Origin of the sequence: uncultured Novosphingobium sp. (genome assembly GCF_964277725.1) — a bacterium.
GTDB classification, from domain to species: Bacteria; Pseudomonadota; Alphaproteobacteria; order Sphingomonadales; family Sphingomonadaceae; genus Novosphingobium; species Novosphingobium fluoreni.
This window is the reverse complement of record NZ_CAXYKL010000211.1, coordinates 1-45,502: the sequence shown is the minus strand read 5'-3', so window position 1 is coordinate 45,502 and position 45,502 is coordinate 1. Positions and strand designations below refer to the sequence as shown.

Sequence of the window (45,502 nt, the reverse complement as noted above, 5' to 3'; positions counted from 1 at the left end):
GTGATGAGCTTCAGGGCGCTATCAACTATGTCGCGCAGAACCTCGCAAAGGTCGAAGATCGCGACGGGATCGAGCCAATTGAACGGCTCATCGAGGATCACGAGGGAGTGACCGCCCACGAAGGCCGCGGCGATGGCGATCCGTTGTCGCATGCCCGCGGAGCGGTCGCCGATCCAGCGGTCCAGCAGCGGAGCCAGGCCCAGCGCTTCATGCAGCTTTCCCAGGCGGGCGCGGACATCATCAATGCTTCCGCCGACGAGTTCGAGAACATCGCGTCCACGCAAGGCATCCGGCAGCTTATCCGCAGGAGGAGAGAAGCCGAAGCGCAGAGCGCGAGCGGCACGATCCTCGACCAACTCCTCAGCACCGATCCGGCATGATCCGCCGGCGAAGGGCAGTCGGCCGGCAAGCGCCCTGAGCAGACTGGTCTTGCCCGATCCGTTAGCGCCGATGAGGCCGAACCACGATCCGGGTGCGACGGTCAGATCGACGTCCTGCACGACGCGCTGTCCGCTTCGCTCGACAGCTGCGCCTGTCAGCTCGACGAAGAGGCTCATGCCAGCAGCCATGTCTTCGTCCGCCCGCGGCGTTGCAGCTGCCAGAGCATCGCGAGCGCGATGACGGGCAAGGCCACCGGCATCGAATAGGCGGCCAGCGCGAGCAATCCTGCGAGGATGGACACGAGGACATCGGCGAACCGCTTGGTATGCAGCCGATAGGCGAGGATGCGCAGCGTCAGGAGCAACAGAATGCCGACGCAGGCGGCAGCGGCGATGCCGGCCGCGACCGGCCCCAGTATGATCCAGCATCCGGGCACCGACACGGCAAGGAAGGTCGCGATCCCCTTGCCGTGGTGAACGACAATGCGCCGCGATCCGTGTCCGGCGATCGTCATGAAGCGGACGACGGCGTCATCGACGCTGGTCAGCGTCAGGGTGAGCAGCATCGAGGCTATGCCGACCACCGCCATCAGCGCGTTCGTGCCCAGCGTGCGGGCCGGCAACAGCAGCAGGAGCAGGACCGTCGCAGCCGTTACCCCGGCGATGGGGCGATGCAACCATGCCCGGAGCGTCCATCCCGGTCGCGCCGTACCAGCGATCCGCTTCGGCATCCTGACGCCACCGGTCAGTCCGGCGATCAACACGCCGGCGAGATAGGCGGGCACGCTGATGACCAGCAGCGAGGGGCGCACGATCAGGGTCGTCACGGCCAGCAGCGTCAGTCCGACGCCATGCCATGCCGTCATGTAGCGTCGGCGGGTCTGCGGGTGCAGGGCGTCGGCCGCAAGCAACCCGTCGAACGCATGGAAAGCAAGACGCCCCCCGACAAGGCGTTCCACCCCGATGCCGATCAGCATGCCCGCACCGAACGCCGTCCACGCCGCAACCCTCCAGGGACGGTCGGCGACCCACGCATGGGCGACGGCCAATGCAGCCAGCACCATGAGCGTGGCGATCACGCGGTCGTGCCAGCCCGCGAACGTCGCCCGGATCGTGTTCGAGGCGATCAGCCGGTCCTGACGGAACAGGCGGTTCATTTCGCCTTGCGCCGGTCCAGCAGTCGCTGGCCATCATTGCGCAGCTCGCCCTTCGGCCCGACGAAGCGGTAGAGCGTCTGGCGGGTGATGCCGAGTTCGGCGCACAGCTCGGCGACCTTGGTTTCGGGCTTGCCCATCGCCGCTTGGGCGAGGCGCAGCTTGGCCGGTGTCATCTTGAACGGGCGACCGCCGGTCCGCCCGCGGGCACGGGCCGCGGCGAGGCCCGCCTTGGTGCGCTCGACGATCAGCTCGCGCTCGAATTCGGCCAGCCCGGCGAAGATCGCGAAGACGAGGCGACCGTTGGCGGTGGTGGTATCGATCGACGCGCCCTCGCCGGCGAGCACCTTCAGCCCAATGCCGCGCTTCGTCAGGTCACCGACCAGGTTGACGAGGTGGCGCAGGTCGCGCCCCAACCGGTCGAGCTTCCACACCACCAGCGTATCGCCGTGGCGCAGCGCCTTGATACATGCCTCCAGCCCCGGCCGGTCGTCACGCTTCCCTGATGCGGCGTCGGTATAGAGGTGACGTTCCAGATCGACCCCGGCCTTCGCCAATGCGTCGCGCTGCAGATCGATGACCTGGCTGCCGTCCGCTTTCGACACCCGCGCATAGCCGATCAGCGCCGTCACTTTAACGAGCGTCCACGTGACAGATGAAGGCAGCGCCGCAAAGCAACGCCTTCCTGTCACTTAACCAGTCACTCCGGCTATGTCGCATCAACGTCATCACGCCGTGATTGTGTGACAGCAGGGAGGACAGGGTCAAGATGGTCGCGCAAATCCTGTCGCCGGCACAGCGCGCCGCGCTGTTCGATCCGCCATCGGACCCGGCCGAGATCGAGCGGCTGTACACCCTTGGCCCGGACGATCTGGTCGAGGTGTTCCGGCGCAGGCGCGCCGCCAACCGGATCGGCTATGCGGTCCAGCTCGGCTATCTCCACCATCCCGGCCGGGCGCTCGAACCCGGAAGCACCGCCTACGGCGATGCTCGCGGTGCTGGCCGCGCAAATCGGCTGCGCTCCCGACGCCTTCGCCGACTATGCCGCACGCGACACGACGTTGCGTGAGCATCGTGCCGCGATCGAACGCAGGCTCGGCCTCCGTACCTTCGAGCGCGCCGATCGCGGGATGGTCTTTGCAACCGCCAGCGAGGTGGCCGCATCCACCGACCGCTGCGATGCCATCGTCGCGGCCATGGTCGAACGGCTGCGCGGGGCGGGTGTCGTGCTGCCGGTGCCGGCCGTCCTCGAACGCATCGCGCTGGTCGCCCGCGCGGAAGCGAGGCGGCAGGCGTTCGCCCGGCTCGGCCGCGACCTGACACCGGATCGGGTAGAGCGGCTCGATGCACTGCTGCGGATCGGGGGAACACCCACCCGTTCGGCTCTGGCATGGATACGCGACTGACCCGAAGCGCCCGGTGCCGGCAACCTGAAGGCGATCGTCGATGAACGGATCGGATGGCAGGCGCTCGAACAGAGCCTGCGCGCAGCCGAGGAACTGACCCGCCCCGGCGAGGACGGCCTTGACGAGGTGGTGGAACGCTATCCGGCGGTTCGCCGCTTCCTGCCGACTTTCCTCGCCGCGTTCCGCTTCCGGACCGCCCGTACCGGTGATCCGCTGCTCGGCGCGGTCGAACTGCTCCGCACCTTTTATGCGGACGGCCGCACGATCCTGCCGCGCAAGGCGCCTGTGTCGTTCCTCAAGCCCAAATGGCATCGCATCGTCATGCCGACCGATGGTGCATTCAACCGGCGCGCTTGGGAGATCGCGGTGCTGGTCCATCTACGCGACCGGCTCGCCTCCGGAGCGATCTGGGTGGATGGCAGCCGCGCCTATCGCACGCTCGACGATTATCTTCTGCCAGCCCCGGCCTTCGCGACCATGCGTGCCGAAGGGCAGCTCGGCTTGGCGGTGAGCGGCACCGCATCCGACTGGATCGCCGCGCACCGCGACCGGCTGCGCCAGCGCATGGGCGAGGTGGAGCGTGCCGCAGCCAAGGGAACGCTGCCCGACGCCGCGATCGAGGACGGCCGCATGACCATCTCACCGTTGCGGCGCTCTACGCCCGATGAGGCGGAGGAACTGAAGGCCCGCCTCTATGGCCTGCTGCCGCGCATCCGGATCACGGACCTGCTGGCCGAAGTCTCGGCATGGACCGGCTTCGCCGACCGCTTCGTTCATACCCGCACCGGTTCACCCGCGAGTGACCAGTCCGCGCTGATGGGTGCGATCCTCGCCGATGGCACCAACCTCGGTCTGGCCCGCATGGCGGAAAGCTCGCGCGGGCTGACCCATGCCCGGCTGCTGTGGACCGCCGAATGGCACATCCGCGACGAAACCTATGCCGGCGCGCTCGCCGCGATTGTCGACCATCACCACGCCCATCCGCTCAGCCGGCTGTGGGGGTCGGGCGACACCTCATCCTCGGACGGGCAGTTCTTCCGTGCCGGCGGGCGCGGCGAGGCGCGCGCCGACCACAACGCCCGCTATGGCAGCGAGCCGGGCGTGCTGTTCTACACCCACATCTCCGACCGCTTCGCGCCCTTCCACAGCAAGGTCATCGCCGCCAATGTCGGCGAGGCCCCACACGTCATCGACGGGTTGCTCGACCATGAAAGCGGGATTGCGATCCGCGAACATGCGACCGACACCGCCGGCGCCGTCGATCACGTCTTCGGTCTGTGCCACTTGCTCGGCTTCCGCTTCGCGCCCCGCATCCGCGACCTTGGCGAACGCCGCCTCTACGCCATGAGCGATCTTGCACCCTGGCCGACGCTGCGACTGCTCGTCGCCGGTCCGGTAAACCTTCGTGCCATCGATGAGGACTGGGACGAGACGCTGCGGCTTGCCGCCTCGATCCGTGCCGGCACCGTCCGCGCATCGGTGATGCTGCGCAAGCTCGCCGGCTATCCGCGCCAGAACCCCGTCGCCCGCGCGCTCCGCGAGATCGGGCGGGTCGAGCGCACCCTGTTCATGCTCGACTGGCTCGACGATGTCGATCTGCGTCGCCGCACCAACGCCAACCTCAACAAGGGCGAGGCTCGCAACGCGCTCGCCCGCGCCGTCTTCTTCAACCGGCTCGGCGAACTGCGGGACCGCACCTTCGAGAACCAGCGGCACCGCGCCTCCGGTCTCAACCTCATCGTGTCGGCCATTATCCTGTGGAACACCGTCTATCTCGACCGCGCCGCCCGCCACCTGCGCGAGCGCGGCATCGAAGTGCCCAATACCCTGCTCGCCCATGTCACCCCGCTGGGCTGGGAGCATATCAGCCTTACCGGCGACTATCTGTGGAGCGAGATCGACAAACACCGCGAGCGGTTCAGGCCGCTGCGGACCACGGGATCAGCCATCCGCCCTTAACGTACGCTCAGAAAGACATTCTGCGATGACCCCCGTTTGCACCTGGTTTTCGACCTGACCCTTTTCCCAACCGGCTGCGGGAGAGCAGGCTGTCGGCTCGACCATGTAGTGGCTGGCCATGACCAGGAAGCGTCGGTTGAAGACCCGCTCCTTGCCGGTGAAAACGCTCGTCATCGCCGTCTTCATGTTATCGTAGATGCCGCGCGTCGGCACCCCGCCAAAGAAGGCGAAGGCTCGGGCATGAGCGTCGAACAGCATCTCCTGCGTCTCGCGTGGATAGGCGAGCGCGTCGACCAGGCATCGGTCAAGGATGGCCAGCCCAGGCCCGGCCTCCGTCTCTCGATCGAGATGGGCGGCGAACACCGCCGCAATCGTAGCGGCGTCGGAATGACGCCCCAACGGCACGCCGGCCAACTTCAACCGATCCCCGAGCCCGTCGAGGAGTATCACTGGCCCCTCCTCGGCCAAGCGATTCCGAAGCGCCTGGCAGAAGGTCGACTTGCCGACCCCCTGCGCGCCAGTCACCCCGATGAGGAACTTGCCCGCCCCCGCCTGCGCACGATCTTCCATAGGGGGGAAATATGCTCACGGCCAGCGACGAAGTCCAACCTTCAGTTCGCCGCCGATGCTCGCCTCCTTCGCTCACGCTGAGGGATACAGCGCTCCGTTACAAACGCAACTTACAGACCGTGCGCTGATGGCTTACTTGATGGCTACGTTCCACCCTTGGGTCAACGATCGGCCATCTCAGTTGTGAATGGCCGATAGTATTTCAGTTAGTGGCTCTGCGCTGACCCGGAGATCGGTAAGGCTAGTCATTAGCTGCGGCAGATTTATAGGTGATCTGAACGAACGGCTGCTAAGGTCGACGTAGCGCTCGAAAGCGGCCGGGCCGTAATCCACCACCCGAAGGCGTTCGAGATCCCTGCCCTGCTCCCTGAACGAACGTCCGCTCTCTCGCGCACGCCTCCCGAGAGCGGACGGGCCGCTATCCACCAAAGTCCACCACTGCAGAAGCTCGAGGCGCGTGCCCTTGCATCAAAGCGGATCCGCTTGCCGCGGCTGACCGCACGAGTCACCCAGGCCGAAGCCTTGATCAACATACAAGATCGCACATTACGGATGGACACCGCGACGTGATCTCGCCCATCTGACCCGATGAACATGCCGCATCTCGAAGTAGGCGCTAATCGCGCTGCAGTGCGCGAATGGCGCGACGCGGCTGCACTTACGGCAATTGCCGCGCTGCACGCAGCAAGCCGGTGTGCCATGCAATTGCTCGAGGAGCAGATGCAGTCGATCGTAGGGCCGGGTTCGGTCGTCAGGACAGAAGCGTTTGCACGTGACATGATCAGGCCGATCATGCGCGCGCAGGTGACACCAATGGCCGATGACTGGTTCAACGACCACGCGCGGGCTTTGCGGCAGATTGATCCTCGCCTGGAAAAGCTCGCATTGCGCTTCGCGTTGATCAGAGATCGCCCGGTGCTTCCCCAAGACGAGGTGATTGCGCCGACCGGTTGGATTGCACCTGCCTGGCTGCGCAGAACATCGGGCACGGTTGGATCGGTCACAAGCCGTCTGTCACTCGAAGGTGCCACTAGCGTGGTTCCAGAGGCGCTGCGCCAAGGTGCGGAACAGGCCATGACGCGGCTCGGACGAGAACTGGGCGAGCGTGCCGGTTTTTACGAGAGATTTCGCGTGGCCGCGCGCGCCGAACTGTCGCGCGTGTGGCTTGGGCCAGCTCTCACCGCCCCTTCCCCACGACCGTATCTGGCGCAACTGCTCGATACAGTAGATCGTACCAGTGACGAAGCCATGGAGATCATCGCGTGATTGCGGACGTGTTCCTGCGGGAGATCCCAGCAGCGCTGCAGGCGGGCATCCGCAGCGGCCAACTGGACGTCTATGGGTCGGTCATTCGCAACGTCTCGAATGGGCAGATCGCCGGCTTCCTGCAGGAAACGAGTGCGCTGTCGAAAGTCGCAGCGCTGGTGAACGCTGGCCCGGCCGCACCGCTCCAGCTGGTGAGCGCCGGCGTCCAGATCTTGCAAAACGAGCAGATCAAGACCGGGATCTCTGCCGTGCAGCAGAGCTTGGCAGTACTCAACGAGCTGCAGATCGCGAACCTGGCACTGGGCGCAGCGGGGATCGGCGTCACCGCGGTCGGCTTTGCGGTGATGAGCAAGAAGATCGATCGCGTGCGTGAGGATGTGCGGGTCTTGGATGGCAAGCTTGACCGGCTGCTCGACGAGTTCGCGCGCGATCGAACGGAGAAGCTGGACGACATGTTCGATCGTCTGCGCGGGCTTGCAGAGCGCATCGACATGCGCTGGAGCATGAGTGGGGACAGGGCGGCCCTGGGCTGGCAGCATGATGCGGACGAGGTCGACCGCCTCAGCACGTTCTTCGCGGGCCGGGCGCGTCGCCTGCTCGATGCACGGGCGGACACGGTCATCGAGGCTACTCCGCTGCTGGATGCATTTGCCATGGCATCGGGCATGCGGATCGGCGCCCTGGCGCTTGCAGGCGAGACACAGGCGGCCGTTCAGGTTGCGCGCGACGATGCGGCGAGAATGGAGCAGATGACGGGCCGCATCGGCGCAGCCGATCTGGCCCGCGCGTGGCTGGAATCCTCGCAGTGGCAGGCGGCTCCTGGTAGCGACGCTGCCGGCGAGGCGTTGGCTCTTGCCTCCACGCACGCGCGATCAGCCGCGACCACACTGCGAGCTCGTGAGGCGGTCGCGGCTACGCGCGCTTCGCCGCTGTTGGCTTTAGAATCGCAGGGCATGCTTGCGCGTGACTGGCTGGGGGCGGCGCGCGAAGAACAAGAGGCGCCGCTGCTGCTGATGACCGCCATCTGACCGAAGCCATAGCGCTCCGAAACTGCCTCACAAGCACGTAAGACTTTGTTAGTACTTTGAAAGACCTCCGGATATTTCCCGGATAGGCGCAGCCATGACTGCCACGTACTTGCTGCGGTTCGACGATGGCTCGCTCCAAGGGGGGCTTGCGGCGGTTGCCATCTCGCCTGTGGGGCATGGCAATGGCGCTCGCCAGCGTAGTCAAATGGAACGGTCCGGCCTCGGTGCTGGCTTGGAAGTTCCCGAACGAAGAACTCAACACGCTCTCCAGCCTCGTCGTCAACGAGGCGCAGGAGGCGTATCTCTTTCGCAGCGGCGCCATCGACGGACCCTATGGTCCCGGTCGGCACGTGCTCTCGACCGAGAACATGCCGGTTCTGACCTCGCTCTATCGTATTCCATACGGAGGACGCTCGCCGTTCACGGCGGAGGTCTGGTTCGTCAACAAGGCGGTTTCGCTCGACTTGAAGTGGGGCACCGTAGATCCATTGCAGATCATGGACCCGGGCCTGGGCGTATTCCTGCCGATCCGCTCGTTCGGGCAGATGGGTGTGCAGGTCTCTGACGCGAAGGAGTTCCTGACCTCGCTGGTCGGTACCATGCGCGGCTTCTCGCACCGCGAAGTCGCCGAGTATTTTCGCGGCTCGATCAATGACGCGGTGAAGACCGCCATTGCCGGACTGGTGCAGGACGGAACGGTCAACGCCTTTCAGCTTGGCGGCATGCTGCGCGACGTCGCCGATGCCGCCCATGTCGCGATCAGCGCCGAACTGGCTCGTTTCGGCCTGCGCGTCGTCAACTTCTACGTCAACTCGATCAACGTGCCCGAGGATGATCCCACCGTCGTGCGGGTCAAGACCGCCATGGCGCGCAAGGCCGAGATGGGCATCCTGGGCTTCAACTATCAGCAGGAACGCAGCTTCGACGCGATCGAGGCGGCGGCGGCTGCGAGCGACGGTGGCGCGGCCGGGGCGATGATCGGCGCGGGGCTGGGCCTTGGCGCCGGGCTCCCGCTGGGACGGGCGATCGGCGTGATCGCCGGCAACGCAGTGGGGCAAAGCAGCCTCGGCTCGGCAATGAGCGAAGAAGATCGCACACGCGGCCGCATCGCTCTGCTGCGCGAGCTCAAGGCGCTGCTTGACGAGGGCGTCCTCACCGCCGAGGAGTTCGCTGCGCAAAAAGCCTCAGTGCTGGAGAACGGACGATGAGGACCGCGCTGCTCGTCTGGGTCATCGCTGCCATCACGCTCAATGGCGGCGCGCTTTTGCTGGCCGGCGGAGCGGACATGCTGGACGTGCGCCAGACGGCGACGCTGGCGCTTCTCAACGTGTTCCTCGCCGGCGGTTTCGTTCCGGGATACAGCGATCGGGCACGCTCTGCATGGCCGGCTGTGCTTGCCGCTACGACCATCTCGACCGTCGCTTTTGTGCTTGGAGTGATTTGGTACGCCCTTGTCGACCGGGTGGCGCAGAGCGCAGTCCTGATGATCGACCTCGTCGCACTCGGCCTGTTCCTGGGCCTTCAGGTCCTGCTGGCACGGGCGCGCCAGGCTTTACCCGAAGGCCGCCCAGCCCCGCTGGCAGTCGCTCCCGACGAAAGCACGGTGCGTTCGATCGCAGTTCTGGTCGAAGCCGTTTTGGGTCAGCTGGCGATGGCGCGCACCTGCCCGCTTACGACGCGCCTTGAGCGCCTGTCGCGCCGTCTGCGCCGCGGTGAGATCAGCGCTACCGCATTAGCGCGCCACGAGATCGCCGCCGAGACGGCGCGGCTGCGCGCAACACTCGCTCGGACGCAATCGACCGGACACGCGAACGAGGACGATCTCGCCACCATTGCCAACCGCCTGGCCACCCTTCTGCAGGACTGACCGACATGCTCATGGAAGACTTGAACGACGGTCTCACCACCGCCGCCGCGATCACCTGCGACAAGTGCGGGGCGGACCTCGCGTTCGACGCCGCCCTGCAGGAAGTGAACTGCAACTTCTGCGGCCACGCGCTCGACCTGGAGGACAGCCGCCGTGTGCGGGTGGTCGAGCCCGATGGCATGGTTCCGTTCCGCACCGACGGTGAGACGTTCCGCGCGTCCGCGCTGCGCTGGCTGGTGACGGGCGACTACATTCCGGTTGACGTGCTCGCACAGGCGGACTTTGCCGACAACCGCGGCCTGTTCGTGCCCTGCCTCGCCTACAACGGCAATTTCTCAGCCGACTGGTCGGCCCAGGTCGGCACCGAGCGGCGCGAGACGGTGCTGGTCGAGCGCAATGGTAAGCTGTGCAACGAGACGCGGACCCACATCGACTATCACCCGGTCAGCGGCCGCGCGCACGACACCTTCGCCTATCTCGCCTGCGCGAGCCGTCACTTGCCGTCCGAGTTCAAGAGCTTCGTCGAAGAGGCGGGTATCCAGCAGGCCAAACCCTACGACGAGCGCCTGTCGCTCGGCTTCATGATGGAGATGCACGAAGCCGACATCGATCAGGACGGCCTGTTCAAGCGTCGCTGTGGTGCCCGCCTGAGCAACCGGGTCGACCATGCCGTGCAAGGCCAGATCACCGGCAGCCATGTCCGCGACGTGCGCAGCTCGTTCACGTACCGGTTCAACACGGTCGGTTCGATGCTGGTGCCGGTGTGGCTGCTGTCTTACGAATATGGCGTCGAGCGCTTCACCATCATCATGGATGGGCAGGACACCGGCCGCATCATCGGCAGCAGGCCGCACGATGCCGAGCAGCAGCGCCAGGCGCGCGTGCCGTTCTATGTTGCCGGCGGGATCGGCGTGGCCACGCTCGGCGCCGTGATCGCGGGCGCGAACGTGGATCCTTCGCTCGCACCGATCGCCCAGGCCGGAGCGGTGGGCTTGTTCGCCGCCACGGGTACCGCGCTTTTCGGTGCCGTTCTGAACCGCTGGCGGCTGCTCTCCACCCGGCAGGCGCTGCGCTCGCGGGCTCTGGAGGCACACAGCGCCGGCAGTACTCTCGACGTCGCGGCCGAGCTGGACGAGATGCAGGCGCATCGGTTCAGCCCGGCGCGGCTGTGGCGAGGGAGCCTTGTTCTTGCCGGCGTGGCCGCGTTGACGGTCTCCACCGCCAGCTACCTGTCACCCGATCGGACGGTCGAACCCGCCCCGCAAGTCGCAGCAGCGGACAGCATGGAGGACGCGCCGATTCTGGAAGCGCCAGTGACGGCCGATCCACAACCGCAGCTCGACGAGCAGGCGCCTGCCGAGATGCCGACCGAAAGCGCAGAACTCGCTGCCGATACGCAGATGAACGCGCAGCCTGCTCAGCCCGAGCCCACGCCTTCGCCCGCTTATGCGGCTGCTTATGCTCCGACCTATGCCTCGCCCAGCCCGCTTGCACAGCCGAGCCCCGACACGCGCGTGAGCGACCTGGCCGCGCAGACGCTGGCCGAAGCGCGCGACTGCATGGGACGTCAGAACTTCGACTGTGCGGAGGCGAATGCACGCACCGTACTGCGCCTGCAGCCGGGGCAAATCGATGCAGCCGCCATGCTGCGCACAATCGCCGCCCGCCGACGCGAGGCGCTGGCGTCTGACTGGAACGCGCAATGAGATCATTACCGACAACGAGGGGGAACCATCCAATGCACCGCAAGAAAGCCGCTCTGTGCCTCGCCGCCGCACTCAGCCTGACGCAAGTGTCACCGGCGATGGCCAGCGGCTCGGATGAAGGTGGGGGCAAATCCTGCAAGGCCAAAGACGCTGCTGTCGCCGGCGCGGTCCTGGGCGCGCTGATCGGTGGGCTGGCCAGCAAGAAGACGGGCAGGGGTCTCGCGATCGGCGGCGCCCTGGGCGCGGCAGTCGCCAGCATCGGCTGCGTCGCGGTCAACTCGCGCGTCACCCGCCAGCGCAGCAACGATCAGGTGCTGCAGGATGGCCGCTCGCGCCTGGGGGCGGTCACGCAGCCGACCTTGCTGTCGTATACCAGTGCCACGGCGCGGCCGAGCTATCAGCTTGGCCAGCAGATCACGATCCAGGACTCCATGGTGGTGGCGCTGCCTGCCAACGCACCGGCGACACCGATCCGCGAGGTGTTCGAGATCACCACGCCCGACGGCGACACCAAGACCTTCACCAAGCCGGTCGGCGACAGCGGCGGCGAACTGAACAACGAGCTGACCTTTACCCTGCCCAACGCGATGAAGCGCGGCAACTATCAGGTCCGATCACGCTTGCAGGTTGCCGACCAGGACATCGGGCAGGCGCGGACATCCTTCCTCGTGGTGTAGCGCGTCTTACTCAGGCACAGCATATCACCCGGTAGGGAACCCCAATACGCCGGGGTGCACGTGCGCGACGGAGCAGCAGGTGCCGCGCGAAACGCTGCGCCTCCGCAGGATCGGCAAAGGCGCTGGCACGTGCTTGCCCTGCCTTGCCGATCCGACCCCACCGCCAGGACACGACTGTCCAACCCAGCAGATCAGGTCCGGCGCTTATCGCCCAGCTTCGCGCAAGGTTGCGCTCCGGAGCGCGTGCTTCGAGTGTAACGCTCCCACCCTGCGGGCGCATGAGGATGTCGAGAAGTGCCGCCGTGTCCATGGCATGAGACTGCGCCCTGCCGATACGCAAGGTCCAACATGCATTTTGAATCAGACCGGCCTCGCTGATTCAGAAAATCGATGAACGCTCAACGGCATCCGGGCATAATCCGGGTTTCGCTGCCGGATCGATGCCGCCACAGGCTGTCCAGGATGATGAAGGTTCCGGTCTCGCGCTTATGGCACGCCAAGCCGCTGTCCCGGATCGCTCTGTGCCGCACGGACGCCTGGCTGCTGCTGCTCTACGCGTTGTGCTTCGCGGCGTTGCACTGGGCGGCGCGGCCGTGGGGCGGCGCGGGGTTCTTCTCCTTGTGGTACCCGCCTGCAGGTCTGCGGTTTGCCGTACTGTGGAGCCGCGGACCCAGGCTTACACCGTGGCTGGTGCTGACCGAGATCGCGACCGACATCGCGACAGGCACGATCGGGTGGAGTGATGGGTCTGCCCTCCAGGGAATTACCGGCGCCGCGCGGCCCGGGCTGACGTACGGCATCGCCATGGCACTGGTGCGGGATGTCTCACGCGGGCGGAGCAGCACCTTGGCGCTGCCGCCGATGATCTTCGGCGTAGCGGCGATCGCCGCACCCGCGCTCAATGCGCTGATGGTCATCCCGTTCGAGGCCTGGCTTCCACCCGAGGCCGAACGGTACCGCAGTGGTGTTGACGTGGCGATCTCGCTGACCAGCCTCGCGGTCGGCGATCTGCTGGGCATCCTCGTGCTGGCCCCGCCGCTGCTCTGGCTAGGCAGCGTGGCCTGGACGCAGGAGCGCAAACCCCTGCCCCGTCCGGGCCTGCGCCCGATCCTGGAAGACGCCATCGTCATGAGCGGCTGCCTGCTGCTGACCGCCGCCTTGTGGCGCGCCGGCCTTGGCGCGCAGACCACGCCCAGCTTGCTCGCCGGCGCCTGGATCGGCTTGCGCCATGGCCGGACCGCAGCGTGGTTCGCGATCCTGTCGCAGGCGCTGGTCTTCCTCCCCTACTCGGCCGGCACGCTGGACGATGGCACCCGTCTCGAGCTGCATCTGGGAATCGCTTCGGCGGTGCTGGTGACCTGGCTGGCCGGCAGCTTCTCCGACGCACAAGCCACCGCGCGCGGTGCGCTAGACCGGCGCAACCGGCTTCTCTACCAGGCCGAGCGGCTCAAGACCCTGCGCGCGATGTCGGTGGCAGTCATTCACGAGATCAGCCAACCACTCACCACGCTCGCGATAGAGGCCGCGCACTTGCGCTCCGCCACGGCCGGACTCGGCGAGGACATCGCGACAAGTGCCGAGCTGGTCGACCGCAAGGCGCGCACGCTCTCGGAACTGGTCCGCCGCCTGCGCCGCTTCGGCGGACGCGACGTGGACGAGCCCTCGGCGCTGCCCGTCGCCATGCTGATCCAGACGGCATGCCAGATTGTCGGCTTCGAACTGCGTAGCCAAGGGGCGAAGCTTCATTGCGGGCCCGTGCCGCTCGAGCTGGCGGTACAGGCGCAGGAAATTGAGCTGACCCAGGCGCTCGTGAACCTCCTGCGCAACGCGATCGCTGCAGGTGACGGCCAGGACATCGGCCTGATGGTGGAAGAGGATGGCGAGAATTTGCGCATCGAAGTCCGCAATCCTGCGGCGCACATAGCGCGCGAAAGCGCCGGCATGGGAATCGGCCTCACCATCGCGCGCACGATCGTCGAGGCGCACGGCGGTCAACTGTGGCGAGAAGACGATCCGGGCACCGTCCGCTTCGTGATATCCTTGCCGCTGCTCATCGGAACACCGGCATGATCGAGACCGCGCCTGCTCCCCTCTCCCTCGTCGCCGTGCTCGACGACGATGCGGATCTTGGCGCGACGATCGCGCGCCTGCTAGTACGACACGGCATCTCGGCAAGCCCGTTCGTCGCTCCGCAAGATGTGCTCGCAGCGCTGCCAGCCTCGCGCTTCGCCTGCGTGGTCAGCGACATCCAGATGGGCGAGATGGACGGCTTCGCCTTCGCCGACGCCTTGCGCGCCCGCGACCCTGCCGTTGCGCTGGTGTTCATGACCGCCTGGCCAACCACCAGCCATGCCGTCGATGCGGTGCGCCGCCACGGGGGCCTGGACTACCTGGAGAAGCCGATCGACGAGGCGCGCCTCCTGGCAGCCGTCAGCGATGGTCTGGCCTGGTCCACCCGCCAGCGCCGGATCGCCGCCGTGACCGCCAGCTTCACCCGCCGCGAGCGCGAGGTCTTCGATCTGCTGGTGCGCGGACACTCGAACAAGGAGATCGGCGAGCGGCTCGCGATCTCGGCTCGGACCGTCGAGGATCACCGCGCCGCCATCGTCGGCAAGACCCGCACCAACGGCCTGGCCCAGCTCATCGCGCTCAGCCGCGGCGAGGGGCTTTGACCGGCGCACATCCGGGTATTTCCCCGATCGACGCGCATCGCCGCATCGACGATCTGACCTGCGAGTTTCCCGGGGGAAACACCCCTGATCACGAGGCGACCCGAGGCTTCTTCGCCGAGCGAAGAGCTTCACCTTTACCGGCGGGAGCGAAACCGCTTCCGCCGGCTCTTTGGCGGCGGCGACCGGTTCTGACGTAGCGGATGCGTTTACCCTGAACTAAACCGCCCGAACACAACGCCGGACACCCCACATGCGCTTCATCCACACCGCCGACTGGCAGCTTGGCAAACCGTTCGGGCGCTTCGACCCCGACACGCGCGCTGCGTTGAGCGAGGCGCGCTTCGACGTGATCGACACCATCGGCAAGGCAGCCGCGCAGCACCAAGCGCGCCACGTCCTCGTCGCCGGCGACGTGTTCGACACCGAAGGACCGGACGAGCGCACCATCGTCCAGGCCGTCACCCGCATGGAGCGCCATCCCTGCCGCTGGTGGCTGTTGCCCGGCAATCACGACTTCGCCCGCAACGGCGGCCTGTGGGATCGCGTGCGCCGCCGCGGTGCCGCCAACGTCACCGTGCTGGCGCAAGCCGAGGCGCTTGCGCTCGCCGATGATGCCTGGCTGCTCCCCGCGCCCCTGCTCCACCGCCACACGCTCGATGATCCGACCGAGGCGTTCGGCCGAATGGAGACGCCCGCCGGCGCCTTGCGCATCGGCCTGGCGCACGGCTCGATCCGCGGCTTCGGCAGCCAGGGCGACACCAAGAACCTCATCGCGCCGGACCGCGCCAGTGTGTCGCGGCTCGACTATCTGGCGCTCGGCGATTGGCATGGCACGCTGCAGGTCGATCTCCGGACCTGGTACGCCGGAACGCCCGAGACCGACGACTTCAAGGCTGGACGCGAGGCACCGGGACAAGCGCTGCTGGTCGACATCACACAAGGCGCAGACCCGGCGGTGACGCCGCTCGCGACCGGAAGCTTCCGCTGGCTGACGCACGAGTGGGCCGTAGCCGATGCAACGGGCTTCGCAGCCTTGTGCAACGATCTGCTCGACGCCTGCGGGCCCGCCGCCACGCTGCTGCGCCTCTCGCTCGCCGGGATCGTCCCGCTAACCGACCGCGCCGCGATCATGGCGCGGATCGAGAGCGATCTCGCGCACCGCTTGCGCTACCTCGATGTCCGCGATGCCGACATGGTGGTCCGGCCGACGCCCGAGGATCTCGCCACCTTGTCGGCCGAGGGCATGATCGGGCGGGCTGCGGCGATGCTGCGCACCCGGGTCGAGGCTGGCGGCGCCGACGCCCAGCGCGCCCGGCGTGCGCTGGAACGCTTGTTCGTGGAAGCCATCCGCGACGATGCCGCGCATGGAGGAGACGCCGCATGAGCTTGCAGCTGCGCCGCATCGCGCTGGAAAACTTTCGCAAGTTCCGCCAGCCTCACGAGATCGCCGGCCTCACCAGCGGCCTCAACATCGTCATCGAACCCAACGAAACCGGCAAGTCCACCCTGCTCGACGCGGTGCGCGCGGCGCTGTTCCTGAAGCATGGCTCGAAGACGCGGCTGATCTCGTCGTTCCAGCCCACCGGTGACAACGTCGGGCCGCAAGTCACCCTGGACTTCGAGATCGGTGGTGCGCCCTGGTCGCTCACAAAGCGCTTCCTCAGGTCGCCGACGATCGACTTGTCCGGCCCGCAGGGTCGCCACCAGGGCGACGCTGCCGAACAGGCACTCCAGGCGCTCCTCGGGTTCGAAACGGGCGCGCAAGGGTCCAGCTTCGAGAAGGACCTGCATGGCGCCTTGGGCATGCTCTGGGTGGCGCAGATGGACGGCCTGACGCTCAAGGCCCCGTGCGGAACCGTGCGCGACCTGATCGGCGCGACGCTGGAGGGGGAAGCCGGAGCGATAGTGGGCAGCGCCGCGTTCGATCGGGTCAGCGCCCGGATCGAAGCGCAGTACCTCAACTACTACACCGCGCGCAGCGGGGCAGCCACGGGACGCCTCTCCGCCACCCGCGCGCGCGTCGCCGAGGCGGCCGCCGCGCTCACCACGGCACAGCAGCGCGAGGAGGCGCTCGAAGCCGCCTTCACCGATCTCGAACAGACGCGGCAGAGCCTGCAGACCTTGCGGCGCGAGCTCGACGATGGCCAGGACAGTGCACAGCGGGCCGACCTCGTCGCGAAGCTGGAAACCGCACGCGGTGCCGCGCAGCAGCTCACCACGCGCCGGGCCGAAGCGGCCGCGACAGGCGCGCGGCTCGCAGGGCTTGAGGACCTTTCGAACCGGCATGGTGCCGCTCTGGAGCGCCAGGCGGCAGCTCAGGCCCGGCGGGACGAAGCAGTGAACGCACGCCAAGCGCTTGCCGCCGAACTACACTCTGAGCATGCCAGGACCAGCGAGGCGCGCACGGAGCTGGCGCAGGCCCTGGCAGCGCGCGACGCTGCCCGCACGGCCCTTGCCCAGGCGCGCGCGCAGGCGCTGGAGGATCGACGGCGGGCAGGCATCGCCGCAGCCCATGCCCGCCATGCGCAGGTGCGCGACCTCGAAGTGGACCGCCCCACCCTTGCGGCAACGCTCGGTGCGGCGGTGCCCGACGAGGTTCTCGAAGATCTCGCCGCCGCGGAGCGCGAGGTGGTCCGCCACCGCACCCTGCTCGAGGCGGACGGCACCCGCGTCGAACTGGTCGGCAGTGCTGACGCCGTTACCCGCGACGGCACGCCGATGGCGCAGGGCGAATGGACGCTCACGCGCGAGACGCGGATCGGCCTGCCCGGCGGCAGCGAGCTTGTGCTGCGCCCTTCGCAAGCGCTCGCCGGCGCCCAGGCCGCACTCGATGCCGCGACATCGCGCCGCGCGGCGATGCTGATGCAGTGGCAGCTCGACACCCTCGCCGATGCGCAGCGCCGCAACGATGCGGCACGTGAGGCGCAACGTACGCTCGACACCCTGGCTATACGCCTCGCCGCCCTGACCCCGGCAGATCCCGAGCTCGATTTGGAAGCCGGCAGTGCGGCGCTGACCGCCTTCGTCGCGGCGCACCCCCAGCCATCGGTCGCGGCCCCCTCCCCCGCCCGGCCGCTCGCCGAAATGGAGGTGGCGCTCGACGCGGCGGAGACGGCGTACACCCGCGCCGAAGCACGCCTGCGCCAGGCGGAACAGGACTTGCGCTATGCGGAGAAGGCGGAAACGCCGCTCATCGTCGAACAGCAGACTGCCGACAGCGACCTGACGCGCGTAGCGGAAGAGATCGCGACGCAGCACGCGCATCCGGACTTCGCCGGAGTCACCGCTGCCCTCGCCGAGGCTCGGGAGGCGAACGCCAGCGCGGCCGTGGCGCTGGTCAGCGCCGAAGCGAACGTGCGCGCCTTCGACGAGGATGCGCTGCGTCGCCAGATCAACAAGCTCGACGCCCGCCGCCGCGCCGCAGAAGAAAGCAAGAGCGCCCTCTTGACCCGGATCGCCCGGCTCGAAGCGCAGATCGAGAGCGATGGCGGCAAGGGCTTGGCCGAGCAGGTCGCGCTCGCCCGCGACGAGGACGAGGCTGCGCGCGCCGCTCTGGTCCGCATGGAGGAAGAGGCCGAGACCCTGCGCCTGCTGCGCGACACTCTGGCAGGGGCCGCGACAGAGACAGCGCGCACCATCACCGGCCCTGTCGCGGCGCGCGCCTCTAGGTATATCGGTCGCGTCCTGCCCGGCAGCGAGGCGGCTTTTGCGGACGACCTGAGCCTCTCCACCATCCGCCGCGCCGGCATGGACGAGCCTTGCGAGCAACTCTCGCGCGGTACGCAGGAGCAGCTGGCGATCCTCACCCGCCTCGCCTTTGCCGACATGCTGCTGGAAGAAGGCCGCCCGGTTTCGCTGATCCTCGACGATCCGCTGGTCTACTCCGACGATGTGCGCCTGGACGGTATGACCGACCTGATCCTCGAAGCCTCGCAGCGTATGCAGGTCATCCTCCTCACTTGCCGCGAACGCGCGTTCCGGCATGTGGAGGGGACGCGGATCCGGATGTGAACAGGTCCGTCAGGTGCGTTAACCTTCTGTAAGACCGGAGATTACCCGGATCGACCTGCGAGACGAGGGGGTCCAGGTTTCCCTAGCGAGATATCGTAGTCTCACCGCCCTCTTGTATCCGCAAATTCGGGCGAGCCGGCTGCGCTTCCATGCGACGGAGATCCTCATGTTTGAAACACCCCCTTCGACCCTATTCGACGAGATCCAGCTTCGTACATTCCGTGAGCTGCACCCCAAACCGGCGGCCTTTGCCGAAGGGGAACAAACAGAAGGTTGGGAGCCGATCGCCTGGTACGCCGGCGGCCCTGCCTCTCGCCCGTCGATTGACAAAATCCAGATTTCAGGAGCGATCAATCGCACGCGTCTGATCGCCATGCAGGCCGATCCCGAAATCTGCACTCTCGAACTGTGCGTCGCGATCCTCGCCTGGGGCGGCATGAACCGCGGCAACCGCGACCATCTGTTCCGCCAACCCGTGGACGCTTGGATCGAAGTCGCCTCGGCAATCCGGGCTGGCGAGCTGTCGCGATCGCAGGCTTTCGACGCCTTCGCCAAGCTGTACCATCGAAAGGTGATCAAGGGCATGAAGCCGGCCTACTTCACCAAACTGATCTACTTCCTGATGCCACGCGGTGGCGCGCCCATCGGCTACATCATGGACCAGTGGCTTGGCTGCTCGATGAACCTGCTGTGCGGTCAGGAGATCGTGAAGATGGATCACCAACTTAGCTGGCAGCAGAAGAGAGGTCTGGAGCAGCCAGAGCGAAGCCTGTCATCGAGTGTCAGTGCCTGGAACACAGGGCGGGATTACCAGCACTTCTGCAACGCCATTGAAGCACTGGCGCTCATCATGGGACCGGAATGGACCCCGGAAACGACCGAGCTGACTCTGATGTCACATGGCGGCCATCAGCCGGGCGCCTGGCGCGCCCACGTCAAGAACGAACGACTCACTCGCTTCTGAGATCGAGATTCACGGCTCGGCCACTCGGTGCACGACCGGTCCTGTCGTACGCTCGGCTTCTAGCAATCAAACCGACATCGCCGGAGACCTGATTCCCTTGCGCCTCTACTACGACCAGCTTCTCCATTCCCCGTCAGACCTCGTCACGTTCCTCGGCTGCGCGCACGCGGTCACGCTCAATCACCTGCGGCTGCTTGACCCCGGCGCCCTGCCTGAGCGTGCCGAGGACGACGCGATGGCGAAGCTGGTGCAGCAATCCGGGTTGGCGCACGAGGATGCCTATCGTGCGCGTCTGGAGGCACAAGGCGGCCTGGTCGAGATCGCCACGACCGGCTCGCTGCGCAGCCGTGCGCAAGACACCGCGCGAGCGATGCGCGACGGGGCAAGCGTGATCTTCCAGGCCGCGTTCCTCGATGCGCCGTGGCACGGCTTCGCCGACTTCCTGCGCCGCGTGGAGGAGCCGTCGGACCTTGGCGCCTGGTCTTACGAGCCGGTCGATACCAAGCTAGCCAGGTCCGTGAAGCCGGCCTACATCGTCCAGCTCGGGCTCTATGCCGAGATGATGGCTGCGGTGCAGGGCACGCGGCCGCGCCGGGTCCATGTCGCCTTGGGCAGCGGCACGGAAGAGAGCTTCCGTCTCGCCGAGTTCGCGCACACGCTCGAAGCCGCCAAAGCGCGCTATCTCGACTTCATCGCCGATGGCGCGCCGACGTCCAAGCCTGAGCCTTGCGCCGCCTGCGCGCTGTGTGGCTGGCGCGAGCATTGCGATGCGCAGCTCGATGCGGCCGACCACCTCAGCCGCGTGGCCGGGCTGGGCAAGCCGCAGCGCCGCAAGCTGGAAGACGCCGGGCTGGCCACCCTTGCCGCGCTGGCCACCGCGCCCGAGGACACCCGGGTTGCGCGCATGGCGCCCGCCACCTTTGCCAAGCTGCGCGCGCAGGCGGCCCTGCAGCTCGCCCGGCGCGAGGGCGGCGAGCCCGTCGTGGTCACGCTGCCGCCCGAACCGGCCCGCGGCTTCGCGCTGCTCCCGCCGCCCCACCCGGCCGACCTGTTCTTCGACCTGGAGGGCGATCCGCTGACCGAGGGCGGCCTCGATTACCTCTGGGGCGTCCACTATGTCGCCGATGGCGCCCCGGTGTTCCGCTTCCGGTGGGGCCACGACCGTGAGGCTGAGCAGGTCGCCTTCGAGAGCACCGTCGACTGGATGGTCGACCACCTCGCCGCGAACCCGGGCGCACACATCTACCACTACGCGCCTTACGAAGTCACCGCGTTGCGCCGCCTCTCGACCCTGCACGCGAGCCGCGAGGACGTGATCGACACGCTCCTGCGCGAACGGCGCCTGGTCGACCTCTACGGCGTGTTGCGCCAGTCGATCCGCACCAGCGAGCCGAACCTGTCGCTCAAGACCATGGAAGTGTTCTTCGCCGCCAAGCGCGACCAGGCGGTGACCAATGCCGGTGACTCGATCATCGAGTACAAGTCCTGGCAGGACACCGGCGAGCAGCGCGTGCTCGACGACATTCTCGAGTACAACAAGGTCGACTGCGAGAACACCGAGGCACTGCGCGACTGGCTCGTCTCGCTGCGCATGGATGACCTGCCCTGGCGCGAGGTCGGCGCCCCAGTCGCCGTGCCCGACGAGAAGGCCGAGGAGCGCCTGGCCGCCGAAGAGGCCGCCGCCGCGCTGATGGCCGCGATCGCCGCCGGCCCCACTCCGCCCAGCGAGCGCGGCCGTGCGCTTGTCGGTCATCTCACCGGCTTCCACCGCCGTGCCGACAAGCCGGCGTTCTGGGCCATGTTCGACCGCTGCGAGCGCGAGCTGGAAGAACTTGCCGATGACGGCGACTGCATCGGCGGTATCGCTCCCCTGCCCGACGAGGAAGGCATCTGGCAATGGAAGGACAAACGCAGCACGGTGGCGCGCTACCGCTTCGAACCGCAGGACACCAAGCTGCGCGCTGGCTCCGCCGTGCTCCATGCGCCCACGCTGGCCAAGCTGGGCAAGATCGACAGCATCGACACAAGTGCCGGCACGCTGACCCTGAAGCGCCAGCTCAAGCCGGGCGATGCGTTTCCGCCTAACGGATCGCTGATCCCGGAGCCCACCGTCAACAATCGTCCGCTGGTCGCCGCCGTGCGGCGCGTAGCCGAACATTGGGCGAACGGCGGTGAGAGCTATCGCGCCCTCGTTGACCTCATCGAGCGCACCCCTCCGCGCCTGCATGACTGGGCCGGTGGTCCGATGGTGCGGCCGGGCGGGAGCCTAGTCGAAGCCGCCACTTTGCGCTGCCTGGCGCTCGACGACAGCGCGTTGTTCATCCAGGGGCCTCCGGGCACCGGCAAGACCTACACCAGCGCCCATGTCATCGTCGCGCTGATGGCGGCGGGCAAGAAAGTCGGCGTCTCCAGCAACAGCCACAAGGCGGTCAACAACCTCCTGCGCAAGGTCGAGCAAATCGCCAGCGAGCAGGGCGTCACCTTCTGCGGCGTGAAGAAGGCGAGCAAGACCGATACCGGCAGCTACCTGCACGGCGAAACCATCATCGACGTCGATAGCAACGGCGATGTGCTCGACTACGCCCCGGACCTGATCGGCGGCACCGCTTGGCTCTTCGCCGACGAGGCACTGGACCAGGCGCTCGAGTACCTGTTCGTGGACGAAGCCGGGCAAGTCTCGCTCGGCCACCTCGTCGCGATGGGTGCGGCGGCGCGCAACATCGTACTGGTGGGAGACCAGATGCAGCTGGGCCAGCCCATCCAGGGCTCCCACCCGGGCGAGAGCGGTCTCTCCGCGCTCGACTACCTGCTGGAAGGCGAGGCGACGATCGCGCCCGACCGCGGCATCCTTCTGGACACCAGCTGGCGCATGCACCCGAGCATCTGCGGCTTCATTTCGGAGGCGGTCTACGATGGGCGGCTCCACGCGCATCCCGATTGTGCCCGCCAGCGCCTCCACCTGCCAGCGGACCATGATCCCGCTCTCGCCGAATACGGCATCCGCTTCGTACCGATGACGCACGAGGGCCGCAGCCAGCGCTGTGACGAGGAAGTCGCGCGCGTGGCCGACTTGTGCGCGCAGCTGATCGGCACCTCCTTCACCGACCGGCAGGGCCGCACCGGCAAGCTGGGCTGGGACAACATCCTGGTCGTCGCGCCCTACAACATGCAGGTGATCGCGCTCAGCGAGGCCCTCCCCTCTGCCGCGCGCGTCGGCACCGTCGACAATTTCCAGGGCCAGGAGGCCGAAGTGGTGATCGTCAGCCTGGCTACCTCCAGTCCCGACGATCTGCCACGCCATGTCGACTTCTTCTACTCGAAGAACCGCCTCAACGTCGCCATCAGCCGCGCGCGCACCCTGGCGCTGGTGCTGGCGAGCCCGAAGCTGCTGGAACTCGACGCGAAATCAGTTGAACACCTGCGGCTCGTCAATACGCTGGCCTGGGTGGCGGGAGAGGGAAGCCGATGAGGGAAGCGGAGTTTCGGGGGTGGCTGAAGGCACAGAACTTCGCTGAAAACACCGTCAGCACCAGGATCTCCGACACGCGACGTGTCGAGCTGCACTATGGCGATCTCGACAGAGCCTATGAACACGATCGTTTCGCGGCAATCCTTTCCGCCCTCACCTACAGCAAGGAAGACGAGAAGGCGGCTTTGCCCAATCCGTCTTCCATCCCGGTAACCGGCAGCGTCTACAACTCGCTCGCCAGCTATCGGTCGGCCATCGTCACCTACCGCCGCTTCCTGGCCGAGGATGAGCCTGTAGCCTCTACAACCAATCTGACGCGTGAGGACATCCTTGCCGCTGTAGCGCGCTGCACGGCCGCAGGCGGTCCAGAAGCCTTCATCGCCTCTCTTCCCGGCCTAGGGCAGCCCCGCGGCTACTGGTTGCTGCTGGAGGGACAGCGCTATCCGAGCAAGGCCATCGTTCGTGATGCCCTTCGTGCCACCAACAACGACGCCAAACCAGGCGGTGGCCTGTGCAAAGAACTGCTCGAAAGGCTCGGCTTCGTGGTCATCCACTGGCCGAACATGCGCGAAGCCTGCGCGACATTCCTCCGGCGCATGCCTGGCTTTACGACATTCGACGACCGGTCCGGTCATTACTGGAAAACGGAGCGTGAGTACAAGGAACGAAGTACGGAAGCTGTAAGCGAGATTGCAAACAGCGAAGTCTCGGACGGCGAAGCGGGTCTGGCGATCGTACGCCGCCTGACGCTGGGTGAACGAGGATTGCCATTGAACTGGCAGATGCTTGATTCGCTTTCCAAGGCCGCGCCGCAATTGCGCGAGAGTGTGTTCACCGCGCTTGGCGCACTCGCTCGCGCCGATGGGGACGCTGCCGCTGCGCTGGAGCGGGCTGCCCGCGTTCTTGAGGAAGCCCGAGCCCAGGGCGTGCCCAACCTTCAAGCCGGCGCGGTGCTAAATAACGTGATCAGCATCCTGGGGACAGTCCAGCCACTCGCCGCCGCATGGTTCAAGGTGACCCGCATGAAGGAAGCGGGTACACGGCTGTTCGGCCGAAAACTGTTTCCCTCGCCCACATTCGAGCGCGCCGAATTCGCGGAGTTCGACCAGTTGCTCTTCGCGCTGTTCGAATCCCTCAAGCGAGAGCAAGGCTGGGAGCCGAGCGATTTGATGGACGTGCAAAGCTTCCTGTGGGTGGCGCTCGCATCGGACGCGGAATGGAGCGATGACGATCCGATCGCATCGCCCGCCGCACCCATTCCATCTGCTGCCAGTAGCGAGCGTGAGATCATGATGCCCTCTCCCACCAACCTCATCCTCTACGGCCCGCCCGGCACCGGCAAGACCTACACCACCGCCTCGGAGGCCGTGCGCCTGTGTGGCGAGACCGTACCAGTCGATCGCGACGCGCTGATGGCGCTCTATGCCTCGCTCCAGCACAAAGGCCGGATCGGCTTCGTCACCTTTCATCAGAACTTCGCCTACGAAGACTTCATCGAGGGCCTGCGCCCTATCACCGGCGCAACGACTGATAGCGGGGCGAACGCTGGCTTTTCGCTCGAACCGCAAGACGGCATCTTCAAGCAGATTGCCGAAGTCGCCGCCAGCAATCGCGGCAAGGCCGTGGCGCAAGCGCCGGTAATCGAGCGCAGCCGCAAGGTCTTCAAGATGTCGCTCGGGCGCAGCTGGGCGTCCGAGGACGACGCGATCTACCAGGATGCCATCCGCGACGGATACGTCACCTTGGGTTGGGGAGGTGAGGTCGACTGGTCCGATCCGCGCTACGACAAGTGGGACGCCATCAAGGAGCGCTGGCGCGAGGATAATCCGCAGGCAAGCGGCAACGATCCCAACATGTCGCAGATGTACACGTTCCGCACCGCCATGGAGATCGGCTCGTTGGTCGTGATCTCCGATGGCAACCGCAAGTTTCGGGCAATCGGCGAGATCACCGGTCCTTATCAGTTCCGCCCCGGCAGGAACGGCGAATACAATCATTTCCGCTCGGTCCGATGGCTCTGGCATGGCGAGAGCCTCCCGCGCGAAAGGATTTACGGCAAGGAATTGAGCCAGGTCTCCGCCTATCAGATGGGCGCCGGGCACGTGAACTGGGACGGGCTCGAGCAAATCGTCGCCAGCGGGGGTGAAGTGGGCGCCGTGACCGGTGCCCCCGAGCCCCACGTCCTCATCATCGACGAGATCAACCGCGCCAACATCTCCAAGGTTTTTGGCGAACTCATTACCCTGCTGGAGCCCGACAAGCGCCTCGGCATGCCCAATGCGCTGACGGTGCGCCTGCCCTACTCCAAGACCGAGTTCGGCGTGCCCGCCAACCTCCACGTGATCGGCACCATGAACACCGCCGACCGCTCGATCGCGCTGCTCGACACCGCGCTGCGGCGCCGCTTCGCCTTTCGCGAGATGGCGCCCCGGCCGGACCTGCTGCCCTCGCCCGACGGCATCCCCCTACCCACTGTGCTCACCGCCATCAACGAGCGGATCGAGTATCTTGTCGACCGCGAGCATCGCATAGGCCACGCCTTCTTCATCGGCTGCCGCAGCCGCGCCGATGTCGATGCGGTGATGCGCGACAAGGTGATCCCGCTGCTGCAGGAATACTTCTTCGAGGACTGGAGCCGCATCGCTTCGGTGCTCGGGCCCGGCTTCATCGCGAGCCGCAAGCTCAAGGCTCCGCCGGGCCTCGGCGACCTGGGCGAGCGTGAGACCTGGTCGGTGCGGCCCAGCTTTGCACTCGATGCTTACGCCCGGCTCATTGGTGGCGAGGTTGCAGGCGAAGGCCAGGCCGAAGATAGCGATGGCGAGGACGAGGCGCTGGACGCCGCGGCGTGACCCACCTGTGCGTCCGCGAATGGGGCAAGGTGCCGGTGGGCACGGCAGGCGGGTTCACCGTCCGTGAGGCCGAGGCGCTGACTGCCGCTGCCCGCTCGCATCCCCTCGGCGGCGAGGACGGATCGCGCATCCTCGCCGATCACCGCCACCATCTGCGCGCGCGCCAGATGGTCGGCGTGCTCGCCGCCCCCGGTTGCAGCCTGGAGATCCTGCCCAAGATCGACCCTGACATGCCTGACGAGGACACACCGACAGTGCGCGCCCGGCTCGTCAACCTGATCGATCTCGCGCTCGGTCTGGAGATCGGCGACGGCGGCGCGGCGGCGATGGCTCACGGCGCGGATACCCTGCTCGGAGTGCTGATCCGCCTGTTCGCCGAGCGCCTGCTTGCCGAGACCCGCCGCGGCCTGCCCCGCCAATACGGGGCTTGCGAGGACGACCTCCCCGCCTTGCGTGGTCGCCTCGACGTAACCCGCCAGTTCACGCATCTCGCGGTGCGGTCCGATCGGCTTGCCTGCCGCTACGACGTGCTCAGCCACGACATCGCACTGATGCAGGTCATGGCAGCAACCGTCGTTTCCCTGGGGAAACGCACGCGCCTGCCGGCCACGCGCCGGCTGCTCGACGAGTTGCGCTTCGTGCTGGCGGACGTGACGCTGCGGCCGTCTTCCGCGCTGCCTTGGGACAAAGTGCGCATTGACCGCACCAGTCGGCGGTGGGAACGCCTGCTGCGCCTTGCCCGCCTGCTCATGGGGCGCGACTGGCAAGCAACCGGGTACCGCGCCGGCGCGCAGGAGGGCACCGCCCTGCTCTTCCCGATGGAGCGCCTGTTCGAGGACGCGGTGGCAGCCCTGCTGCGCCGTGCGCTCGCTGCCAGCGATCTCGAGGTCGTCGCTCAAGGCGGCCTGCGCCACTGCCTAGGCGCATGGTCGCAAGACGAACCCTGCCGCGGCGAGGTCTTCCAGACCCGCCCCGACATCCTGCTCAAGCGTGCGGGCAAGATCGTTGCGGTGATCGATACCAAGTGGAAGCGCCTCAGTGCCGACCCGCTCGACCGCAAGCACGGCGTGAGCCAGGCCGACATCTACCAGATGATGGCCTATGCCCGCCTGTACGAGTGCGATCGGCTGATGCTGCTCTACCCCGCCATGCCCGGCACCGGTTCGAGAGAAGTGCGGCGGTTCGGCGTGCATGGTGGTACCGAGGCGCTGCTGATCGGGCGGATCGATATGGCGGCAAGATATCCGCTTGAGGCAAGTCTACGGGCCTTGTCGGAAGCACTATCGAACCGCTTACCATCTATAGCGTAACTTCTTGAACCGCTTGGTAAATGCGGTCGGCGATGGCCTTCATCTCGGAAAGCTCCACTGTTTGCTCGACTGGTATCCTGCATGGATCGATCTGGTACATCCACGAACTCCATGAATGGTCCTCATCGGTCAGCTCGAAGCCGGCAAGCTTTCCTTCCAGCAGTTCGGTCTCTTCCTCGTCACTCGTAAGCAGCAATGAGCAATACAGCCGAATGCAGGGCATCTGATCGTCAGAGGGCCTTTGTAATTCTATGCCGGTCCAGAACGCATATCCTGAGCGCAGGTGTCTGTGCCAGAACGCCTGTTCGTCCCACAAGTGGTCCGGGTTACGATCTTCCTTCCACTCAGCGTCGCACAACCAACCGCCAAGGAGGCGCCCCCAGATCGCTCGCCAAAGCTCTTCCAGTGCAATGACGGTGTCATATTTGACGGCGAGAGCCGCTGCCCTCGCGCGCAAGTAGCTGGCGAGTTCCGTACTATCCAATGTCGACGGAAGAGTGCTGCTGTCTTCGTCCAGCAGACTATCTACTGCCTTGAGCACAAGCGGATCGGTCAGGTACCCGGCGGTGCTCTCGGGAAGGCGAAACTCAGGTACCGGTTCGTACATCAATCGTATCCCAGATAACTTTGCGGAAGATCTTGAAGTCTGCCGTGTCATGCCGAAGCCGCTGCTCGATCCTGCGCATGAATGCAGGCCATTCGACAATGCGCCAATGTCGGTTTCGAGGATGACGTAGCCGGCGCCTTAGCCTGGCCGAAGCGAATGGCACGAGGACGACGAAGATCGTGTCGGCGGGAATGTCGCCCTTGGCGACGGGGCCGAAGTGCGTGCGGGCGAACTGCGTGTAGGTTGGAAGCGGATTGATGACCTTCGCATTGCCGATCTTTACCTCAATGACCGCGCCGCACCTTCGGCCCCCGCTTATCACCGTGATCAGCATGTCTATGCGCGGCCGCTTCCGCTGGCCCTTGATGGTGGATGCGCATCGCACCTCGACATCGATCATGGCCTCGTCGATGTTTGTCGGCCAGGCAAAGTCAGGTGCAAGCGCACCAAGCAGCGTGCGGACGCCGTCATGGTGGGGCTGGGCGAGCAGGAAGTCGCGCAGACCGCTGCAGACCTGCGTCTCGAATATCCTGAGCCAGGGAATGCTGGATGCGGTCAAGGCGTGCTCGCCCTGGCGCGCACCGATGAATGCCAGGAGGTCGCCGCGGTGGCTACGCCTTGATCCGCGCAATCCAGTCAGCTTTTCCTCGGCAGGCAGCGCATAGGCACAAATATGCCCTTCATGGATAAGCGCATATCTCCGGAGCGCCGCCTCATTGAAATGCACTCGGTACGCACCCTGGAGGATTTGTACTGGATCGGCGAACTGCCCGGCATCGGCCGCCGCCTTCTTTCGCCGTTCAGCCATGCTCTACTCCACAACCGGATAGTGCGGCAGCGCCCAGGCATGCGCGGGATTGTCCATCATCAAGTCGACAAAGATCGGCAGCAGGTAACCCAGCAGCGCCGCGCCGCTGCGGACCTGAGCGCGGTTGTTGCCGCTGTTCCAGGTGCCGCCGCCATGGACCAGCTGGTTCCTCAGTACATAGAGCCTGTCGAACAGCAGCGAGAGCAGCGTGGCCGTGTCGTGCTCTCGTAGTGCGCGGTTCACTTGCCGGCGCGGGTCTTCCAGGCGCAGTTCCCAGTTTGCATAGCCCGCCACTCCGTTGTGATGCAGCCAGAACGGTGCGAATACATAGCGGTTGTCGAGCAGCAAGCGGATCTCCTGCCCGAAGCGGCTCCACACGGCGTCGTAGATGCGGTGGCGCGCGTCGAAGCGTACCAGAGTATGAAAGAAGGCGAGGAACACGTTGCGCTCGCGCCGTCCATCATCTCCGGCCGCCTGCCCCAGATCGCTTGCATATGCGGCATTGAAGCCGATCCACAACAGGATGAAGCGCACGTCGTCGTCGTCGGATTCTGCATCGGCACGGCGAAGCCACGACAGCGCCCGGTGAACGCGTAAAGTAAGTGGCAAGGGGAAGCCGTCACGCAAGGCACGCTGCTTGTGCTTCAGGTTTTCCGGATGCAGCGGGTCGCGTGCGGCAAAGCGGGTCATGAGAGCTGCGTCCTTGGCGCGATGTGGGTGCGCATGACGGCAGGGGCGTCACGTGCTTCCTTGCCGCGCTGGTCACGCCCAGCTGCGTCCGTGAGGATCGCGGCAGCCAGCAGAACGTTGATCATCTATGGCTCCGGTTGCAATGCGCGGCGCGGTTTCCACCGACTGCCGTATGCTTCGCGTTTGTAATATCTCGACGATAGTTCATGTACTCAGGGCTTTGTCTATCCGTAGATCGTGCGGGTAGCCGCGGCCGCGAAGACACTGCTCTGATAGTGCAACGACATAAACGGTCGTAACCTCGTACAAGGACAGCGATCAGCGAGGAGAGCCTCCAGCTATGAAGCCGTTTGCGCGACATTTCGCCGTTGAGGAATTGGCCGACAATGCCGCCGTTCGTCATCTTTTCGCGCGCTGGGCACTACCAGGTGAAGTCTGCGACGCGCAGCGGTGCCTGCGCATTGGGGTCCGCGCCGGGTATCTGAATCTTTACGTCCGAGGCCAGTCCATCACACGGATATCGCGAGTTGGCGGCGCCACACGCCTGGCGGTACACCCAGTCTATGTCTCCGGGCACAAGCGTCACGCCGCCCGACCTTCGGATCTCGACCAGCGCACCGTGACGTTTGATTCGGCCTGTGTGTCCGCCGGTCAGATCGACAGCTGGATCGAGATCGCCGTTACCTATGCCGGGGCCGAGAAGGCCTTCGTCGACGACCTTGTCGCGCACAACCCCGGTGCTCTGGATCTGGAGATGGCCCTGCCCGCCAACACTGCGGAACGCAAAGCGCCTCGCATGGATCTGGTGGTGGCGCAGCATGGCAGTCTCGCCTTCTGGGAAGCGAAGTGCAGCGACAACAGTGAGTTGCGCGCGCGTTCGGCTTACCGCGAGAGCTCGGATGGCGCTTATCTGGGTGGCATCAAGGTCATCCACCAGTTGCGCAAGTACGTAGCCTGGATGGAAGCGGGCAGGTCTGACCGCAGTTGCCAAGTCAGGCAGGCGTATCGTCAGGTTGCGTCGGTGCTAATCGGCTTGGCGGACAAGTTCGACGTTCCGGGCGATGCCGCGCGCGCTGTCTGGCGCGAGCTTGCTCCCGGTGCTGCGTTGGAAGTGATCCTGCCCCCGGGTTTGGTGATCTGCAACTACGATGCGCTGGCGCAAGGTCGCGACGCTCACTTCGAGAAAGCCGCAGTAGCCAATCGACCGTATCTCGAAGTGCTGCGCGGGCATGGTGTTCCACTGGTCGAGCGTCTGACTGCCGGCTTCCCGTGCTGGCGAACGGATTGGTGCAATCGGTCTTCTCAGACAATCCCACCAAAGCCGCAGGCTTCTGAAGGTTAGATAGGTTTCTGAATCTTTTAGAACAGTTAAGCTGTCCGCTGTGGTTCGCTCAGCGCCGGAATCGCGCGAGTCGTGTGGCGGGGCGGTTCCGGATGGATCGAGGATGTGGTCCCGATGTGTCGATGGTGCCGTTCCTGAAAGTTCGACGCCTCGTTCCTGGAGGATCGTCGGTGTCGCCCGTGGTGTTCCTGGAGTGTCGAAGCGTGCCACAGCACGACGGGAATTGAATCAGTTTGGCGCCACTCGCCGGCGATGACGTTCAATCTCGTAATCGGAGGTACGGCATTGAGCCGCTGTGCACGTACTAGACTTTCGTGGCGCGACACTTCGGGAACGCGGCGGGCAAGATCGGCCTTATCCGGGAAGCTGAAAGCGATGCTTCTGATGGTGCCGTTTTACCCACCCGATGAAGGCGCGCTGCCAGTCGGCAGGGGTGCGGTCGGGTGAGCCGGCGACCCAGCGCTCGAAATCGGCATGGAGGACGTAAAGGTCCCACCCCGGGCACTCGCGGCGCAGCTGGTCGATCGTGTCGTCCGTCATGAAACCGCGTGTCGCAGCGTCGGACAGGCCGGAGACGGCCGAGCGGATCAGCTTGCGGGCATCGATCACCTCGGGATGTTTCCCCGGGGAAACACCCTCGGCCCGCTTCAGAGCCGGCGTATCCGGCGCCGCGCCGCCGTCCGGTTCCGCCGCGCCCGGTGCCGCGGGCAGGCAGGCCTGCGCACCGCCCTTCCCGTCCACCCGCCGCATGCGGATCATCGGCTCGCCATCCTTCGTGGTTTCGACGCCGAGTTCGTAGCCCGGCAGATCGTTTTTCTCGGCCAGCTTGAGCATCTCGAACTTGAATCGCCGGTACTGCCCTTCCGCGCCGGACTTCTCGAACAGCACGGGCATCGAGATGCCGAAACCCGCCTCCCCTGCCCCGCCCGCATGCTTGCGCGCCACGCGGTAGAGCCAGCGCTCACGGCCGCCGGTTATGTCGAAGTAGGCGCGGTCGATGGCGAGCACGCCGCCTTTCATGGTGACGCCCTCCCAGAACCAGTTCGACAGCTCGATGGTCATGCCGCGCGAGCGCTCGGTCTTCTCGTCGACAAGCTGCGTCCAGCCATCAAGCCAGGAGAATGTCGCCTCGCGCCGGTTCTCCGCACGCAAGTTGGTCTTGATCGTGGTAGCGACGAGCCGATCCAGCGCCTGGCCGAGCAGTTCGTAGGCACGCCCGGTTGTGGGGCGCCCGATCGCCCGCAGCAGGTCGTAGGGCATGATATTCAGCTTGCGCGGCACGTCGTTGTGCCCACGGCGCGCCATGTCGGCCAGGACGCTGGCGCAGTAGATCAGGATGTCGGCATCCCAGATCGTCGCCATGCCATAGTCCGGATTGGCGCTGACGTGGACCCGCACCTTGCCGTCGGGGCTGGTGTAGTCGATCGGCTTCAGGCGCTTCGACTTGGCGAGGCTGAAGAACGGCCGCTCCATCATCTCGCGCTGATCGCGCAAGGGCAGGTCGGCGATATAGGGCAGGAACAGGTCGAACTGCTCGCCCACCGTGATCTTGCGGGCGCGGCTCACCAGCGATGTTTCCCCGGGGAAACATCAAGCCGAGCGTATTTCCCCGGGGAAATACCGGCAAGGGCAGGGCGGGCCAGGGCAAGCCGGTGCTCCATCATGGCTGCAGGCCCCGGCCTTCCGCGTCGAGAGTCACGAGAATGTTGCGCACGCCGTTCAGCACGTCCTCGATGTCGGCGCCGGAGCCTGCGTGCAGCCGCAAGGTCACGCCCTGGCGGTTGCTGGACTGGAGCGAAACCAGGGGGCGGCCGGTGCGCTGCAGATTCATCACCAGCGGCTGCGGCTTGGCCGAGTTGGCTTCCGGCGCAGCCATCAGCGCTTTCAGCACGTCGGGGGCGGGCAGGGCAGGGCGGCGCTCGTCCCGGCGACTGGTCTGCTCGCGACTGAGACGTGCGGCCTCCTTGCGGATCGCGACCGCCTTGTCCTTGTCGTCCAGTGCCTGGGCAAGCGCGTAGCCTGGCTTGAGCTGAACCTCGGCAGGCGAGGCGAAGGCGGCGATCACGGCCTCGGGTAGGGCGGCGACCTTGAGCATCTTCGACAGCCAGCCCTTGGACAGCTTCAGCCGCTCGGCCATGCGGGTGAGGTGATTGCCATAATGCGCCTTCAGCGCCTCGGCATAGTTGCGGGCCCGCTCCAGGTCGGAGACATCGGATCGCGCGCGGTTCTCGATATCGGCGAGACGAAAGGCCGCTTCGTCATCGATCTGGGCGACTTGCGCCACGAACTGCATGTCGGGATAGGAGTGCGCGCGCAGCCAGCTGATCGCCCAGTGTCGGCGGGTGCCCGCGATCACCTCGTAATCGTGGACGGGATCGCCCTCGACGCGGCGCACGACGGCAGGAACTTTCTGGCCACCCTCGGCGATCAGCGAGTCGATCAGTTCGCGGCAGGTTTCTTCCGACAAGTGGGCGTAGCTGCGCGCGTTGCCGGGCCAGACGCGCACCCGCGCAGGATCGAGCAGCAGCTGCGTGACCTGGCGCACCTCGCCGCTCGCGACGCGGGCGAGCGCACTCTCACGCCCGAGCAGGGTGGTGCCGCGTGCGCGATCGCCGCGGTCTGCCTGCATCGTGGCGGGCGCATCGGCAGCGGTAGATACGGCGTCGCTATCCTCCGAGAGAAGGGCGGCGAGATAATCGGACTGCTTGCGGGCCATGGCTTACCTCGGCACTACGTTGATCGGAACATATGTGGAACAAATACCATGTAGGAAAGGGGAAATCGTACGGACGCCGCAAGGCCCCGCTCCAGGCGCAGCGCGGGCCATCGCGCAGGCCATTGCGAGGCTTGCGAGCGGCAGTTCAGCCATTGACCAGCAGCTCCTCGTCCACCTTCTGGCTCCGCCCCCATCCTGAGCGCACCAGCTGTTCGACCTGCCCCAACGCCTGGTCGAGGTTGGCGCGGCAGCGCTTGTGCGTGCGCGGCGTGCCGATCGGCCGCTCCAGCTCATAGATCGTCATCATCCGCAGCGCCGCGTGGCTGATCTCCGCGCTCTCCAGGATCGGCACCGGCAGGAGTGCGGGGCCGAAAGTCTGTTCCATGATCGTGCGCACCATCTCGTGACTGGGATCGTTGCCGTCGAACTTGGAGCACAGCAGGCGCACGAAGGCGTAGTCGACTTCGATGCCGGCGGTGGTCAGCTGCGCCAGCACTTGGTCCATCATCGAGAGGAACTGCACGGTCGAGCAGAAATCGGGCGTAGTGGCCGCCATCGGCACAAGCAGGGCGTTCGCGGCCTGCATCACCGCCAGGCTGATCGTGCCCAGCGCCGGCGGTGGATCGAGGATGACGATGTCGTAATCGCGCGCGAGGTCCGCCAGGCCCTGCTTCAGCTTGCGGAACCGCGCGGCGAGCACTGACTGCCCATCCGATCCGGCCGCGGCCAGCTCGTACTCGACATCGAACAGCTCCAGGTTCGACGGGATCAGGTCGACGTTGGGCCAGGGCGTGCGCTTTACCGCATAGAGCAGGTCGGCCTGAGTCGGGTCGATCGAGAGGTAGGGATAGAGCGTTTCCTCGCGGCTGATGTTGAAGTGCGGATTGAAGCCGAACAACGTCGTCGTGGTGGCCTGGCTGTCGCAGTCGACCACCAGCACGCGATAGCCCTGCACGCCGAAGTAGTGGGCCAGGTGCGTCGTCACCGTAGACTTGCCGACACCGCCCTTGAAGTTCTGCACCGCGATGATGGCAGGCATGTCGAGCGGGGCGCGGGCAGGGGAGGCGCCCAGCACCTGGCGCATGTGGAGCAGCTCCTCTACCGAATAGCCGAGGCGACGGCCGTTCTCGCCGGCGGGGGGAGCGGGCAGTCGTCCGTCGTCCTCGGCCATGCGGATGCGGTTGGTGGAGCAGCCCAGCAGCTGCGCGGCCTCGGCGATGCCGAACCGCACGTTGAGGCCTTTGCGGCTCTCGGGCAGAAAGGCCTTGCGGCGCAGGCGCTCGATCATCTTTTCGCCCGCTTCGCTCATTTCGGCGAGGCGTTGGACTTCTGAATGCATCTCGTGCGCGCTCGGCTCGGTTGAACTATTTTCGCATGATACGCTCCAGAAGTTGTTCAGTCCACAAGAAGCTTGGCAATTTGCGGTTTTCCCGAACGGGAAGGTGCGCAAGCCCGATCGGACATAACGCTAGATCTTGCCCGCTCGGGAAAGTTGCCGTGGTATTCACCGCGAAGATGGTTTAATGATCCCGCTTGGGAAAGGACGCCTGCATGGATGCCTCGATCATCGGCCGCATCATCCGCGACGAGCGCAAGTCGCAAGGCTTGCGCCAGGACGAGCTGGCGGCGGCGAGCGGCGTGGGCCTGCGGTTCATCGTCGAGCTGGAGGGGGGAAAGGCAACCGCCCAGTTGGGCAAGGTTCTCGACGTGCTGACTGCGCTTGGCTGCTCGCTCCACATCGCCCGGCCGGGGCGGGGCCGGGATCGCTCGGCATCATGACTTTGCCGGTCCAGGATCGCCTGAACGTGTGGTGGGGGCTGTGCCTGGCCGGCGAGCTGACCATCGATCGCGGCGGCGCCATGCACTTCGCCTACGCCTCCGACTGGCTGAGCGACCCGGCTGCACCGCCACTCTCACAGGCCATGCCGCGCGGGGCCGAACCCTTCGCCGATGCCTTGTGCAAGGCGGTGTTCGGAGGACTTCTGCCTGAAGAGGGCCAGCGCACGGCGATCGCCCGCGTGCTCGGCGTCTCGCCCGACAATCCCTTCCGCCTGCTTCAGGCCCTGGGAGGAGACGTGGCCGGCGCGCTGGCGTTTCTACCGCCTGGCGAGACGCCGCCGGAGCCAGACCTGACGCAACCGCCCGAGCCGCTTGGAGACCAGGCGCTCGCCACTTTGCTCGACCGCTTGCCGCTGGTGCCGATGCTGGCGGGCGAAGGCGGCGCGCGCCTGAGCCTCGCCGGTGCGCAAGGCAAGCTGCCGGTGCTGCTGGCGCCCGGCACCGATGCGATCGCCGTGCCGCGCCCGGGCGAGCCCTCCACGCACCTCATAAAGCCCGAGCCGGATCGCTTCGGTGGCCTTGCCGCGAACGAGGCGTTCTGTCTGGCGCTCGCCCGCGCGGCCGGCCTGGACGCCGCACGGGCTCAATGGCGGCAAGTGGCGGGCAAGCCCTACCTGCTGGTCGCCCGCTACGATCGGGCGCAGACTGGGGAGGGCGGCACCACTCGGCTGCACCAGGAAGACTTCGCGCAGGCTCTGGGTGTTCCCTCGAACCGCAAGTACGCGGCCGAAGGCGGGCCGGGGTTCCGCGACAGCTTCGGCCTGCTGCGCCGCGCCGCAACCCGGCCGGCGCGCGAAGTGCTCAAGCTGTGCGACGCGGCGCTGTTCAACCTCGTGATCGGCAATGCCGACGCCCATGCCAAGAACTTCAGCCTGCTGCGGACCGACGCAGGTGAAGTCGTGCTCGCGCCGCTCTATGACCTGGTCGCGACCCGCGCCTGGCCCGAACTGTCTGCGCGCCTGGCGATGCGCTTCGGGGGCGCGGCCAACCTGGAGGAAATCGACGCGGACAGCTTCGCGCGCTTTGCCACGGACGCCGGTCTAACAGCGCCCTACGTGCGCCGTCGCGCCGGGACCATCGCGCGCACTGTGGAGGGCGCAATCGCACGAGGCATCCTCGTCGACGGACTCACCGATCCGTCGCTAACTGCGCACCTAGCCGAGGCGACCCGGCAGCGCGCGCGCCGTCTGGCTCTGAAGTCGCAAGTGTCAGGCTAAGCCGGCTTAGCCCCTGAAATCTCATCTTAACCGCCGCCAGGTACTTGCCAGCGCGATCGATCTGCGACAGCTTCGGTCGCGGTGGGGGCACATCATGGACGCAGGTAGGCAGCCGGGAAGGCCGCGCATGGGCAAATTGCGCCGGGCGCTGACGCTGGTGCATCTCTTGTCGGAATCATCCGAAGGCCTCACTCTGGACGAGATCGCGTGCGAGCTTGGCGTGAACCGCCGGACCGCCGAGCGCCTGCGCGATGCGCTGCGCGAGGAGTTCGACGTCGAGGAGCGCCTCGACGATCGCACCAAGCGCTTCTTCATCCGCGACAGCCTGCGCCGCATCTATACGAGACCCAGCGCTGAGGAGGTCGCCGCACTGCAGACCGAAGCAGCGGGTCGACGTGCCGAGGGGGCTGCCCATGCCGTCCACCTCGAAAGCCTGCTCGCCAAGGTGAAGTCGGCGCTCGATCACCGCGAACGCGCGCGCCTCGCGCCCGATCTCGACGCGCTCGTGCGCCTGCAGCGCAGCCGCGTGGTCGCCGGGCCGCTGCTCGACGCAACCGCCGAAGCGCTCGGCGCCGTTCAGGGCGCGATCCTTTCGGGCCATTGCCTGGAGTTCGACTATGTCGCCGAGAGCGGCGAGCAGCCGAAGTGGCGCCGTGTCATCCCCTACGGCCTGATCCACGGCGCAACCACCTACCTGGTCGGCAAGGTTCCCCTGCGTCTCGGCCGGCCCGAACAGGAGCCCGCCTTCTTCCGCGTCGACCGGATGACCGACACCCGCGTCTCCAACCTCGTCGGCTGCGCGCCCGACGATTGGGACCTCGACACCTGGCTGGCGGGCAGCTTCGGCATCTGGCGCGAGGAGGACCACGAGATCGTACTGCGCGTGCTGCCCAGCGCCGTCGCGCGCGCAAGGTCGTGGCGCTTCCATCCTGGCCAGGCCCTCGAGCGCGATGGCGACGAGCTCCTCGTGCGCTTCCGCTCAGGCGGCCTGCGCGAAATCGCCGAGCACCTGTTCACCTGGGGCGGCGACATCCGGATCGAGAGCCCCGAAGCGCTTCGGAAGGTCATGCGCGAGCGGGTGCTGCTGGCACTGGGATCGGTGTGATGGCGAACGACCGGATTTGTCACGGATGTCGGCGAAGCCGTGAGCTTGCTAGAGGCGCTTTCGCGCGGGCGGATGGGTTGGTGAGCGGCAATGAACGTCTTTGAACTCGATGCTGATCTGGTCGGCCGCTACGAGGCGTTCGCCCGGTCGTTCACTACGATCCGCGCAGGCGACATCAGCAGGCAGGTCGACGAGATCTATCGCAGCGGCAAGTTCTGGCCGGAGCCGCTGATCGGGGTCAATCCGCACTTTGCGTCGGGCCGATCCCTGGCCGATCTCGCCGTCGAGGGCGTGGTCGACCCGGACACGCCCAAGGCCTTCGCCTTCGGTCCCGAGCGCACACCGATCGACTTGCACCTGCATCAGGATCAGGCGCTGTCCAAGGCGCTGCAGAACCGCAACTACATCGTCACCACGGGGACCGGCTCGGGCAAGTCGCTGTGCTTCTTCGTGCCGATCATCGACCGGATCCTCAAGGCCAAGCGCGCTGGCGCCGCGCCGCGCACGCGCGCCATCGTGATCTATCCGATGAACGCGCTCGCCAATTCGCAGCGCGAGGAGCTGGAGAAATTCATCGACAGCTGCGGCATAGACGAAAATTTGAAGCCGACGTTCGCCCGCTACACCGGTCAGGAAAAGCATAGCGAGCGGCAGCGGATCGCGGAGACGAAGCCGGACATCATCCTGACCAACTTCATGATGCTCGAGCTGCTGATGACGCGGCAGGACGACCTCGATCGCCAAGTCGTCGCCAATATGGAAGGCCTCGAGTTCCTGGTCCTCGACGAATTGCACACCTATCGCGGCCGCCAGGGCGCCGATGTCGCCATGCTGGTGCGGCGGGTGCGAGAGCGGCTTGGTGCGCAGAAGATGCTTTGCATTGGCACATCGGCGACGATGGCGTCCGGTGACGAAGATGCCCGTGTCGCCTTGCGCCGCCATCGCGAAGCCTTGCTGGCCACCGGCCTCGCCTGGGTCGCTCGTACCCGCCTGTTTCAGCGCTGGATCAACATCGTCGGCGTCATCGGCGGAGGTGTGCTGACCTTGTGGGGTGGCGGCATGGAGGGATCGATGGTCCCACAAGGAGACGGGCTGCTGACGGCCAAGGGCGTGCTGATCCTGGGCGGGGGACTCATGATCGCACTGGCGAGTGTCCTGTTGCTTCATCTGCAGGATGAAGCCCCCGCCTTGCTCGAGCGCGCCTCGGCCCTGGAGTGTGAGGCACAGGGCTTTCTTGACGAGCGCGATGCCATGCAAGCCGAACTTCACGCGCGTCACACGCAGGACGAGCGCCGACTTGCCTTGATCGACGCCAATCGCTTCATGCGCGAGGCGCTCGAGCAGGCCCTCCTGACGCCAGAGCTGGAGGATCCGGCTGTCGTGGTGGAAGCGATGCTGGATGCGGCGTTGCATTTCCTGACACGCTCGATCGGGTTCGACTCATCCGAAAGCTGGGCCATCTCGGTCTTCCAGGTGCGGGATGATCGTCTCGTGCGCCTGGCCGCCCGCCGCGCCGACCGGCTCGGCGAAAAGGCGGATGGTCGCTGCTGGGGACGCAACGAGGGCTTTGTCGGCGCCGCCTGGGCGGGCAAGCGCGATGTGATCATCGCCGATGGAACCGCGCAGGATATCGTAGCGGATTACCCAGTGCCTGCCGATCGCCAGCGCTCCTATGACAATGAACGCTACCGCTCGCTGGCGGCGATCCCGGTCCGCCTGGGCGACCCGCCGGAAATATGGGGCGTGGTGGCCGCTTCGACCGATGTCGCCGGTCGGTTCCGGCGCGATCCGGATAACCGTCAGGTCCAGGCGGTCGACACGGTGCGGCTGATCGCCCGGATGACGGCTCTGATGGCCGCCGCTTTCAAGCGGAGCCATTGATGTCTAGCCAGCGTTCTCCATTTCGTGTTACGAAATTCGTAGAAGGAGCCCCCGCCCATGAAAATCGGCATGGAACACGACCCGGTCGAGGAACTCGACCGCGAGGAGGAGCGCGCCATCGCCGCCGTCGTGCGTGCGCGGTTCGGCAAGGGCGACCTTCAAGCGGCCCTGCGCACCATGGATGGCGTGACCACTCGGCGCCTGCAGATGCGCGCCCAGCAGGCCACGCGCCGCTTCGCCTGAATCCGTCGCCGCTTTCGGGAGCGGCGGCTTGACGATCTCCACCAGCCATCGCCGCCTGACGCCGCACCCGATCTTCCGGGTCGAGCTGGAGCAGGCCGCCTGGAACCACGGCTACCGCCGCGCCAATGGTGAGGCGGATGGTTGGCTGTGGTTCCGCTCCGACGAAGGCGTACCCGGCGAAGTCGCGCTTGCGTCCGGTACGGCAGACGGTGGCGGCCCCTGGTTTCTCGCGGTCGAACACGCCGGCGTCGCGCAAGTGCTTGCGTCCGAGCAGCTCGATGCCGTCTCCGGCCCGGCGCCTCCACCTTGCAAGGGCGTGTTCGCCTTTGCCGAGCAGCCCGCGATGCGCCGCGCGCTCAGCCGTGCGTTTCACCTCGCGCGCAGCCTGCCGACCTTCCCCTTCACGCAATTTGAGGCCGAGGTGGCCAGCCTGGGGGACACCGAAGTCGACCGCATCGTGCGCCAGCGCATCGGCCAGGGCTTCTTCCGCGCCGCGCTGATTGACTACTGGGGCGCTTGCCCGCTCACCGGCGTCACCGAGCCCGCGCTGCTGCGCGCCAGCCAAATCGTGCCTTGGGCGGAGTGCGCCACCGACGCGGAACGGCTCGACGTGTTCAACGGTCTGCTCCTGTGCGCGCACTGGGACGCGGCTTTCGATGCAGGGCTGGTGAGCTTCGCCGACGATGGCGAAGTGCTGGTCAGCAACAGGCTGGAGCCGATGGCGATCGCGGCGTTGGGGCTGGCGGATGGATTGCCGCGCCTGGTTCTGGAGGGCGCGCATCGTGCGCAGCTGGCGCGGCATCGGCACAAGTTCGGTTTCGTTCGAGGAAGTGGTGGGCATGATCACGGCTGATGGCGCCAAGATACAGAAGCTGATCGACGACACGCGCAAGCGCCTCGTCGAGACGGGGACGCGCAACCGGCTCATCCATGTGAACCGAGCGAACACGCGCGGCAATGTCGTCAACATCGTCAACGAGCGTTCGCAGGATGTCGCGGCGGTGCTGCGGGGCGGCAAGGCCATGCGCTTCCGCGCGCTTGGCCGCGACAAGGCCGAGGAGGTGGACGATCTGCACCTCGCCTTCGAGGATGACGGCGAGATCGGCGACGAGCGCTATACCGACAACCAGCTCGAGACCCGGATGGGGCCCGATGCCCTCGCCAAGCGCCTGCTCAAGATCGCGCGCGAGGCGAAGACCGCGGAAGAAGAGCAGGGCATCAACATCCTCTACCTCGCGCTGGGCTTCGTCACCTGGTTCGAGGACAAGACCTCCGCCGTCGCGCGCGAAGCGCCGCTGGTGTTGCTGCCGGTCAGGCTCGACCGCAACCAGAAGACCTCGACATACGACTTGCACCTGCGTGACGAGGACATGGTCACCAACCTGCCGCTGCAGCAGCGCTGGCAGGACAATTTCGGCATCAAGCTGCCCGAGATCGAAAGCCTGGAGGACGACTGGACCCCGGCGCAATACTTCAAGCTGGTAGAAGACGCGATCGCCGCGCGGCCGGGTTGGAAGGTGGAACGCGATGCGATCCAGCTCGGCTTCTTCTCCTTCGCCAAGATCCTGATGTACAAGGATCTGGAGCTCAAGGCCTGGCCCGAGAACGCGCTGGAGAACCACGGCCTGGCGCGCGGCCTGCTCTGCGACGGCTTCGACGGCGATGAACCGGCCTTCGGCAAGCAGGACCGGCTCGACGCGGTGCTGCCGCCCGACAAGATCCTTCACGTCGTCGATGCCGACGCCAGCCAGGCCAAGGTGATCGAAGAGGTCCGCACCGGCCGCAACCTGGTGGTGCAAGGGCCGCCGGGCACCGGCAAGAGCCAGACCATCACCAACATCCTCGCCACGGCCGCCTGGGAAGGCAAGACGGTGCTGTTCGTCGCCGAGAAGATGGCGGCGCTTTCGGTCGTGCATGACCGACTGGTCAAGGTGGGCCTGCGCGACCTGACGCTTGAACTGCACTCCAAGACGGCCAACAAGAAGGCGGTGCTGGCCGAGCTGGGGCGGACCCTGGCGGCAGGGCAGGCCGTGCCCGAGATGCCGGATGAGCCCCAGAGGCTCTTGCGCACCCGCGATCGGCTGAACGACGACGACGCGGCGCTGCATGCGCCGATCGGCACGAGCGGCGAGACGCCGTTCTCGGTGCTTGGCTTGCAGGCGCGCTTCATGGGCCAGGGTGCGCCGCCGCCGCGCTTCAAGTCCGAGCAGCTCGGCGAACTTTCGCGCGACGATGTCGAGAGGGCCTGCACGCTGCTGGCGGACTACGGCCGGGCGCTAGGGCGCACCGGGCGCCCGGCCGAACATCCTCTCGCCGCCGTGCGCAGGCTCGATATCCAACCAGTCGCGCTGTCGCGCATACGTGCCGATCTCGACAAGGCGGCGGGCATGGCCCGCGACTTGCGAGCGTCGCTCGACCGGCCCTTGTCGGCCGCGGGTATCGAACGGCCGCGCGCGGCGGCCGAGCTGGGCAGCGTCACCGACCTGCTGACGCGGGTGCAGGGCTTGCGGCAGGAGGACGTCGCCACCGCACGCGCGCTGATTGCCTGCCCCGATGCCGATCGTCTCGCCGCCGCTCTGGATGCGGGGAGCCGATGGAAGGCGGCATACGAGGAGGCTTGCGCGGCTTTCCTGGAGCAGGCCTTCGAGGCGGATGTCATGCCGCTGCGCGCGGCCATCGTCTCGGGGACCGAGTCCTTCTTCGCGCGCTGGGGCTCGGCATACCGCGCCGCCTCGCGCGAGCTGGCGGGCCTGCTCAGGGAAGCGCTGCCCAAGCGTCCGGACGAGCGGCTCGACCTGCTCGACCAGCTTGCCGGCGTGCAGAGCCTGCGCCGCGAATGGGCACCGGACGAGCCTTTCCTGGCAGAAGTGCTGGGCAGTTCCTGGCGCGGTGAGAAGACGAACTTTCCCCATTTCTCGCTGGTCGCGGCATGGTGCGCCAAGGCCGTTGGCGGGCGTTATCGTACCGACCCCGTGCTTCTGGTCGACATGGCGAGCGCACCGGCCGCGCTGACGCAAATGCAGGCTGCGCTGGAACGTGCCAGTGACGATATCGCGACAATAGCCGCAGCGTTCGAGCCGCTCGAACTCGATCCGGCGGGACAGCACGACATCGAACCTACGGCCGACCTGAACACCACGATCGACGCCGGCGAGCGGCTCTCGCGCGGTTTGGAAGGCTACTCTAACTGGATGGCGCTGCTGCGGCTGCGGAACGATTTGCAGCACCTGGGTCTATCGACACTGGGCGAGAGCATGGACGCGGGCGAGATCGATGCAGAGCGCGCCGGCATCGAACTGCGCTTCGCGCGCGCGGAACACTTGTGGGACCGCGCCGTCGGGGAGAACCCCCGCCTTGTCGAACTCGGCGCGCTGGACCGTCATGCGCTCGTCGGCGAGTTCACCGGCCTTGAGCGGGCACTATTCACCGACAACGTGACCGCCATCCGCTCGGCTCATCTCACGCAGCTGCCACAGGGCGCGCGGGGCGACATGGCGGTGATCCGCGGCGAAATCGCGAAGCGACGGGCGCATATCGCCATGCGCCAGCTGTTCGCCAAGGCGGGCACCGCGCTCCAGCGCATCAAGCCGGTCATGCTGATGAGCCCGATCTCGGTCGCGCAGTACCTCACGCCCGGCCAGATCACGTTCGACCTGCTGGTCATCGACGAGGCCAGCCAGGTGCGGCCCGAGGACGCCTTGGGCGCGATCGCGCGCGCCTCCCAGATCGTGGTGGTGGGGGACCAGAAGCAGTTGCCGCCGTCCTCGTTCTTCGATCGCCTTCTGGCTGACGGCGGGCAGGGCGACGCGGATCCGGACGACGAGGACGAGAGTGGCGATCTGCTCCACGGGGCGGCGTCCGCGGGCGAGATGGAAAGCATCCTGACCCTGTGCGAGGCGCGCGGCCTGCCCTCGCGGATGCTCAAGTGGCACTACCGTTCGCGTGACCCGTCCTTGATGCGGGTGTCGAACGCGGAGTTCTACGAGCACGAGCTGGTGCTGCCACCCTCGCCGTTGGAGAAGGATCCCGCTTATGGCTTGATCTTCACCCATGTCGCCGGGGCCTACGACAAGGGTGGCCGGCGAGACAATCGGATCGAAGGCGAAGCGATCGTGCGCCGCCTTGCCGAACATGCCCGTGCCATGCCCGACGTTTCGCTGGGTATCGTGACGTTCAGCCACGCGCAGAAGAACACCATCAACGAATTGCTCGAGATCGCACGGCGTGGCGATCCGGCACTGGACGACTTCTTGCGAGAAGGCCGGGCCGAAGACGTGTTCGTCAAGAATATCGAAAACGTGCAGGGCGACGAGCGCGACGTCATCCTCATCAGTGTCGGCTATGGACCCGTGACACCCGGCGGCAGGATGACGGGCGCCAGCTTCGGCCCGGTCAATGGAGAAGGTGGCGAACGTCGCCTCAACGTGCTGTTCACCCGCGCCCGCCTGCGGTGCGAGGTCTTCGCGTCGTTCGATCCTGGCGATCTTGATGTCAGCCGTGCCTCCCGCGACGGCCCGCGCATCCTCAAGCGCTATCTCGACTACGCCAAGTCCGGCCGCATCGATGATCCGCAAGAGACCGGGTACGAGCCGGACTCGCCCCTGGAGGAAGACGTTGCCGACGTCATCCGCTCGTTGTGCTACCTCGCCGATCCGCAGGTCGGCTCGGCCGGCTTCCGCATCGACATCGGCGTGCGCCATCCAGACAAGCCGGGACACTATCTGCTCGCCGTGGAATGCGATGGTGCAGCCTATCATTCGGCCTTGTGGGCGCGTGAGCGTGACCGCCTGCGCCAGGATGTGCTGGAGCATCTGGGCTGGCGATTCCATCGCATCTGGAGCACCGATTGGTTCTATAACCGAGCCGTCGAGATCGAACGGCTCCGGCATGCCCTGCAGCAGGCGCGGGATGCAGGCGACGCCATTTCCATCCCTGGTACGAATGCAGGCGGCAAGTCGCAACCCAGGATTGAGCCCGCCGGTGAGTTCGAGTTCGTCCCTCTGCCGGAGCCTGCGGTGCGCGTGATGCCGTCCTATGTGCGCGCCGATCTTCACGTGGCATTGCCCTTTGAGCCGCATCAGATCCCGCCGAGCGTCCTTGCCTCGCTTGTCGTCAAGGTGGTCGAGATCGAAGGACCGGTATCCACCATCGAGGTCGCCCGCCGGATCGCCGCCGCGTGCGGCAAGAAGAGCGCGGGGAGCCGTGTGGTCACCGCCACTCTGGCAGCGCTGCGGCAAGCGGCACGTGGCAGTGAAAACTTGCAACAGCTTGAGGACTTCTGGTGCACGGCCAAGCAGCGACAGGACCCGCCTGTGCGCGACCGTTCGATGCAAAGCGGTGCCACGGCGAAGGCAGACGCCTTGTCGCTGCTCGAGATACAAGCGGCCCTCCGGATCGCGGAGGAGGACAATCCCGGAAGCGGTCCGGAAGATCTAGTACGGAGCGCAGCCCGGCTCTTAGGTTTTCGGCGAGTTGGGCCAGAACTGCAAGACCGTATCCGTTCGGGACTTGTTGCAGTGGAAGCGCAGGCCTGAACTGCCCAATTCGCGATCCTGCTTTAGCTTCGCTCCTGCCTTCACTTGGTCGAGAGACTACATGGACGTACGCGGTAGTCACCTGGAGCTGTAGTTCGTATCATTGGGGTCATCGCAGAATCTCTTTCTGCGCGTACGCTAAGCATTGGGCGTAGCTGATCCGGATCGCAGGCGGTCGATCGTTTGCCGTTCGAACGCTTGGGGATTCTGGGCAGCAACCCGCAGCATGTCT

Annotated in this window: 34 protein-coding genes and 2 pseudogenes; 24 read left to right on the top strand and 12 right to left on the bottom strand. The window is 66.3% G+C overall.

Annotated elements, in window-relative coordinates; genetic code table 11:
- From ACHWRX_RS12115 to ACHWRX_RS12105, 3 genes are all read right to left on the bottom strand, one after another.
- Positions 1-557 (bottom strand): ATP-binding cassette domain-containing protein (locus ACHWRX_RS12115; protein WP_394659383.1); only part of this gene is annotated, 557 nt, incomplete at its 3' end.
- Positions 554-1,537, bottom strand: a complete 984-nt coding sequence (locus ACHWRX_RS12110) for a hypothetical protein (protein ID WP_394659382.1) — start codon at positions 1,535-1,537, stop codon at positions 554-556. The genes ACHWRX_RS12110 and ACHWRX_RS12115, both read right to left, overlap by 4 nt.
- Positions 1,534-2,166: a recombinase family protein gene (locus ACHWRX_RS12105; RefSeq protein ID WP_288414978.1), complete on the bottom strand. Its 633-nt coding sequence runs from the start codon at positions 2,164-2,166 to the stop codon at positions 1,534-1,536. Before ACHWRX_RS12105 ends, ACHWRX_RS12110 begins: the two co-directional genes overlap by 4 nt.
- A gap of 137 nt (positions 2,167-2,303) precedes the next feature.
- Here ACHWRX_RS12105 and ACHWRX_RS12100 point away from each other — a divergent pair.
- Both ACHWRX_RS12100 and ACHWRX_RS12095 read left to right on the top strand, forming a co-directional pair.
- Positions 2,304-2,940, top strand: a pseudogene (locus ACHWRX_RS12100) (DUF4158 domain-containing protein).
- A gap of 24 nt (positions 2,941-2,964) precedes the next feature.
- On the top strand, positions 2,965-4,899 hold the full coding sequence (locus ACHWRX_RS12095; protein WP_394659384.1) for a Tn3 family transposase: 1,935 nt from the start codon (positions 2,965-2,967) through the stop codon (positions 4,897-4,899).
- A gap of 33 nt (positions 4,900-4,932) precedes the next feature.
- On the opposite strand, the pseudogene ACHWRX_RS12090 reads toward ACHWRX_RS12095, so the two are convergent.
- Positions 4,933-5,181, bottom strand: a pseudogene (locus ACHWRX_RS12090) (IS21 family transposase); the annotation flags it as partial.
- A gap of 987 nt (positions 5,182-6,168) precedes the next feature.
- Between ACHWRX_RS12090 and ACHWRX_RS12085 the strand changes: the two are divergent.
- The 6 genes from ACHWRX_RS12085 to ACHWRX_RS12060 all read left to right on the top strand — a co-directional run bounded on the left by ACHWRX_RS12085 (position 6,169) and on the right by ACHWRX_RS12060 (position 12,013).
- Positions 6,169-6,735: a hypothetical protein gene (locus ACHWRX_RS12085; RefSeq protein WP_394659381.1), complete on the top strand. Its 567-nt coding sequence runs from the start codon at positions 6,169-6,171 to the stop codon at positions 6,733-6,735.
- The gene (locus ACHWRX_RS12080; RefSeq protein WP_288414971.1) at positions 6,732-7,763 is read left to right on the top strand and encodes a hypothetical protein; all 1,032 of its coding nucleotides are present in this window, start codon (positions 6,732-6,734) and stop codon (positions 7,761-7,763) included. Before ACHWRX_RS12085 ends, ACHWRX_RS12080 begins: the two co-directional genes overlap by 4 nt.
- A gap of 125 nt (positions 7,764-7,888) precedes the next feature.
- Positions 7,889-8,971, top strand: a complete 1,083-nt coding sequence (locus tag ACHWRX_RS12075; protein ID WP_288414969.1) for an SPFH domain-containing protein — start codon at positions 7,889-7,891, stop codon at positions 8,969-8,971.
- The gene (locus ACHWRX_RS12070) at positions 8,968-9,630 is read left to right on the top strand and encodes a hypothetical protein (protein WP_288414967.1); all 663 of its coding nucleotides are present in this window, start codon (positions 8,968-8,970) and stop codon (positions 9,628-9,630) included. The genes ACHWRX_RS12075 and ACHWRX_RS12070 overlap by 4 nt, the downstream gene beginning before the upstream one ends.
- Positions 9,631-9,635: 5 nt before the next feature.
- The gene (locus ACHWRX_RS12065; protein ID WP_288414965.1) at positions 9,636-11,336 is read left to right on the top strand and encodes a hypothetical protein; all 1,701 of its coding nucleotides are present in this window, start codon (positions 9,636-9,638) and stop codon (positions 11,334-11,336) included.
- 32 nt (positions 11,337-11,368) lie between these two features.
- The gene (locus tag ACHWRX_RS12060; protein ID WP_288414964.1) at positions 11,369-12,013 is read left to right on the top strand and encodes a hypothetical protein; all 645 of its coding nucleotides are present in this window, start codon (positions 11,369-11,371) and stop codon (positions 12,011-12,013) included.
- Between the two features lie 10 nt (positions 12,014-12,023).
- Here ACHWRX_RS12060 and ACHWRX_RS12055 read toward each other — a convergent pair whose 3' ends face one another.
- Positions 12,024-12,293: a WGR domain-containing protein gene (locus tag ACHWRX_RS12055; RefSeq protein ID WP_288414983.1), complete on the bottom strand. Its 270-nt coding sequence runs from the start codon at positions 12,291-12,293 to the stop codon at positions 12,024-12,026.
- Between the two features lie 182 nt (positions 12,294-12,475).
- Between ACHWRX_RS12055 and ACHWRX_RS12050 the strand changes: the two genes are divergently transcribed.
- The 8 genes from ACHWRX_RS12050 (at position 12,476) to ACHWRX_RS12015 (ending at position 27,288) form a co-directional block, all read left to right on the top strand.
- Positions 12,476-14,083 carry a sensor histidine kinase gene (locus ACHWRX_RS12050; RefSeq protein WP_288414961.1) on the top strand — a complete coding sequence of 536 codons (1,608 nt, stop codon included), beginning with the start codon at positions 12,476-12,478 and terminating at the stop codon, positions 14,081-14,083.
- Complete coding sequence (locus ACHWRX_RS12045) at positions 14,080-14,685, top strand: response regulator transcription factor (RefSeq protein ID WP_288414959.1); 606 nt, start codon at positions 14,080-14,082, stop codon at positions 14,683-14,685. The genes ACHWRX_RS12050 and ACHWRX_RS12045 overlap by 4 nt, the downstream gene beginning before the upstream one ends.
- Positions 14,686-14,935: 250 nt before the next feature.
- A complete protein-coding gene (locus ACHWRX_RS12040) occupies positions 14,936-16,069 on the top strand; it encodes a DNA repair exonuclease (RefSeq protein WP_288414957.1) in 1,134 nt (377 codons plus the stop codon).
- Positions 16,066-18,696, top strand: coding sequence for an AAA family ATPase (locus ACHWRX_RS12035; RefSeq protein ID WP_394659380.1), 2,631 nt, complete (start codon positions 16,066-16,068; stop codon positions 18,694-18,696). The genes ACHWRX_RS12040 and ACHWRX_RS12035 overlap by 4 nt, the downstream gene beginning before the upstream one ends.
- Before the next feature lie 166 nt (positions 18,697-18,862).
- Positions 18,863-19,660, top strand: coding sequence for a hypothetical protein (locus ACHWRX_RS12030; RefSeq protein WP_288414954.1), 798 nt, complete (start codon positions 18,863-18,865; stop codon positions 19,658-19,660).
- 97 nt (positions 19,661-19,757) lie between these two features.
- Complete coding sequence (locus ACHWRX_RS12025) at positions 19,758-23,129, top strand: TM0106 family RecB-like putative nuclease (RefSeq protein WP_288414951.1); 3,372 nt, start codon at positions 19,758-19,760, stop codon at positions 23,127-23,129.
- Positions 23,126-25,978 carry an AAA family ATPase gene (locus ACHWRX_RS12020; protein ID WP_288414950.1) on the top strand — a complete coding sequence of 951 codons (2,853 nt, stop codon included), beginning with the start codon at positions 23,126-23,128 and terminating at the stop codon, positions 25,976-25,978. The genes ACHWRX_RS12025 and ACHWRX_RS12020 overlap by 4 nt, the downstream gene beginning before the upstream one ends.
- Positions 25,975-27,288, top strand: coding sequence for an McrC family protein (locus tag ACHWRX_RS12015; protein ID WP_288414948.1), 1,314 nt, complete (start codon positions 25,975-25,977; stop codon positions 27,286-27,288). Before ACHWRX_RS12020 ends, ACHWRX_RS12015 begins: the two co-directional genes overlap by 4 nt.
- Here the strand turns inward: ACHWRX_RS12015 and ACHWRX_RS12010 are convergent.
- From ACHWRX_RS12010 to ACHWRX_RS11995, 4 genes are read right to left on the bottom strand one after another with little or no spacing between them, the layout of a single operon-like run.
- Entirely contained in the window at positions 27,278-27,895 is a 618-nt protein-coding gene (locus tag ACHWRX_RS12010; RefSeq protein ID WP_288414946.1) for a hypothetical protein, read from the bottom strand. The two genes, ACHWRX_RS12015 and ACHWRX_RS12010, sit on opposite strands and share 11 nt — an antisense overlap.
- Positions 27,876-28,703, bottom strand: coding sequence for a hypothetical protein (locus ACHWRX_RS12005; RefSeq protein ID WP_288414944.1), 828 nt, complete (start codon positions 28,701-28,703; stop codon positions 27,876-27,878). Before ACHWRX_RS12005 ends, ACHWRX_RS12010 begins: the two co-directional genes overlap by 20 nt.
- A gap of 3 nt (positions 28,704-28,706) precedes the next feature.
- On the bottom strand, positions 28,707-29,393 hold the full coding sequence (locus tag ACHWRX_RS12000) for a HEPN domain-containing protein (RefSeq protein WP_288414942.1): 687 nt from the start codon (positions 29,391-29,393) through the stop codon (positions 28,707-28,709).
- A complete protein-coding gene (locus ACHWRX_RS11995; RefSeq protein WP_288414940.1) occupies positions 29,390-29,518 on the bottom strand; it encodes a hypothetical protein in 129 nt (42 codons plus the stop codon). The genes ACHWRX_RS12000 and ACHWRX_RS11995 overlap by 4 nt, the downstream gene beginning before the upstream one ends.
- A gap of 251 nt (positions 29,519-29,769) precedes the next feature.
- On the opposite strand from ACHWRX_RS11995, the gene ACHWRX_RS11990 reads away from it, so the two are divergent.
- A complete protein-coding gene (locus ACHWRX_RS11990; RefSeq protein ID WP_394659379.1) occupies positions 29,770-30,735 on the top strand; it encodes a hypothetical protein in 966 nt (321 codons plus the stop codon).
- A gap of 354 nt (positions 30,736-31,089) precedes the next feature.
- Here the strand turns inward: ACHWRX_RS11990 and ACHWRX_RS11985 are convergent, their stop codons facing one another.
- The 3 genes from ACHWRX_RS11985 to ACHWRX_RS11975 all read right to left on the bottom strand — a co-directional run bounded on the left by ACHWRX_RS11985 (position 31,090) and on the right by ACHWRX_RS11975 (position 34,790).
- Positions 31,090-32,301, bottom strand: a complete 1,212-nt coding sequence (locus tag ACHWRX_RS11985; protein ID WP_288414936.1) for a replication initiator protein A — start codon at positions 32,299-32,301, stop codon at positions 31,090-31,092.
- A 94-nt stretch (positions 32,302-32,395) separates the two neighbouring features.
- Positions 32,396-33,451 carry a ParB/RepB/Spo0J family partition protein gene (locus ACHWRX_RS11980; protein ID WP_288414934.1) on the bottom strand — a complete coding sequence of 352 codons (1,056 nt, stop codon included), beginning with the start codon at positions 33,449-33,451 and terminating at the stop codon, positions 32,396-32,398.
- Between the two features lie 145 nt (positions 33,452-33,596).
- A complete protein-coding gene (locus tag ACHWRX_RS11975; protein WP_288414932.1) occupies positions 33,597-34,790 on the bottom strand; it encodes an AAA family ATPase in 1,194 nt (397 codons plus the stop codon).
- 212 nt (positions 34,791-35,002) lie between these two features.
- On the opposite strand from ACHWRX_RS11975, the gene ACHWRX_RS11970 reads away from it, so the two are divergent.
- From ACHWRX_RS11970 to ACHWRX_RS11940, 7 genes are all read left to right on the top strand, one after another.
- Positions 35,003-35,230, top strand: coding sequence for a type II toxin-antitoxin system Y4mF family antitoxin (locus tag ACHWRX_RS11970; protein ID WP_288414929.1), 228 nt, complete (start codon positions 35,003-35,005; stop codon positions 35,228-35,230).
- On the top strand, positions 35,227-36,507 hold the full coding sequence (locus ACHWRX_RS11965) for a type II toxin-antitoxin system HipA family toxin (protein ID WP_288414927.1): 1,281 nt from the start codon (positions 35,227-35,229) through the stop codon (positions 36,505-36,507). Before ACHWRX_RS11970 ends, ACHWRX_RS11965 begins: the two co-directional genes overlap by 4 nt.
- Before the next feature lie 127 nt (positions 36,508-36,634).
- On the top strand, positions 36,635-37,612 hold the full coding sequence (locus ACHWRX_RS11960) for a YafY family protein (protein WP_288414925.1): 978 nt from the start codon (positions 36,635-36,637) through the stop codon (positions 37,610-37,612).
- 90 nt (positions 37,613-37,702) lie between these two features.
- Positions 37,703-39,493 carry a DEAD/DEAH box helicase gene (locus tag ACHWRX_RS11955; RefSeq protein WP_288414923.1) on the top strand — a complete coding sequence of 597 codons (1,791 nt, stop codon included), beginning with the start codon at positions 37,703-37,705 and terminating at the stop codon, positions 39,491-39,493.
- 57 nt (positions 39,494-39,550) lie between these two features.
- Positions 39,551-39,736: a hypothetical protein gene (locus ACHWRX_RS11950; protein ID WP_288414921.1), complete on the top strand. Its 186-nt coding sequence runs from the start codon at positions 39,551-39,553 to the stop codon at positions 39,734-39,736.
- Positions 39,737-39,764: 28 nt separating this feature from the next.
- Complete coding sequence (locus tag ACHWRX_RS11945) at positions 39,765-40,589, top strand: HNH endonuclease (RefSeq protein ID WP_288414919.1); 825 nt, start codon at positions 39,765-39,767, stop codon at positions 40,587-40,589.
- Complete coding sequence (locus ACHWRX_RS11940; protein ID WP_288414917.1) at positions 40,519-45,270, top strand: DUF3320 domain-containing protein; 4,752 nt, start codon at positions 40,519-40,521, stop codon at positions 45,268-45,270. Before ACHWRX_RS11945 ends, ACHWRX_RS11940 begins: the two co-directional genes overlap by 71 nt.
- Positions 45,271-45,502: the final 232 nt, after the last annotated feature.

Coding starts and splice junctions, on each gene's coding strand:
- ACHWRX_RS11975 (WP_288414932.1), bottom strand. CDS start 34,790: ATGCATTCAGAAGTCCAACGCCTCGCCGAAATGAGCGAAGCGGGCGAA.
- ACHWRX_RS12035 (WP_394659380.1), top strand. CDS start 16,066: ATGAGCTTGCAGCTGCGCCGCATCGCGCTGGAAAACTTTCGCAAGTTC.
- ACHWRX_RS11965 (WP_288414927.1), top strand. CDS start 35,227: ATGACTTTGCCGGTCCAGGATCGCCTGAACGTGTGGTGGGGGCTGTGC.
- ACHWRX_RS12030 (WP_288414954.1), top strand. CDS start 18,863: ATGTTTGAAACACCCCCTTCGACCCTATTCGACGAGATCCAGCTTCGT.
- ACHWRX_RS12070 (WP_288414967.1), top strand. CDS start 8,968: ATGAGGACCGCGCTGCTCGTCTGGGTCATCGCTGCCATCACGCTCAAT.
- ACHWRX_RS12045 (WP_288414959.1), top strand. CDS start 14,080: ATGATCGAGACCGCGCCTGCTCCCCTCTCCCTCGTCGCCGTGCTCGAC.
- ACHWRX_RS11970 (WP_288414929.1), top strand. CDS start 35,003: ATGGATGCCTCGATCATCGGCCGCATCATCCGCGACGAGCGCAAGTCG.
- ACHWRX_RS11980 (WP_288414934.1), bottom strand. CDS start 33,451: ATGGCCCGCAAGCAGTCCGATTATCTCGCCGCCCTTCTCTCGGAGGAT.
- ACHWRX_RS12040 (WP_288414957.1), top strand. CDS start 14,936: ATGCGCTTCATCCACACCGCCGACTGGCAGCTTGGCAAACCGTTCGGG.
- ACHWRX_RS12060 (WP_288414964.1), top strand. CDS start 11,369: ATGCACCGCAAGAAAGCCGCTCTGTGCCTCGCCGCCGCACTCAGCCTG.
- ACHWRX_RS12065 (WP_288414965.1), top strand. CDS start 9,636: ATGCTCATGGAAGACTTGAACGACGGTCTCACCACCGCCGCCGCGATC.
- ACHWRX_RS12075 (WP_288414969.1), top strand. CDS start 7,889: ATGGCTCGCTCCAAGGGGGGCTTGCGGCGGTTGCCATCTCGCCTGTGG.
- ACHWRX_RS12110 (WP_394659382.1), bottom strand. CDS start 1,537: ATGAACCGCCTGTTCCGTCAGGACCGGCTGATCGCCTCGAACACGATC.
- ACHWRX_RS12085 (WP_394659381.1), top strand. CDS start 6,169: ATGCAATTGCTCGAGGAGCAGATGCAGTCGATCGTAGGGCCGGGTTCG.
- ACHWRX_RS12010 (WP_288414946.1), bottom strand. CDS start 27,895: ATGTACGAACCGGTACCTGAGTTTCGCCTTCCCGAGAGCACCGCCGGG.
- ACHWRX_RS12055 (WP_288414983.1), bottom strand. CDS start 12,293: ATGCGCCCGCAGGGTGGGAGCGTTACACTCGAAGCACGCGCTCCGGAG.
- ACHWRX_RS12050 (WP_288414961.1), top strand. CDS start 12,476: ATGATGAAGGTTCCGGTCTCGCGCTTATGGCACGCCAAGCCGCTGTCC.
- ACHWRX_RS11995 (WP_288414940.1), bottom strand. CDS start 29,518: ATGATCAACGTTCTGCTGGCTGCCGCGATCCTCACGGACGCAGCTGGG.
- ACHWRX_RS12005 (WP_288414944.1), bottom strand. CDS start 28,703: ATGGCTGAACGGCGAAAGAAGGCGGCGGCCGATGCCGGGCAGTTCGCC.
- ACHWRX_RS11955 (WP_288414923.1), top strand. CDS start 37,703: ATGAACGTCTTTGAACTCGATGCTGATCTGGTCGGCCGCTACGAGGCG.
- ACHWRX_RS12020 (WP_288414950.1), top strand. CDS start 23,126: ATGAGGGAAGCGGAGTTTCGGGGGTGGCTGAAGGCACAGAACTTCGCT.
- ACHWRX_RS11960 (WP_288414925.1), top strand. CDS start 36,635: ATGGGCAAATTGCGCCGGGCGCTGACGCTGGTGCATCTCTTGTCGGAA.
- ACHWRX_RS12000 (WP_288414942.1), bottom strand. CDS start 29,393: ATGACCCGCTTTGCCGCACGCGACCCGCTGCATCCGGAAAACCTGAAG.
- ACHWRX_RS11950 (WP_288414921.1), top strand. CDS start 39,551: ATGAAAATCGGCATGGAACACGACCCGGTCGAGGAACTCGACCGCGAG.